Annotated in this window: 52 protein-coding genes, 1 tRNA gene and 1 pseudogene; 31 read left to right on the top strand and 23 right to left on the bottom strand. The window is 70.2% G+C overall.

The features are described 5' to 3' along the window. The first annotated feature begins 11 nt into the window (after window positions 1–11). Together ACLQ2O_RS02630 and ACLQ2O_RS02625 are read left to right on the top strand one after the other, a co-directional pair. Complete coding sequence (locus tag ACLQ2O_RS02630; RefSeq protein WP_425826749.1) at window positions 12–425, top strand: PPOX class F420-dependent oxidoreductase; 414 nt, start codon at window positions 12–14, stop codon at window positions 423–425. 1 nt (window position 426) lies between these two features. Then, window positions 427–1,002, top strand: coding sequence for an NADPH-dependent FMN reductase (locus ACLQ2O_RS02625; protein ID WP_425826747.1), 576 nt, complete (start codon window positions 427–429; stop codon window positions 1,000–1,002). Here ACLQ2O_RS02625 and ACLQ2O_RS02620 read toward each other — a convergent pair. The 3 genes from ACLQ2O_RS02620 to ACLQ2O_RS02610 all read right to left on the bottom strand — a co-directional run bounded on the left by ACLQ2O_RS02620 (window position 999) and on the right by ACLQ2O_RS02610 (window position 5,128). Then, complete coding sequence (locus tag ACLQ2O_RS02620) at window positions 999–1,763, bottom strand: sugar phosphate isomerase/epimerase family protein (RefSeq protein WP_425826745.1); 765 nt, start codon at window positions 1,761–1,763, stop codon at window positions 999–1,001. The genes ACLQ2O_RS02625 and ACLQ2O_RS02620 overlap by 4 nt on opposite strands. Window positions 1,764–1,866: 103 nt before the next feature. After that, window positions 1,867–4,101, bottom strand: a complete 2,235-nt coding sequence (locus ACLQ2O_RS02615) for a DUF4328 domain-containing protein (RefSeq protein ID WP_425826743.1) — start codon at window positions 4,099–4,101, stop codon at window positions 1,867–1,869. Window positions 4,102–4,306: 205 nt separating this feature from the next. Beyond that, window positions 4,307–5,128 carry a DUF4328 domain-containing protein gene (locus ACLQ2O_RS02610; RefSeq protein ID WP_425826741.1) on the bottom strand — a complete coding sequence of 274 codons (822 nt, stop codon included), beginning with the start codon at window positions 5,126–5,128 and terminating at the stop codon, window positions 4,307–4,309. A gap of 155 nt (window positions 5,129–5,283) precedes the next feature. Here ACLQ2O_RS02610 and ACLQ2O_RS02605 point away from each other — a divergent pair, with 155 nt between their 5' ends. Further along, complete coding sequence (locus tag ACLQ2O_RS02605; RefSeq protein ID WP_425826739.1) at window positions 5,284–5,766, top strand: methylated-DNA--[protein]-cysteine S-methyltransferase; 483 nt, start codon at window positions 5,284–5,286, stop codon at window positions 5,764–5,766. 188 nt (window positions 5,767–5,954) lie between these two features. Then, window positions 5,955–6,302 carry a hypothetical protein gene (locus ACLQ2O_RS02600; RefSeq protein ID WP_425826737.1) on the top strand — a complete coding sequence of 116 codons (348 nt, stop codon included), beginning with the start codon at window positions 5,955–5,957 and terminating at the stop codon, window positions 6,300–6,302. A gap of 66 nt (window positions 6,303–6,368) precedes the next feature. On the opposite strand, the gene ACLQ2O_RS02595 is transcribed toward ACLQ2O_RS02600, so the two are convergent. Further along, window positions 6,369–7,154: a DUF5324 family protein gene (locus tag ACLQ2O_RS02595; RefSeq protein WP_425826735.1), complete on the bottom strand. Its 786-nt coding sequence runs from the start codon at window positions 7,152–7,154 to the stop codon at window positions 6,369–6,371. Between the two features lie 297 nt (window positions 7,155–7,451). Here ACLQ2O_RS02595 and ACLQ2O_RS02590 point away from each other — a divergent pair, with 297 nt between their 5' ends. From ACLQ2O_RS02590 to ACLQ2O_RS02580, 3 genes are all read left to right on the top strand, one after another. Beyond that, entirely contained in the window at window positions 7,452–7,994 is a 543-nt protein-coding gene (locus ACLQ2O_RS02590; protein WP_425826733.1) for a peptidylprolyl isomerase, read from the top strand. 113 nt (window positions 7,995–8,107) lie between these two features. Then, a complete protein-coding gene (locus ACLQ2O_RS02585; RefSeq protein ID WP_425826731.1) occupies window positions 8,108–8,845 on the top strand; it encodes a rhomboid family intramembrane serine protease in 738 nt (245 codons plus the stop codon). A 125-nt stretch (window positions 8,846–8,970) separates the two neighbouring features. Continuing rightward, window positions 8,971–9,381 (top strand): hypothetical protein, encoded by a 411-nt coding sequence (locus tag ACLQ2O_RS02580; RefSeq protein WP_425826729.1) that lies wholly within the window; start codon window positions 8,971–8,973, stop codon window positions 9,379–9,381. Here the strand turns inward: ACLQ2O_RS02580 and ACLQ2O_RS02575 are convergent. Further along, a complete protein-coding gene (locus tag ACLQ2O_RS02575) occupies window positions 9,378–9,929 on the bottom strand; it encodes a TetR family transcriptional regulator (RefSeq protein ID WP_425826727.1) in 552 nt (183 codons plus the stop codon). The genes ACLQ2O_RS02580 and ACLQ2O_RS02575 overlap by 4 nt on opposite strands. Before the next feature lie 85 nt (window positions 9,930–10,014). Here ACLQ2O_RS02575 and ACLQ2O_RS02570 point away from each other — a divergent pair, with 85 nt between their 5' ends. Beyond that, window positions 10,015–11,145, top strand: a complete 1,131-nt coding sequence (locus tag ACLQ2O_RS02570) for an FAD-dependent oxidoreductase (protein ID WP_425826725.1) — start codon at window positions 10,015–10,017, stop codon at window positions 11,143–11,145. A gap of 54 nt (window positions 11,146–11,199) precedes the next feature. Next, complete coding sequence (locus tag ACLQ2O_RS02565) at window positions 11,200–12,864, top strand: M14 family zinc carboxypeptidase (protein WP_425826723.1); 1,665 nt, start codon at window positions 11,200–11,202, stop codon at window positions 12,862–12,864. Here ACLQ2O_RS02565 and ACLQ2O_RS02560 read toward each other — a convergent pair. Further along, on the bottom strand, window positions 12,861–13,862 hold the full coding sequence (locus tag ACLQ2O_RS02560; protein WP_425826721.1) for a LacI family DNA-binding transcriptional regulator: 1,002 nt from the start codon (window positions 13,860–13,862) through the stop codon (window positions 12,861–12,863). The two genes, ACLQ2O_RS02565 and ACLQ2O_RS02560, sit on opposite strands and share 4 nt — an antisense overlap. 163 nt (window positions 13,863–14,025) lie before the next feature. Here ACLQ2O_RS02560 and ACLQ2O_RS02555 point away from each other — a divergent pair, with 163 nt between their 5' ends. From ACLQ2O_RS02555 to ACLQ2O_RS02540, 4 genes and pseudogenes are all read left to right on the top strand, one after another. After that, window positions 14,026–15,534 (top strand): alpha-N-arabinofuranosidase, encoded by a 1,509-nt coding sequence (locus tag ACLQ2O_RS02555; protein ID WP_425826719.1) that lies wholly within the window; start codon window positions 14,026–14,028, stop codon window positions 15,532–15,534. A gap of 61 nt (window positions 15,535–15,595) precedes the next feature. Next, a complete protein-coding gene (locus ACLQ2O_RS02550) occupies window positions 15,596–17,782 on the top strand; it encodes a family 43 glycosylhydrolase (RefSeq protein WP_425826717.1) in 2,187 nt (728 codons plus the stop codon). A gap of 80 nt (window positions 17,783–17,862) precedes the next feature. Then, the gene (locus ACLQ2O_RS02545) at window positions 17,863–18,765 is read left to right on the top strand and encodes a glycoside hydrolase family 43 protein (protein ID WP_425826715.1); all 903 of its coding nucleotides are present in this window, start codon (window positions 17,863–17,865) and stop codon (window positions 18,763–18,765) included. Between the two features lie 42 nt (window positions 18,766–18,807). Continuing rightward, window positions 18,808–19,110 (top strand): annotated as a pseudogene (locus ACLQ2O_RS02540) (class I SAM-dependent methyltransferase); the annotation flags it as partial. 70 nt (window positions 19,111–19,180) lie between these two features. On the opposite strand, the gene ACLQ2O_RS02535 reads toward ACLQ2O_RS02540, so the two are convergent. Continuing rightward, complete coding sequence (locus ACLQ2O_RS02535) at window positions 19,181–20,542, bottom strand: PLP-dependent aminotransferase family protein (protein ID WP_425826713.1); 1,362 nt, start codon at window positions 20,540–20,542, stop codon at window positions 19,181–19,183. A gap of 177 nt (window positions 20,543–20,719) precedes the next feature. On the opposite strand from ACLQ2O_RS02535, the gene ACLQ2O_RS02530 reads away from it, so the two are divergent. Next, entirely contained in the window at window positions 20,720–21,412 is a 693-nt protein-coding gene (locus tag ACLQ2O_RS02530; protein WP_425826711.1) for a pyridoxamine 5'-phosphate oxidase family protein, read from the top strand. 96 nt (window positions 21,413–21,508) lie between these two features. Here the strand turns inward: ACLQ2O_RS02530 and ACLQ2O_RS02525 are convergent, their stop codons facing one another. From ACLQ2O_RS02525 to ACLQ2O_RS02500, 6 genes are all read right to left on the bottom strand, one after another. Then, complete coding sequence (locus ACLQ2O_RS02525; RefSeq protein WP_425826709.1) at window positions 21,509–22,153, bottom strand: TetR/AcrR family transcriptional regulator; 645 nt, start codon at window positions 22,151–22,153, stop codon at window positions 21,509–21,511. A gap of 73 nt (window positions 22,154–22,226) precedes the next feature. Further along, window positions 22,227–23,522: a methyltransferase family protein gene (locus tag ACLQ2O_RS02520; RefSeq protein WP_425826707.1), complete on the bottom strand. Its 1,296-nt coding sequence runs from the start codon at window positions 23,520–23,522 to the stop codon at window positions 22,227–22,229. Window positions 23,523–23,599: 77 nt separating this feature from the next. Beyond that, window positions 23,600–24,508, bottom strand: a complete 909-nt coding sequence (locus ACLQ2O_RS02515) for a hypothetical protein (protein WP_425826705.1) — start codon at window positions 24,506–24,508, stop codon at window positions 23,600–23,602. Between the two features lie 56 nt (window positions 24,509–24,564). Continuing rightward, window positions 24,565–25,368, bottom strand: a complete 804-nt coding sequence (locus tag ACLQ2O_RS02510) for an ABC transporter permease (protein WP_425826703.1) — start codon at window positions 25,366–25,368, stop codon at window positions 24,565–24,567. Further along, complete coding sequence (locus ACLQ2O_RS02505) at window positions 25,365–26,309, bottom strand: ATP-binding cassette domain-containing protein (protein ID WP_425826701.1); 945 nt, start codon at window positions 26,307–26,309, stop codon at window positions 25,365–25,367. The genes ACLQ2O_RS02510 and ACLQ2O_RS02505 overlap by 4 nt, the downstream gene beginning before the upstream one ends. A gap of 169 nt (window positions 26,310–26,478) precedes the next feature. Then, a complete protein-coding gene (locus tag ACLQ2O_RS02500; protein WP_425826699.1) occupies window positions 26,479–27,012 on the bottom strand; it encodes an EXLDI protein in 534 nt (177 codons plus the stop codon). A gap of 97 nt (window positions 27,013–27,109) precedes the next feature. Between ACLQ2O_RS02500 and ACLQ2O_RS02495 the strand changes: the two genes are divergently transcribed. Next, on the top strand, window positions 27,110–27,991 hold the full coding sequence (locus ACLQ2O_RS02495; RefSeq protein WP_425826697.1) for an alpha/beta hydrolase: 882 nt from the start codon (window positions 27,110–27,112) through the stop codon (window positions 27,989–27,991). 239 nt (window positions 27,992–28,230) lie between these two features. Here the strand turns inward: ACLQ2O_RS02495 and ACLQ2O_RS02490 are convergent, their stop codons facing one another. Then, entirely contained in the window at window positions 28,231–28,491 is a 261-nt protein-coding gene (locus ACLQ2O_RS02490) for a cell division protein CrgA (protein WP_425826695.1), read from the bottom strand. Window positions 28,492–28,617: 126 nt separating this feature from the next. On the opposite strand from ACLQ2O_RS02490, the gene ACLQ2O_RS02485 reads away from it, so the two are divergent. Both ACLQ2O_RS02485 and ACLQ2O_RS02480 read left to right on the top strand, forming a co-directional pair. After that, the gene (locus ACLQ2O_RS02485; protein WP_425826693.1) at window positions 28,618–29,388 is read left to right on the top strand and encodes a DUF881 domain-containing protein; all 771 of its coding nucleotides are present in this window, start codon (window positions 28,618–28,620) and stop codon (window positions 29,386–29,388) included. 36 nt (window positions 29,389–29,424) lie between these two features. Then, window positions 29,425–30,042 (top strand): aminodeoxychorismate/anthranilate synthase component II, encoded by a 618-nt coding sequence (locus ACLQ2O_RS02480; RefSeq protein WP_425826691.1) that lies wholly within the window; start codon window positions 29,425–29,427, stop codon window positions 30,040–30,042. Between the two features lie 316 nt (window positions 30,043–30,358). Here the strand turns inward: ACLQ2O_RS02480 and pknB are convergent, their stop codons facing one another. The 6 genes from pknB to ACLQ2O_RS02450 all read right to left on the bottom strand — a co-directional run bounded on the left by pknB (window position 30,359) and on the right by ACLQ2O_RS02450 (window position 37,943). Then, window positions 30,359–32,254, bottom strand: a complete 1,896-nt coding sequence (pknB, locus tag ACLQ2O_RS02475) for a Stk1 family PASTA domain-containing Ser/Thr kinase (RefSeq protein ID WP_425826689.1) — start codon at window positions 32,252–32,254, stop codon at window positions 30,359–30,361. A 127-nt stretch (window positions 32,255–32,381) separates the two neighbouring features. Further along, a complete protein-coding gene (locus ACLQ2O_RS02470; protein ID WP_425826687.1) occupies window positions 32,382–33,833 on the bottom strand; it encodes a peptidoglycan D,D-transpeptidase FtsI family protein in 1,452 nt (483 codons plus the stop codon). Continuing rightward, window positions 33,830–35,230: an FtsW/RodA/SpoVE family cell cycle protein gene (locus ACLQ2O_RS02465; protein ID WP_425826685.1), complete on the bottom strand. Its 1,401-nt coding sequence runs from the start codon at window positions 35,228–35,230 to the stop codon at window positions 33,830–33,832. Before ACLQ2O_RS02465 ends, ACLQ2O_RS02470 begins: the two co-directional genes overlap by 4 nt. Further along, on the bottom strand, window positions 35,227–36,615 hold the full coding sequence (locus ACLQ2O_RS02460; RefSeq protein ID WP_425826683.1) for a PP2C family protein-serine/threonine phosphatase: 1,389 nt from the start codon (window positions 36,613–36,615) through the stop codon (window positions 35,227–35,229). Before ACLQ2O_RS02460 ends, ACLQ2O_RS02465 begins: the two co-directional genes overlap by 4 nt. A 10-nt stretch (window positions 36,616–36,625) precedes the next feature. After that, window positions 36,626–37,108, bottom strand: coding sequence for an FHA domain-containing protein FhaB/FipA (locus ACLQ2O_RS02455; protein ID WP_425826681.1), 483 nt, complete (start codon window positions 37,106–37,108; stop codon window positions 36,626–36,628). A gap of 10 nt (window positions 37,109–37,118) precedes the next feature. Beyond that, a complete protein-coding gene (locus ACLQ2O_RS02450) occupies window positions 37,119–37,943 on the bottom strand; it encodes an FhaA domain-containing protein (RefSeq protein ID WP_425826679.1) in 825 nt (274 codons plus the stop codon). Between the two features lie 245 nt (window positions 37,944–38,188). Here ACLQ2O_RS02450 and ACLQ2O_RS02445 point away from each other — a divergent pair. The 3 genes from ACLQ2O_RS02445 to ACLQ2O_RS02435 all read left to right on the top strand — a co-directional run bounded on the left by ACLQ2O_RS02445 (window position 38,189) and on the right by ACLQ2O_RS02435 (window position 40,986). Beyond that, window positions 38,189–38,275 (top strand) — tRNA-Leu (locus tag ACLQ2O_RS02445). 111 nt (window positions 38,276–38,386) lie between these two features. Further along, a complete protein-coding gene (locus tag ACLQ2O_RS02440) occupies window positions 38,387–39,139 on the top strand; it encodes an ABC transporter ATP-binding protein (protein ID WP_425826677.1) in 753 nt (250 codons plus the stop codon). Next, a complete protein-coding gene (locus tag ACLQ2O_RS02435) occupies window positions 39,124–40,986 on the top strand; it encodes a hypothetical protein (RefSeq protein WP_425826675.1) in 1,863 nt (620 codons plus the stop codon). The genes ACLQ2O_RS02440 and ACLQ2O_RS02435 overlap by 16 nt, the downstream gene beginning before the upstream one ends. Here ACLQ2O_RS02435 and ACLQ2O_RS02430 read toward each other — a convergent pair. Next, window positions 40,951–41,142 carry a hypothetical protein gene (locus ACLQ2O_RS02430; RefSeq protein ID WP_425826673.1) on the bottom strand — a complete coding sequence of 64 codons (192 nt, stop codon included), beginning with the start codon at window positions 41,140–41,142 and terminating at the stop codon, window positions 40,951–40,953. The genes ACLQ2O_RS02435 and ACLQ2O_RS02430 overlap by 36 nt on opposite strands. A 175-nt stretch (window positions 41,143–41,317) precedes the next feature. Here ACLQ2O_RS02430 and ACLQ2O_RS02425 point away from each other — a divergent pair, with 175 nt between their 5' ends. Further along, window positions 41,318–42,325 carry a helix-turn-helix domain-containing protein gene (locus tag ACLQ2O_RS02425; protein ID WP_425826671.1) on the top strand — a complete coding sequence of 336 codons (1,008 nt, stop codon included), beginning with the start codon at window positions 41,318–41,320 and terminating at the stop codon, window positions 42,323–42,325. Between the two features lie 37 nt (window positions 42,326–42,362). Here the strand turns inward: ACLQ2O_RS02425 and ACLQ2O_RS02420 are convergent, their stop codons facing one another. Further along, window positions 42,363–46,049 (bottom strand): S8 family serine peptidase, encoded by a 3,687-nt coding sequence (locus ACLQ2O_RS02420; protein WP_425826669.1) that lies wholly within the window; start codon window positions 46,047–46,049, stop codon window positions 42,363–42,365. Between the two features lie 171 nt (window positions 46,050–46,220). Here ACLQ2O_RS02420 and ACLQ2O_RS02415 point away from each other — a divergent pair, with 171 nt between their 5' ends. The 6 genes from ACLQ2O_RS02415 (at window position 46,221) to ACLQ2O_RS02390 (ending at window position 52,222) form a co-directional block, all read left to right on the top strand. Next, window positions 46,221–46,865, top strand: a complete 645-nt coding sequence (locus ACLQ2O_RS02415) for a helix-turn-helix transcriptional regulator (RefSeq protein ID WP_425826667.1) — start codon at window positions 46,221–46,223, stop codon at window positions 46,863–46,865. Next, a complete protein-coding gene (locus tag ACLQ2O_RS02410) occupies window positions 46,849–47,979 on the top strand; it encodes an aminotransferase class I/II-fold pyridoxal phosphate-dependent enzyme (protein WP_425826665.1) in 1,131 nt (376 codons plus the stop codon). The genes ACLQ2O_RS02415 and ACLQ2O_RS02410 overlap by 17 nt, the downstream gene beginning before the upstream one ends. Further along, window positions 47,976–48,878, top strand: a complete 903-nt coding sequence (locus tag ACLQ2O_RS02405; protein WP_425826663.1) for an ornithine cyclodeaminase family protein — start codon at window positions 47,976–47,978, stop codon at window positions 48,876–48,878. The genes ACLQ2O_RS02410 and ACLQ2O_RS02405 overlap by 4 nt, the downstream gene beginning before the upstream one ends. Window positions 48,879–49,155: 277 nt before the next feature. After that, window positions 49,156–50,415 (top strand): extracellular solute-binding protein, encoded by a 1,260-nt coding sequence (locus tag ACLQ2O_RS02400; RefSeq protein WP_425826661.1) that lies wholly within the window; start codon window positions 49,156–49,158, stop codon window positions 50,413–50,415. A 2-nt stretch (window positions 50,416–50,417) separates the two neighbouring features. Beyond that, window positions 50,418–51,392: a carbohydrate ABC transporter permease gene (locus ACLQ2O_RS02395; protein ID WP_425826659.1), complete on the top strand. Its 975-nt coding sequence runs from the start codon at window positions 50,418–50,420 to the stop codon at window positions 51,390–51,392. Continuing rightward, entirely contained in the window at window positions 51,389–52,222 is an 834-nt protein-coding gene (locus ACLQ2O_RS02390; protein WP_425826657.1) for a carbohydrate ABC transporter permease, read from the top strand. Before ACLQ2O_RS02395 ends, ACLQ2O_RS02390 begins: the two co-directional genes overlap by 4 nt. Here the strand turns inward: ACLQ2O_RS02390 and ACLQ2O_RS02385 are convergent, their stop codons facing one another. Then, on the bottom strand, window positions 52,223–52,927 hold the full coding sequence (locus ACLQ2O_RS02385; RefSeq protein WP_425826655.1) for a GntR family transcriptional regulator: 705 nt from the start codon (window positions 52,925–52,927) through the stop codon (window positions 52,223–52,225). 140 nt (window positions 52,928–53,067) lie between these two features. Between ACLQ2O_RS02385 and ACLQ2O_RS02380 the strand changes: the two genes are divergently transcribed. The 4 genes from ACLQ2O_RS02380 (at window position 53,068) to ACLQ2O_RS02365 (ending at window position 56,091) form a co-directional block, all read left to right on the top strand. After that, entirely contained in the window at window positions 53,068–54,012 is a 945-nt protein-coding gene (locus tag ACLQ2O_RS02380; protein WP_425826653.1) for a glycoside hydrolase family 16 protein, read from the top strand. A gap of 327 nt (window positions 54,013–54,339) precedes the next feature. Then, window positions 54,340–55,278 (top strand): AraC family transcriptional regulator, encoded by a 939-nt coding sequence (locus ACLQ2O_RS02375; RefSeq protein ID WP_425826651.1) that lies wholly within the window; start codon window positions 54,340–54,342, stop codon window positions 55,276–55,278. 124 nt (window positions 55,279–55,402) lie between these two features. Further along, complete coding sequence (locus tag ACLQ2O_RS02370) at window positions 55,403–55,789, top strand: hypothetical protein (protein ID WP_425826649.1); 387 nt, start codon at window positions 55,403–55,405, stop codon at window positions 55,787–55,789. Between the two features lie 26 nt (window positions 55,790–55,815). Then, entirely contained in the window at window positions 55,816–56,091 is a 276-nt protein-coding gene (locus tag ACLQ2O_RS02365; protein ID WP_425826647.1) for a hypothetical protein, read from the top strand. Window positions 56,092–56,188: the final 97 nt, after the last annotated feature.

Here is a 56,188-nt window from a genome sequence, read left to right as displayed (position 1 = left end):
GAGAACCCCCGATGTCCTTCACCGCGGAAGAGCTCGCCTACCTGAAGTCCCAGCCGCTGGCCCGGCTCGCCACCGTCGACGCCGACGGTCAGCCCGACGTCGTCCCGGTCGGACTGGAGTACGACGGCACGTACTTCTACATCGGCGGGCACGACCCCGCCCGCACCCGCAAGGTGCTGAACGTCCAGAACGGCCACGACCGGATCGCCTTCGTCGTCGACGACCTGGTGTCGCGCGACCCCTGGTCGCCGCGCTTCGTCCGGGTCTACGGCACCGCCGAGGTGATCGAGCGCGAAGGGCAGTTCGGCGCCGGCATCTACCTGCGGATCACACCGACCGTCAGCTGGAGCTGGCACCTCGACGGCCGCGCGGTCGAAGAGGCACCGCACGCCCCGCTCCGCACCGACCACCGTAAGGACGCCTGAGATGACCCGGATCGCGATCGTCGTCGGAAGTACCCGCCCGAGCCGCCGCGGCGCCGCCGTCGCGCAGTGGGTGCTGGAGAACGCTCGGCACGACGGCGTCACCTTCGAGCTGGTCGACCTGGCCGAGCTCGCGCTGCCGCTGCTCGACGAGGCCGTGCCGGCGAAGTTCGGCGAGTACCAGAACGCGCACACCAAGGAGTGGGCCGGGACGGTCGCGGCGTACGACGGGTTCGTGTTCGTCACCCCGGAGTACAACCACTCCGCGCCGGCGGCGCTGAAGAACGCCATCGACTACCTGTACGCCGAGTGGGTGGACAAGGCGGCCGGCTTCGTCGGCTACGGCACGCACGGCGCGCAGCGGGCGGTCGAGCACCTCCGGCTGACGCTCGGCGAGGTGAACGTCGCGGTGGTCGCGAGCCAGGTCGCGCTGTCGGTCTACACCGACTGGCAGATCGAGGACCCGCGCGAGCCGGGCGACTTCGTACCGGCCGCGCACCACCTCGAGCAGTTGCACGAGACCGTCGGCGAGGTCGTCCGCTGGGCCCGTGCCCTGCAGCCCCTCCGCCTTGCCGCCTAGCCGGCGATCCAGGCCTGCGTCGCGGGCAGGGCCTCGGACAGGGGTGGGAGCTCGGGGTGCCACTTGAGCTCCCACTCCAGCGAGAGCGGGTAGTCCGTGCCGTCCAGGGCTCGGAGCAGTTCACCGATCGGGTAGTCGCCGGCGCCCATCGCGACCGGCTTGTAGTCCCGCTGTGAGTCGTGGTCCTTGACCTGGACGAACTCGAGCCACGGCCGCAGCAGCTCGAGCGACTCGGCCGGCGTCTCGCCCTTGCGCCGGGTGTGCGCGGCGTCCCAGATCACCTTCGCGTTGTGGTCGGGGACCTCCCGGTCGAGCAGCGCGCAGAAGGCGGCGATGCTGCGGCCGGACGAGTGCGTGTCGTGGGTCTCCAGCAGCACGCTGACCTCGGTGGACGACTGCGCGACCCGGTCCATCGCCCGCAGCTCGCCCGGGGTCGGTTCACCCGTGGCCTCCGGGTCGTCGCGCATGAACACCCGGACGCCGCGGGCGCCGAGATCGTGCGCGAGCTCCAGGTGCTCGGCCAGCGGCTGCTCCTCGACGCCGCACAGGTGCACGTAGCTGTCGACCGCGAGGATCTCCAGCCCGGCGTCCTCGATCCGGGAGCGCAGCGTCCGGCGCTCGGCGGAGGTCAGCCCGATGTGGGTGAACTCTTCGTCGGCGGCCCGCAGCTCCAGGCCGGTGAACTGGTAGGTCCGGGCGAGTTCGAGGACGGTGTCGAGTGGTTCGCCGGCGCAGCCGAGCGTGGAGAAGGCCAGAGTCATACCCACCAACCTAGCGTGCAAGCGCTTTCCGCGCAGTACGTGAAAGAGGCCTGATCCCGGGGGGTCGGGATCAGGCCTCTTCGGGAGGGCCGGGGTCGGGTCGTCAGACCCAGCGGCGGCGGGGGTGGGTTCTCGGGGCGCTGTGCTCGCCGGTGTCCTCGCCGTCGGCCGGAGCAGGCGCCGGGTCGGCGGCCGGCGGCTCGGCGGGCTCGTACGAGTACGGCGCCTGGTAGTCCGGTTCGGCCGGCTGGGTGTAGTCGGTCGAGCTGTAGTCCGTCGGCGCGTAGCTGCTGCCGTCGTAGGACTCGGGTGCGTAGTTCGGGCTGTAGTCGTAGCTGGTGTCGGAGTAGCTCTGCGACGAGCTCGGCGAGCTGTAGGAGTCGTAGGTCGAGCTGTACGACTCGTACGTCGGCTCGGCCGGCTGCTGCGGGGCGTAGGACGAGTTGTAGTCCGAGTAGGTCGACTCCGTGTACGACGAGCTGTAGTCCGGGGTGTACGCCGTCTCGTAGCTCGACGGGACCGCCGGGGCGTCGTACGCCGCGTAGGTCGGCTCCGGCGCGTAGCTCGGCTCGGGGGTGTACGTGGGCTCCGGCGTGTAGGCGGCGGGCTCCGGGGTGTACGTCGGCTCCGGCCCGTACGACGGCACCGAAGGCAGCGGCTTCGACGGCGTGAGGTAGTCGTCGGTGTCCGCCTGGTAGCTCGGCTGCTGCGGTGCCGGCTCCTGGTAGACCGGCTCCGTGGGCTGAACCGTCGACGGGCTGTCCACCGCGACCCGAGCGGCCCGGCGACCGGCGCGCGCAACGGGTGCCGGCTCGGGCTCGGGCTCGGGTGCGGGGATCGGCGCCGACGACGTCAGGTAGTCGGACGAGGTCTCGTAGGAGTAGCCCTGCGCGTACGTCGACGACCAGGACGGCTCCGGGTCGGCGACCGGGGTCGGCTCGGGCTGGTACGCGTACGGGTCGGGCTGCGCGGCGGCCAGCGACTGCGGGGCGACCGTCTCGGCCTGCCAGCTCGGAAGCGGCGCCGACAGCAGGTCGTCGTTCGAGGTGGAGCCGTAGCTGCCGGTGTTGGCCCAGCTCGGCGACTCCAGACCCGCAGCGGTCTGCTGGTACGACGGGGTGGCCTCCTCGACCGGGCCCGGCTCGTCCCGCCAGGTCTCGACCGGGCTGAACTGCTCGGTGGCCGGGCCGGCGTCCTGCCAGCTCTCCGTGCCCGGCGCGAACGGGCTCCAGGCCGGTGCCTCGTCCTGGGCCGGAGCACTCGCCGCCGGCGCGAACGGCGAGCCGGTGGCTCCGCCGCTCACAGCCTCGGCAGCCAGGCCACCGGCCGCGGCCGCACCGAAGGGGCTCGCGCCGGATCCACCGCCGAAGGTGGTCTCGTTCGCCGCCGGGGCGTTGAACGGGTTGGCGCCCGCGGCGCCGCCGCCGAACGTCGTCTCGTTGGCGTACTGGTTCGGGGGCTGCTGGGTGTAGCCGGTCCGGCGTTCCGGGGAGCGTTCGAGGCGCAGGTTCGGGGCGGTCGCGATCGGCTCGGCGATCGGCTGCTGCTCGGAGGTGTCGTCCTCGGCGTACGTCGGGACGGCGGTCAGCTTCGGCTCGCGCTGGTCCCACCACGGGACCCACTCGCGGCCGGCCTGCATCGCGTTGATCTTGCGGATCACCATCATCGCGCCGACGGCGGCGACGCCGGTCAGCAGCAGCGACGCGGTGCCGGCCAGCGCGATCCCGCGCAGCGTGCCGACGGACGGGGCCATCCACATCAGGAACCGGCGCACCACGATGTCGAACGCGAGCGCGCCGACCCAGGTGATCCACCAGACCTGGGTGAGCAGCGGCGCCCGGAACCGGCGCAGGTCGTCGGCGTACACGGGGGTCTTCGGGTCGCTGGCGAGCCAGACGTCGTCGACGATCTGCTTGGGGTACCAGAGGTTGGGGCCGGGGCAGAACCAGCTGGCCAGGACCCAGCCGTGGCTGCGCCGGTGGTCGGCCTGGCAGAAGACCTCGGAGTTGACCCGCGCGCGCCACAGCCAGATCACGAAGACCACGGCGGCCGCGACGGAGACGATCACGTTCGGGATGGAGGTGAGCCGGGCGATCGTGTCGGCCCGGTTCAGGATCGCCATGTCGACGTCCGCGCCGTCGCCGAGGAACTGGCTGACCGCGTTGTAGGTGTTCCAGTCCGACCACGTGACCACGAGATGGGTCAGCGTGGACGCGAGCAGCAGACCGGTCGCGATCTTGCCGACGGTGCCGACCTGCTGGAACTCCTCAGCAGCATGTGGCTGCCACTCGTCGTGGTCTTCGACAGCGGAATAGACCGCCGTTTGCGGGTGGCTCACGTCGTGCGTCCCTCGCGTTGCTGGAACTCCGTCTGTTCGGCGTCTCGGTCGAATCCTGCCCCCGCGTGACCGAGCCCCATTGATACCACGAAGTAAGTACCCGTGTGGAGCCGAGCCCAGCACGGAGGGTATCGACTTAACGAGTTCTTTTCCTACGCCCATCACCTCTTGTAACGACGAAGTCGACGGTCCGTGACGGGTTTCTTTACGGGGCAGGATTTTCGCGGGCCCACCACGGGGTCCACGGCCGCTGGGTCTGCAGGTCGTTGATCCGGCGGATCAGGATCATCGCGAGGACCGCGGCGGCCGTCATGCTGACCGCTGAGATCGTCGACAGCCACGCGTTCTCCCGCAGTTCGCCGAGCTGCGGCGCGCCGTCGAGCACGCTGCGCTGGCCGACGTTGTCGAGCACCAGGCCGACCACCCAGGTCAGCCACCAGGCCCAGACCAGGCGGGTGCCGGGGATGCCGCGCAGGGTCGGCAGGTGCGGCGGGGTCCGCGGGTCGCTGGCCGCGACGATGTCGTCGACGACCTGCTTGGGGTACCAGAGGTTGACCACTGGGACGATCCAGCCGCCGAGCACCCAGCCGCGGGTGTAGCGGTGCTCGCCGCGGCAGAACATCTCCGCGTTCCAGCGGACCCGCCACAGCCAGGCGATGAACACCGCGGCCGCGGTGAACAGGGCGAGCGCGGCGATGATGCCGAACAGCCCGGAGATCAGGTCGGCGTCGTCCATCCGGTCCGGGTCGCCGGCGTACAGGCGCAGGGTCCGGTAGGAGTTCCAGTCCGACCAGGCGGTGGCCCAGCTCATCACCGTGACCACGCCGATCAGCACCGAGGCTGTCAGGCCCATCGCGTACTCGGCCGTGAACCACCGGTCGAGCGGCGGCGACGGCGGCCGCTTCGGCAGCAGGTGCGCGCCACCGGTCTCCGGTACGCCGTACTGCGGGTACGTCGGCGGGGTGCTGGAGCGGTACGTGCCCGGAAGGTAGCGCGGGAGGTCGGAGTCAGGGGTCTGGTCGGTCACGGACAACCCCTCACTGCCGGTCGGGAAGAGGGCGACTCAGAAATAGCACACACAGTGTGACGAATCCAGAACCTTGTGTGTCCGTCGTCACTCGCCGCGTCCATTGTGCCGCCTGAACCGTGGGAAGTGTCGGTGCCGGAGTGGAGGATGGATCCATGCGCTGGACCGTGATCGATTCGCCCATCGGTGACCTGTCCCTGGCCGTCGACGACACCGGGTTGTGCAGGGTGACGTTCGGCGTCGTGGACGGCATCGAGCCCGTCACCGTGCCCGACCCGCTCCTGGTCGAGACCCAGGAGCAGGTCAAGGCGTACTTCGCCGGCGAGCGGACCGATTTCGACCTGCCGCTGTCGGTGCGCGGCGGTTCGACCTTCGAGCGCGCGGTCTGGCAGCAGCTGTCCCGGATCCCGTACGGCGAGATGCAGACCTACGGCGACGTCGCCAAGGTGGTCGGCGACGCGGGCGCGGCCCGGGCCGTCGGCGTCGCCTGCAACCGCAACCCGCTGCCGCTCGTCGTGCCCTGTCACCGGGTGGTCGGCGCGGGCGGCAAGATGGTCGGTTTCGGCGGTGGCATCCCCCGCAAACGGCACCTGCTGGAGCTCGAGGCCAGGGTCGCGTTCGAGAACCTCTGGAGCTGACCGCCGGCCGTCGGCAGAGCCGCCGGGAGAACTGACGAAACCCTTACTCGGGAGTACCGCCGGGCGGTGCCAGGAGTAGGCCTGGCAGCGGCTAGTGTCGCTGCGAGCGATCAGACTGACACGCTTCAGACAGCCGTTCCAGCCTGGTCCGGTCGTGCCCCGCCCCGACCTCAGCCCGGAGACGATAGATGACCCAGTCCCCTGCCGATCCGCCGGTCACCGCCGGCGACTCACTCCCCCCGGACCTGCACGCGTTGATGGACAAGAGTGCCGAGGAGTGGTCGGCGCCGGAGATCCAGAACGCGGCCCGGGAGGCGCTCCAACTGCATGCCCCGGACCGGGAGCCGCTGACCAGGACGAAACGCTTCGGGGTCCTGCCCTGGATCCACCGCAACGACGCGGTCTGCGTGCACTGCGGTGCCACCTACCCGTGCATCACCCACCGGTACGCGACGCAACTGCTGTCGGCCGGCCGGATCTCGACCACGTCGGGTCGTGACGAGCACGACGGCGAGGACGAGACCAAGAACGACTGACGACGCCTGGACAGCCGAAGGGCCACGGACCGTGAGGTCCGTGGCCCTTCGTTCGGTGCTGCCGCGTCAGGAGTCGGTCGGCTTGGTGTCCGGCTTACGCGCTGACGTCGTGGTCTTCTTCGTGGTCCCGTTCGACGACGCCTTCGGCGCCTCGTCGGCCTTGGTGTCGCTCTTGGCGTCCGTGGACTCGTCCTCGGTCTTGCCGTTCGAGGCCGTGGTCTCCGCCTTCGGGGCGGCCGGCTTCTCGGCGGCAGCCGGGGACGGGCGCGACGTCGTACCGGCCGGGGCCGAGCTGTAGTCGCGGCCGCTGGTCGGAGTCGACTGCCAGGCCGGCTCCGGCGGGGTCAGCAGCTTGCGGACGGCGGCCGCCGCCAGCGCGCCGAAGCCGAGCAGCAGCGCGAAGTTGCGCAGCTTGTGGCTCTTCTTCGGGACCTCGAGCTCGCCCCGCAGCGCGGCCTTGGTGGCCTTGCCCCGGCGCGACGTCTCCTCGACCACCGGCTCGGCGGCCGCGGCCAGGGCCGCCAGCGCGGCGGTCACCTTCGGCATCAGGTCGTCGTTGAACCGCTCCCGCGCCTTCTCGGCCGCGTGCTCGGTGGCCGGTCCGACCTTGCTCAGCGCGTCGTCGATCACCGGCTGGGCCTTCTCCACCGCGGTGTGCGCGATCGAGGCGCCGCGCTCGACGGCCTTCTCCGCGTACGGCGACACCTTCTCCCGTGCGGTGCCCACGGCCGGTCCGAGGTGGTCGCGGACCTGGCCCGCTCCCGTGCCGACCTTGTGCGATGCCGTCTCGGCGAGCGGCCGGACCCGGTCCTTCGCGGTCTCGACCCGGCCCTTGGACTTCAACAAACCCACGGTTCCTCCTCGGTGGTCGCCCGTGTCACGGGCTCGGTACGGCCCAGCGACGGAGTGGGACGACCTGTACGGCTTCTGGACAAATCCGGCTGCATCTGCATCGTACGACGTACCCAGCCGATAAACCGGCCGCCCCGGCGACCCGGCCGGAGCGGATCGCGGGAGGCCGGAGCGGCAAGCGTTGTCCACAGCCTGTGGACCGGACCCGCGCCGGTTTCCCGGCCGGTCGGTGCCCGCCGACTTGAACCCCCGTGACAGGATCGAGGGCGTCCGTTGTTATTCGATGAGGAGTATTCCGTGGCCGAAGAACTGTTCGCGACCCTGCAGACGACGAAGGGCGACGTCGTCATCAGGCTGTTCCCCAACGAGGCGCCGAAGACGGTGAAGAACTTCGTCGGCCTCGCGGACGGTACCCAGGAGTGGACCGACCCGGAGACCGGTGAGAAGAAGAACGAGCGCTTCTACGACGGCCTCGGCTTCCACCGCGTCATCGACGGCTTCATGATCCAGGGCGGCTGCCCGCTCGGCACCGGCACCGGCTCGCCGGGCTACGCGTTCGACGACGAGATCCACCCGGACCTGCAGTTCGACCGCCCGTACCTGCTGGCGATGGCGAACGCCGGCATCCAGTTCGGCCGCGGCACCAACGGTTCGCAGTTCTTCGTCACCGTCGTCCCGACGGCGCACCTGAACCGCAAGCACACGATCTTCGGCGAGGTCGCCGACGACGCGTCGAAGAAGGTCGTCGACGCGATCGCCACCGTGAAGACCAAGGGCGCCGACCAGCCGGTCGAGCCGGTTGTGATCAACAGCGTGAAGATCGAGACCCGCACCAGCTGAACCACCGCACCACCCGCAGGACCTGTACCGAACGGCCGATCTCACCGGATCGGCCGTTCGTGACTCCAGAGACCTCGAGTGCCGCATCCCAGCTCCGCCGAGAGGACCAGCCCGTGACCGAGACCGTCTGCTACCGGCACCCGGATCGGCCGACCGGGGTGCGCTGCCAGCGCTGCGAGAAGCCGATCTGCCCGTCCTGCATGAACACGGCGTCGGTCGGCTTCCAGTGCCCCGACTGCTTCAACCAGGGCGTGAAGTCGATCCCGAAGACCCGGACCTCGCTCGGCGGGGTCGCCCGCGGCAACCCCCAGGTCGTCACGCTGACCCTGCTGGCGATCAACGTGCTGGTCTTCATCGCGATCCGGACCAGCAGCAGCCGGCTGGTGAACGACCTGGTCCTGGTCCCGGCGCTGGTCGACACCGAGCCGTGGCGGCTGCTCACGTCGGCGTTCGCGCACGTGCAGATCTTCCACATCTTCTCGAACCTGTTCATGCTCTACCAGGTCGGTCCCCCGCTGGAGCAGATGCTCGGCCGGGCGCGGTTCACCCTGCTGTACTTCCTGTCCGCACTCGGTGGCGGCGTCGCCGTCTGGGTCCTGGGCAACCCGCTCGGCGCCACCCTCGGCGCGTCCGGCGCGGTGCTCGGCCTGGTCGGCGCGCTGCTGGTGATCAGCCGCGCCCGCGGCATGGACGTCACCTGGATCCTCGCCTACGTGGCGATCACCGCGGTCATCTCCTTCACCTTCCCCAACATCAGCTGGGAAGGCCACCTCGGCGGCTTCGTCGTCGGTGCCGCCCTCGCCTGGCTCTTCCTCCAGGAGACCAAGCGCCGCCGCAGCTCGCGGACCTGAGACTCCTACCAGCGATTGATGGTAGATCTCCCACTCCGAGCTGACGTTTCACGGGATTTGCACCGATAGCTTCGGGGAACCCGATCACCGACCGGTGATCGGCCCGCCCGAAGTTCGGAGTTTCGATGAAGTACCGCAGAACCCTGGGGATCGCTGTCGCCACCATCGCCCTGGGCATGGTCAGCGTGCCGCAGGCCTTCGCCGCCGATCACTCGATGGAGACCGCGGACACGATGTTCCCCGGGGAAGATGCCGCCGGGAAGGTGGAGTTCACCGAGCACGGCGACATCGTCAAGGTGTGCGACACCGACGCCGACGGGGACGCGGCGTACGTGACCGTGTTCGACAAGAGCAGGGACGGCGCGAAGCTCTACTCGATCCGGGCCGGTGGCGAGGGCAACTGCACGACGGTGCGCGCCAGCATGGGCGGGAAGTACGACCTGCCCGAGCACAACGTCCACTTCCTGATCTGCCGGGGGGACGACGTCCTGAACGCCGGCTACTGCAACGGCGCCACCTGGCACAACGACAACTAGTCGCCGGGGGCGGCGGCTGTCAGGTAGTGCTGGATCGTAGGTCCCATCCACCCGACCACCGCCGCCCGAGGCAGCTCGGCCATCGGCCCCAGTTTCAGTACGTACCTGCACAGACCGAGGCCCAGCGTCTGGGAGGCGACCAGGCCGGCGCGGAGTTCGGGTTCGTCGGTGAGGCCGGCGGCGGCGATGGCCAGTTGGCTGGTGAAGATCTCCCGCATCCGGTCGGCGGCGGCCTCGTTCGTCACGCCCGCGCGGAGCAGCGCCTGCAGGGTGTCGTCCTCCTCCCAGCGGCGGAGGAAATGGTCGACCAGGGCGGCACCGAGAGTCTCACGCGGGAGCGTCGAGAGGTCGGGCAGGCGGAGGTCGAAGTCGGCGGCCGCGGCGAAGAGCTTCTCCTTGCTGCCGAAGTGGCGCATCACCAGCGCGGGGTCGGTCGACGCGTCGGCGGCGATCGCGCGGATGGTGGCACGCTCGTAGCCGTCGGCCGCGAAGCGCTCGCGGGCGGCGGTCAGGATCGCAGCCTTGGTCTGGTCGCCGGAACGTCGCATGCCCGCAGCCTAGGTCAACAGGTGTTGACTTGGCCATCGGGCCGCCGTACCGTCTAAGTCAACAGGTGTTGACAAGGAGGCGGAGATGACGGATGTCGTGGTGGTCGGAGCCGGGCCGGTCGGGCTGACGGTGGGTGTCGCGCTCGCCGCAGCGGGGCACGAGGTCGTCGTGATCGACAAGCTCGCCGAGGGAGCGAACACCTCGCGCGCGGCGGTGGTGCACGCCCGGACGCTGGAGGTGCTGGACCGGATCGGCGTCAGCGACCGCCTGGTGGAGCTCGGCGTCCCGGCCGCGCGGTTCAGCATCCGTGACGGTCAGCACGAGCTGATCGGCGTCCCCTTCGGCGGCCTGCCGACCAAGTACCCGTACACCTTGATGATCCCGCAGGACCTCACCGAGCGGGTGCTGCTCGAGCGGTTCGAGGAGCTCGGCGGCAAGGTCCGCCGCCCGTGCGAGGCAACCGGCATCACCCAGTACGACGACCACGCGGTCGTCACCCTCGACACCGGCGAGACGATCACCGCCCGGTACGTTGTCGCGGCCGACGGCATGCACAGCCGGATCCGCGACCTGGCCGGCCTCGGCGACGACACCGGCGACACGCTCGCGCTGAACTTCAGCCTCGCCGACGTGCGGGTGAACGGCGGGCTGACCAGTGAGGAGGTTCGGCTCTACCTGGCGACCCGGGGAGTGCTGGTTGTGGCTCCCCTGCCGAACGGTTCGTTCCGTCTGGTCGCCGAAGTGGAGGAGGCGCCCGAGAACGTCGACGTCACCTACGCCCAGCGGCTCCTCGATCTCAGAGGGCCGAGGGGCGTGAGCGTGACCGAGGTGATCTGGGGTTCCCGGTTCCGGATCCACGAGCGCGTCGCGGCGTCGTACCGGAAGGGTCGTGTGGTCCTGGCCGGCGACTCCGCGCACACCCACAGCCCGGCGGGCGGCCAGGGCATGAATCTCGGCCTGCGTGACGCGATCACCCTCGGCGAAGCGTTGTCCACAGCGCTCGCAACAGCAGACGAGCAACCCCTCGACCAGTACGCCGTCCAAGCACGGGCCGAGGCGCTCGACGTCGTCTCGCTCGCCCACCGCCTGACCCGGATCGCCACCCTGCCCACCACGCTCCGCCCGGCCCGCAACCTGCTGCTCCGCCTCCTCGGACGGATCCCGGCCGTCCGGCGCGGACTTGCCGTGCGGTTGTCAGCCGTGCGAACCGGCTGACGGACGGTTACCCTCCAGTTACCCAAAGTCGTTACCTCACTACTGGAGGTCACCGTGTCCCATCCCGCCCGATGGAAACGACTGATCCCCCTGGCACTCGCGGCAGCGCTCGCCGCCGGTGCCGGTGGACAGGTGCAAGCCGCCGCTCCGCCTGACCCCAAAGCCGAGGCGTACCAGCAGAACGAGCTGGTCCAGCTGCTCAGGATCAGCACCCCGACCGCCGCCGACAAGCAGCGGCTGACCACCCTGGACCTCGACCTGGCCGAGTCCGCCGGACAGAGCTTTGTCGATGTAGTTGCTTACGGCAACCACGATCGCCGGCTGCTCGAGCTGGCCGGCTTCACCTGGACGACGCTCGAGGACGACCTCGTCGGCGCCGACCGCGAGCGCGAGGCCGCGGACGCGGCGTACGCCGAAGCCGTGCGGAGCAAGACGATCGCGGCGACCTTGCCGAGCGGCCGGACGGCGTACCGGCAGCTCGCCGACTACACCAACGAGATGGCCGCGCTCGCCGGCCAATACCCGACGAAGGTCAAGCAGTTCACGCTGAAGAACCCCTCGCTGGAGAACCGCGCGGTCCGCGGCATCGAGATCACCCGGGACGTCAACGCGAACAACGGCAAGCCGGTCTTCCTGATGCTCGGGCTGCACCACGCCCGCGAGTGGCCGTCGGGCGAGCTGACGATGGAGTTCGCCTACGACCTGCTGAAGAACGACGGCGTCGACCCGCGGATCACCAACATCCTCGACAAGGCCCGCGTCGTCTTCGTCCCCGTCGTGAACCCCGACGGCTTCGACCTGAGCCGCACCCTCGGCTACGAGCTGAAGCGGAAGAACTGCCGGATCACCAACGGCCAGGTCCCGACCACCGGCCAGTGCGCGCAGTCCGCCAACCGCTCCCGCGGCGTGGACCTGAACCGCAACTACTCCGGCTTCTGGGGTGGCCCGGGTGCGTCCAGCAGCCTCACCTCGGAGACGTACCGCGGCGCCGCGGCGTTCAGCGAGCCCGAGTCGCGCAGCGTGCAGGCGCTGGTCTCCGGCCACCAGGTCACCACGCTGATCACCAACCACACCTACTCCGGCCTCGTGCTCCGCGAGCCCGGGTACGCCGGCGCCGGCCCGACGCCCGACGAGGCGATCTACAAGGCGCTCGGTGACCAGATGGCCGCGCAGAACGGCTACACCAGCCAGTTCAGCTACCAGCTCTACGACACCACCGGCACCACCGAGGACTGGTCGTACTACGCGACCGGCGGCCTCGGCTTCACGTTCGAGCACGGCACGAGCACCTTCCACCCGGCGTTCTCGAGCGTCGTGAACATGTACTTCGGCTCCGGCAGTACGGCGGGCAAGGGCAACCGCTCGGCGTTCCTGCTCGCGGCCGAGTCCACGATCAACCCGGCCCGGCACTCGATCGTCACCGGCTCGGGCCCGGCCGGCGCGGTGCTCCGGCTGAAGAAGTCGTTCACCACCAAGACCTGGAACGGCACGCAGCTGCCCGACGTACTGGACTCGACGATGGTGGTCCCGGCCGGCGGCAGCTACACCTGGCACATTAACCCGTCGACCCGGCCGGCTGTCGTCCAGCAGGGCGGCACCGAGGCGTGGACGCTGACCTGTGAACGCCCGACCGGTCAGGTCCTGGAGACCCGGCAGGTCACCGTCGCCCGGGGCGCGAGCGTCACCGCCAACCTCACCACCTGCGTGGCCGGCTTCTAGCCTCCCGAAGACTCCCGGATCGTCAACGTGTGCGGGACGGTGAGGTCGCGACGCGCGGCCTCACCGTTGCCGGCGATCCGGTCGAGCAGCAGCTCGACGGCGTGGTCGGCCAGCCACTCCATGTCCGGCGCGATCGTGGTCAGCGAGGGCGAGTGGTACCGGCCGTCCTCGATGTCGTCGAAGCCGACCACCGCGACGTCGTCCGGCACCGACAACCCGGCATCGGCGAGCGTCCGCAACGCGCCCAGCGCGAGGAGGTCGTTGAAGCAGAACACCGCGTCCGGCGGCTCCGGCAGCGCGAGCAGTTCGCGCATCGAGGCGGCGCCGTCCTCCCGGTGGTACCCGGTGCCGGCCAGCTCGAGCGCCGGGTCGTGCTCGATCCCGGCCGCCTTGAGCGCCTTGCGATAACCCTTCCGGCGGACCGATCCGGTCCCGGCGCCACCGCCGACACCGATCGCGGCGATCCGCCGCCGGCCGAGCGAGACCAGGTGCGTCGTCGCGTCGTACGACGCCTGGACCGAGTCGACCGCGACCCGGTCGAGCCGGCCGCCGGCGTCGCGCTCGCCGAGCAGCACGATCGGCTTGGCCGTCTCGGTCTCGCCGATCCGGGCCGGCGAGGTGGTGATCGGGGAGAAGATGATGCCGTCGATCAGCTGGCCGCGCATCCCGTCCAGGACCAGCTTCTCGGCCGCGGCCTCGCCCTCGGTCTGGTCGATCAGCACGGTGATCCCGCGCTTCTTGGCGGCCCGGGAGACCGCGGCGCCGAGCTCCGCGAAGTACGGCGAGGCCATCTCGGGGATCGCCAGCGCGATGAAGTCCGAACGGCCCTTGCGCAGCGAGCGGGCGCTGACGTTGGGCCGGTAGTCGAGCTCGTCGATCGCGGCCTGGACCTTGGCCCGGGTCTGCGAGGTGATGTGCGGGTAGTCGTTGATGACGTTCGACACCGTCTTCACCGAGACGCCGGCCCGTGCCGCCACGTCGCTCAGTCTCGTCACCATCGTGGTCCCTTCCCCTGCTCGCTCGGCCAGAGTCTGTCACGGCCGTTCCACAGACCGGACCAGCCAGTCGGTGGTCAGCTCTTGCCAGCGGATGTCAATCGTTGCAAAAATCCCCCGACACCACAGTCGGTAAACGTTGTAAAGATCGCAAGGGGGAAGGCCAGTGGCACGTCTCGCCGTCGATCCAGCGTTCGTGGTCGGGAGCCTGGACCGGCGCCTGTTCGGCTCGTTCGTCGAGCACATGGGCCGCTGCGTCTACACCGGGATCTACGAACCGGACCACCCGGACGCCGACACCGACGGGTTCCGGACCGACGTCCTGGCACTGGTCCGTGAGCTCGGCGTCACCGCGATCCGCTACCCCGGTGGCAACTTCGTCTCCAACTACGACTGGGAGGACGGCGTCGGCCCGAAGCAGGACCGGCCGCGCAAGCTCGACCTGGCCTGGCGGGCGATCGAGCCGAACCAGTTCGGCACCGACGAGTTCGTCGCCTGGTCGCGCAAGGCCGGCGTCGACCCGATCTGGGCGGTCAACCTGGGCACACGGGGGATCCAGGCGGCCGTCGACCTGCTGTCGTACTGCAACCTCCCGGCCGGCACCGAGCTCCCGGACCGGCGGGTCGCGAACGGCGCCAAGGAGCCGCACGACATCCGGGTCTGGTGTCTGGGCAACGAGATGGACGGTCCCTGGCAGATCGGCCACAAGACCGCCGACGAGTACGCCCGGCTGGCCGAGGAGACCGCGAACGCGATGCGCCGGGTCGATCCGGAGCTCGAGTTCGTCGCCTGCGGGTCGAGCAACGCGCAGATGGAGACCTTCGGCGACTGGGAGCGCACGGTGCTGGAGCGCACCTACGACCTGGTCGACCACATCAGCCTGCACGCGTACTACGAACCGAAGGACGGCGACCAGGCCAGCTTCCTCGCCTCGGCGCAGGAGATGGACGCGATGATCACGTCGATCGTCGCCACGGCCGACCATGTCAAGGCACTGAAGCGCAGCGACAAGGAGATCACGCTCTCCTTCGACGAGTGGAACGTCTGGTACCAGCAGCGGTTCCCCGGCGAGCTCGCGCTCGGCGTACGGGAGGTGAGCCCGCTGATCGAGGACACCTACAGCGTCGACGACGCGGTGGTGGTCGGCAGCCTGCTGATCACGCTGCTGCGGCACGCCGACCGGGTGAAGATCGCTTGCCTCGCGCAACTGGTCAACGTGATCGGCCCGATCCGGACCGAGCCCGGTGGCCGCGCCTGGCGGCAGACGATCTTCCACCCGTTCGCGCTCACGGCCCAGCACGCCGGTTCGACCGTCCTGCGGACCGAGATCGCCGGGCCGACCGTCCACACCGACCGGTACGGCGACGTACCGGCGCTGTGGAGCACGGCGACGTACGAGGAGAGCACCGGCGAGGTGGTGCTCTTCGTGGTGAACCGCAGCGAGACCGACGCGGTCGAGCTCGAGGTGCCCCTGCACTCGCTGGGAAACCTCGAGGTCACGCAACACCTGGGTCTGTCCGACGACGACCGGGCCGCGGTGAACACAGCCGCCGAGCCGGACCGGGTCGTCCCCCGACCGGTCGACGGGACCGGCATCGACAACGGCATCTGCCGCGCCGCGCTGCCTCCGGCCTCGTGGCACATGATCAGGCTCTCCCCTGGCACCAAAAGCTGAACCACTCATCGAGAGGAACCCGCCAGTGCCTCCCAGACGTCTCCTCGCCGCGGTGCTAGCCGTGGCCGCGGTAGCGACCGGTACGACGGCCGCCGTCGCGGCGCCGCCGCCACCGGTGACCACCACCAACGACATCTCCAAGCCCTTCGCCGACACGTTCGCCGACCCGTCGATCATCCAGGGCCGCGACGGCTACTGGTACGCCTACGCGACGTCCGACCCGCTCGTTGCCGGAGGTCCCTTCGGCCTGATGCACATGGCGAGAACCAAGGACTTCGGCTCCTGGGAGTACCTCGGCACGGTCTTCAACGACGCGACCAAGCCGGCCTGGGCCGCGCCCGGCTCGTTCTTCTGGGCGCCGGACATCCGGTACTTCGGCGGCCGGTACGTCATGTACTTCACCGTCACCGACACCGCGGCCAACCCCGGCGGTGACTACTCGATCGGCGTCGCGACCGCGCCGACACCGGCGGGTCCGTGGACCGCGACGGGCGGTCCGGTCGTCACGCCGAAGTCCGACGGCAACGGGGGCTGGTTCAACACCATCGACCCGGCCCTGCTGACCGCCGCCGACGGCAAGCGCTACCTGTACTACGGCGGCTTCTACGGCGGCATCTCCGTCACCGAGGTCACCGCCGACGGCCTGCAGGCGGTCGGCGAGCCCACCCAGGTCACGATCGGCGACCGGTACGAGGGCTCGTACGTCGTCTACCGCGACGGCTGGTACTACCTGATGGCCTCGTCGTCGAACTGCTGCGCCGGTCCGACCACCGGCTACACCGTCTTCGCCGGCCGGTCCAAGTCGCCCAAGGGCCCGTTCCTGGACGCCGACGGTGCGAGCATGAACGAGTCGCGCGTCGGCGGCACGGCCGTCGTCACCCAGAACGGCAACAAATGGATAGGCCCCGGCCACCACGCGTTCTTCACCGACGCCGCCGGTCAGGATCACATCCTGTACCACGCGATCGACCGTGGCACGCCGTGGCTGACCGACCCCTTCGGCATCAACCGGCGGCCGATGCTGGTCGACCGGATCGACTGGATCGACGGCTGGCCGCGGACCCGCGCGGGTGCCGGTCCGTCCGACACCCCGCAGCCGGCACCGGCGACGGGCTCCTCGGCCGGGATCACGGCGGCGGATCCCGCCTCCGGGCTGTGGCTCGCGACCCGGCGTACTGGTGACGCGCTGGGCGGGCCGACCGCGCAGATCAAGGGCGCGGCGGCGACCAAGCAGTCCGCTCCGGCCGGATCTCTCAGGGTTGACGCCGATGTCCGGCTGGGCAGCGGTTTCACCACGGTCGTCGGCGGCTCGGTCGTCGCCTCGGTCACTGCGAACAAGGTCTCCGTCATCGCCGGCGGGAAGACCGCCAGTGCGACGATCCCGGCCGACTTCGACCGCACGCAGTGGAACAAGCTGAGCGTGCAGGTCGCCGACGGCGTCGTCACCGCGCGGCTCAGCGACTCCGGGCTCGGGGACCTGTACGCCGAGGCGCGGCTCGCCGTACCGAAGCTGCAGGTGAAGGCGGCGCCGGTGAGCTGGCTCGGCTCGGCGGAGGTCGACAACCTGACGATTCGCCCGGTGGCCGAGCCGGTGAAGGCGTTGGCGCCGCAGCCGAAGCCGGGCAAGCTGCTGGCCGGGGACGAGTTCACCGGCGGGCTGGGAGCCGGCTGGTCCTGGGTCCGTCCGGACCGCAACGCGGTAGTTGCTAATGGCAAGTTGTCGTGGCCGTTGCAGAACGCCGACCTGGTCGGCTCCGGCAACACCGCCGGGCTGCTGTTCCACAAGACGCCCGCCACCGACCGGTGGATCGCCGAGACCAAGCTGCACCTCGACCTCGGCGAGGGCGACCTCCGCAACTACCAGCAGGCCGGGATGATCGCCTACCGCAACGACGACGACTTCGCGCGGCTCGGCGACGTCTCGATCTGGCGGACGCGGCAGACGGAGTTCGGGCGTGAGCTCGTCGCTCGTGCGTCGGACGGTGCGACCAGCTACGGCGGCGCGGCGATCGGCCGGTCCGCGAAGGACCTGTGGATGCGGCTGGCGTACCACCAGAACGCGGCGGGCGAGCACGTCTACCAGGCCGGGACCAGCGTCGACGGCAAGAAGTGGGTCTGGGGCGCGTCGTGGGTGCTGCCGGCCGGCGAGATGCCGAAGCTGGGGCTGTTCGCGCACGGCGAGTTCACCGGCGCGAACCCGGCGCCGGTGGCAACGTTCGACTACCTGCGGTTCTCCGAGAGCAAATGATGCCGCGCGGGCTGGGGCTGTCGTTGCTGCTGATCACGGCGGCCTGCGGCGGCTCCGGCCCGCCACCCGAAGGAGCGAGTATGGGATTCACCAACCCCGTCTACGACAACAACTTCGCCGACCCGCAGGTGATCGCGGCCGGCGACACGTTCTACGCGTTCGCGACGAACGGGCCGCTCGGCACCATCCAAACGCTGAAGTCCGCCGACCTGGTCGCGTGGGAGCAGGTCGGCGACGCGCTGCCGGAGCTGCCCGCGTGGACGTCGGCCGGCAAGGTCTGGGCGCCGGAGGTCGCCGTCCACGGGCCCGACCGGTACGTCATGTACTACACGAGCGCGAACGACGCCGCCGGCCGCCAGTGCCTCGGCGTCGCGGTCGCCTCCCGGCCCGAAGGTCCATATGTCGACAAATCGAGTAATCCCTTGGTTTGTCAGGCAGTCGAGGGTGGGTCGATCGACGCCAGCCCGTTCCAGGACGCGAGCGGGCAACGCTGGCTGTACTGGAAGAACGACGGCAACGCGGTCGGCGTCGACACCTGGATCTACGTCTCCAAGCTGTCGGCCGACGGACTCCAGCTGGTCGGCGAGACGACCAAGCTGATCAAGCAGGACCTGCCCTGGGAGGGCAACCTGGTCGAAGCGCCGTACATGGTCGAGCGGAACGGCAAGTTCCACCTCTTCTACTCGGCCAACGCCCACGACAAGGCCGAGTACGCCGTCGGCCACGCGCTCTGCACGACGCCCGCCGGACCGTGCACCAAGTCGGGCGACCCGATCCTCACCACGTCCACGGATGCCGCCGGCCCGGGCCACAACATGGTCGTCGAGAAGGACGGCCGGTACTGGTTCGTCTACCACGCCTGGGATCCCGCACTGGTCGGCATGGACCCACCCGGCCGCACGATGTGGCTGTCCGAGCTGACCTGGGACGGCGACAAGCCGGTCGTCCAGCCCCCGCTGAAGGACAACCCCTCGCGACCCTGATCCACCGGGCTCGCGCGTCCCCCGGCCCGCCGCAGCGCTCCCGGGGACGGGCTGCGCTACTACTTCACCCAGCGGACGCCGTTCTACGACCGGCAAATGCTCGACGCGGTCGAGGCGGGGATCCGTCAAGTCGTCGTACTGGGCGCTGGACTGGACACATGAGCCTTCCGGCTGGGGCTGCCCGCGGACGTGACGTTCTTCGAGCTGGACACCGCGCCGGTGCTGGACTTCAAGGCGGGAGTGCTCGACGAGGCGAACGCCGTACCGACCTGTCGGCGGGGCCCACTGGTCGCCGATCTCCAACAGGACTGGACGGACGCACACGGAGGCCGATCGGTTGCTTGAGGCAATCACCGGCCTTCCGGGACAACCAGCCGGGACAGCCGGCCGCCTGGCCGGCTGTACGCCGCCGAGCTCAGCTGAGCAGGTCGACCAGGATCTTCAGGGCTGTCACCAGGTCCTCGTCCGACGGTGTGGCGTAGCCGATCACCAAGCCGGGTGGGCCCTGGATGGTGCGGCGGTAGTCGGCCAGGGGCGCGACGGCGACGCCCGCGGCTCGGGCTTTTGCGGCGAGCACCTGGTCGTCGACGTGGTCCGGGAGCAGCAGCGTGATGTGCAGCCCGGCGTCCTGGCCGACGACCCGCCCGTACGGCGCGAGCAGGCGGCAGGTGAGGTTGCGGCGTTCGGCGTACAGGCGGCTGGAGCGGCGGACGAGCTGGTCGAGGTAGCCGTCGCGCAGCATCGCGAGCAGGGCGGCCTGCATCGGCCAGGCCGGCCAGTCGCTCGCCTCCTCGCGGTAGGCGGCGATCCGGTCGACGACCGTGGTGGACGCGACCAGCCAGCCGAGGCGGAGCGACGGGCTGAGCATCTTGGAGAGCGTGCCGAGGTGGACGACCCGGTCGAGGTCGAGCTGCGCGAGCGCGGGCAGCGGCGCGACGTCGTACCGGAACTCGCTGTCGTAGTCGTCCTCGATCAGCGTCGCGCCGGTGCGGCGCGCCCAGCGGATCAGTTCGTTGCGTCGGGCAACAGGTAGCCGGCCGCCGAGCGGGTACTGGTGGGACGGCGTGACGTAGACCGCGGCGACGTCGTCGACCAGCGCGTCGACCCGCATCCCGTCCGCATCGACCGGTACGTCGACGACGTCGAGCCCGTGCGACCGGGCGGCCTTCGCCGCGTTGACGTAGCCGGGATCCTCCATCGCGATCCGGTCTCCCGGCGCGAGCGTGGTGTCGAGCAGCAGGCGGAGACCGTGCACGGTCCCGTTGGTGAGTACCAGGTTCTCGGGTCCACAGGCGATGCCGCGGACCCGCCCGACGTGCTCGGCGAGGGCTTGGCGAAGCTCGGGCAGCCCGGCGGGGTCGGCGTACCCCCGCGGTGGGGTCTGCGCGGAGACTTCCCGCCAGGCACGCCGCCAGCCGGGATCCGGCGTGGTGGCGATGAAGGGAATGCCGGGACGGAGGGTGAGGAGATGTGGTTCCGGTGGTTGGTGGGGTCGCGCCCGCTCGACTGTCGCGGGTGGGAGCGGCACCACGTCGGCGACGTACGTGCCCGAGCCGGCGCGACCTTCGATCCAGCCCTCCGCGTGCAGCTGGTCGTACGCCGCCTGTGCGACCGCCCTCGACACCTCGACCTCACGCGACAGATCGCGCGTCGACGGCAGCCGGTGCCCCGCTTGGATCCGCCCGTCCCGGATCGCGGCCCGGACCTGCTCGGCGAGCTGCAGGTGCAACGGGACGCCGGCGGCACGATCCACGGTCAACGGCAGCGAGGTCCTCATAGTGGACTACTCGAATGATCGCGAATTGGACCGGGCAGGCATGCCACTACTCTGCCACGCTCGGAGCATGACAGTACTTTTGGCCTCGCCTCCGGCTCGGCGGGTCATGGGGCTCAACTCCCGGCCTTCCCTCGTCGCTCCGGTCGCTTCGCTCCTCAGTCCAGGCCGGGAGGCCCCATGACCGCGATTCCGTTGTCCCCGACCCCGCGCACCCGGCTGCGTCGCTCGAAGGAACGCGCCGCGACCGACCGCCAAGCCCTGTACGACGTGCTCGCCGCAGGAATGTTCTGCCACCTCGGCGTCGTGCTCGACGGCGATCCGCTGGTCCTGCCCACGGCGTACGGCGTCGACCTCGACCGCGGCCCCGACGGCACGCTCTACCTGCACGGATCGGTCGCCGCCCGCAGCGTCGTCGCGGCGCCCGACCAGACGATCTGCGTGACCGTGACGCACGTGGACGGGCTCGTGCTGGCCCGGTCGGCGTTCCACCACTCGGTGAACTACCGGTCGGCCGTCGTACTGGGGACTCCGCGGCTGGTCACCGACCCGGACGAGAAGCTGCACGGCCTGACCGTCATCGTCGACCATCTGGTCCCCGGCCGGTCGCACGGGTCCCGCGTGCCGAACAAGAAGGAGCTCGCGAAGACCTCGGTGCTCGCCCTCGACCTGACCGAGGCCTCGGTCAAGACCCGCGCGGGCGGCGCGAACGACGAGCCGGAGGACCTCGACCTGCCGTACTGGACCGGCGTGGTCCCGCTGCGCGTGGTCGCCGACGAGCCCGTCACCAACGACGACTGCGACCTGCTCGTGCCCGCGCACGTGCGAACCCGCGCCAACCAGCTCGGAGCGCCCGCAACGACGGGTTGGTGAGCGTCACACCGGAGAGCCGCGTGCTCGCCCAGCACCGGTGGCCGACACCGCGGGTCCGACGGCCGCGGCCAGCAGCTGGCCCGGCGCCGGGTGCGGCTACTGGTTGGTGAGCGCGTTCAGCCTGCGCTTCACCAGGCGGCTGGTGACCGGGCCGAGGTTGTCCAGCTCCGACAGCAACGTCTCGGTGAGCACGGCCAGCTGCTCGAGTGAGGCGAGCGCGCGGGTGGCGCCCTCGGGGTCGACGCCGTCGAGCAGCTCGATCCCGATGAAGCCGGCCGAGATCGACCGGGCCAGCCCGCCGAGATCGACGAGCGGGAGCAACGGGCTGTCGGCGAGTACGCGGGCCAGCGTCTTCTCGACCTCGACCACCCACAGGTTGAGCGCGTCCGCGACCGCCGCACCGACGATCTCGTTGCCGCGGGCCCCGGCGAGCAGCTGCGCCAGTACGGCGACGTTGCCCTCGGCGTGCTCGGTCACGTGCACCTCACGGCCGACGGCGAGCAGCTCGGCGAAGGTCGCGGCCCGGTCGAACCGGTCGCGGTAGTGCGCGACGCGCAGCTCGGTGCTCTCCCGGCAGGCGGCCGCGATCAGGTCGTTGACGGTGCCGAAGTGGTAGAACACCAGCGCCTGGTTCTGCCCGGCCTCGGTCGCGATCGTGCGGGCCGACGCCCCGGCGAAACCGCGTTCCCCGATCGTCCGCAGCGCGGCGTCGAGCAGGTCGGCTCGGGTGGTCTTCGCCATCGTCAGGGCTCCTCTCACAGTGGTCCGTCGTGCTGGAGGGCTCCTCGCGGCTCACGCTGTCGCCGGGTCGCCTTCAGGGGCTGAGCTTTCCAGGTCGGCGGGCCGGCAACTCGCGTTCACCGCCGCCCATCCCGTCGAGCAGCAGCTGCAGCAGCGGCCGTACGACGGGCAGCCCGACCAGCCAGCCGACGTACGCCCAGCCCGGTCCGCTGTGCTGGAAGGCCCGGGCGATCGCTCCGAGCCCGCTGGCGCGGTCGCCGTCCGGCCCGACGTACAAGGCTCGCCGCAGCCCAGCCACCGTATACGTCTCGGCCGCGGTGATGGTGAGACCGTCCGGCCTGGTCGACTCGATCAGGGTTCGGGTCTGGGCGCAGATCGTGCAGGTCTCGGCCAGGTACAGCTCGGCCTGCGGCTGGCAGGCCGTCGAGCTTGGTTGCGGCGTTGAGTATGGCCGGCGTCGCGGGATCCACGCCCTGACCTCGCGGTCGTACGCACGCCATGCGGGCTCGCGGGCGGCGAGCTGCTCGCGCTCGTGCGGATCGGCGACGAAGTGCGAGAACGAGAGCGCGCCGACGGTCGCCAGCGCGAGGGACCAGCTCTGCGTCCCGAGCGCGAGCAGGGCGAGCATGACGACGACCGAGGCCTGCATCGGGTTGGCGAGGTAGGCGTACGGGCCGGTGGTGACGAGTCGCTGCGGTGGGTCCCACGGGTACGGCGTACCGCCGGCCCTGGCGAACTCGACGACAGCCGCCAACGCCGGGACCGCCGCGAGAGCCATCAGCTGGAGGATGACTGAAGTCCGCCAGACCGGCCCGCCGACCAAGTGATCCCACGAGCCGTCGCCCTCACTCATCACCGCCGACGGCAGCAGCCAAAGCACCAGCCCGGTGAAGGTGATCAGCTGCAGAACCAACCGACTGGTCAGTTGTTTGCGGTCGACGGTCCAGCGCCCGAGCAGGACAGCAGGGACGAGGACGACGCCGAGCACGACCGCCTCGCCGACCAGCCAGTGCGGGCCGAGGTGCACGAGCCCGTCGAGGCGAGGCATCAGCAGCAGGTCGATCCATCCACAGACCAGCACCCAAAGCACCAGCCGCCCCCGAAGCAGAACAGGCAGCGTCCCCCAGCACACCGCCCACCCGATCCACAGATCCAGCGGCATCCCGAGAAAGCTGCCCGGCACCTCCGCGAACGACCACCACCCGCCCCAAACAGCCAACCGGTTGGTGACCCCAAGCGCGACAAAGGCGAACAGAAAGCCGAGCAAGGCAGCGCCGGCACGTTGTCGAGACGGTTTGCGCCACAGGAGACAAGTCAGCACCACCGGAACGATCAGGCAAAGCCATCGCACCACCACCAGTTCAGTCATCGCCGGTGGCGACTTTCCACAGGAGGAGGACCAGTGCGGTCGGGAGGGCCAGGGACAGCGAGCGGATGATGGTGAGGTCAGTCATTGCCGAGGGTGTCTTCCCGCAGGCCGAGGCTGTCGGCGAAGTGGTGGAGGCCGGCGTTGACCATCGCGGACTCGATCGGGCCGAAGTACCAGCTCGGGTCGAGGCGGCGGGTGAACTCGACGGTGAGCTTGACCGCCGTCGTGCCGTCCGGTCGCGAGGTGAGGGTGATCGCGCCGCGCTCCCAGTGCAACCAGCGCTGGGTCTTCGAGCCGTCGGAGACGACGGTGAACGTGATCCGTCGCCGGTCGTGCGTGACGACCTCGGTGACGATCGGGTCGCCGGCCAGCGTGAACGTCCACCGCGTTCCGACCGCGAGCCCGGCGCCGCTGGCCGCGGTCGGGGTCGGGTAGCCGGTGAGGCGGAGCAGGAACGGCCGCTCGGCCGAGAAGTCCGGACCCTTCACGAGCTGGTTCTCGATCTGGCTCGGCGACATCGCGACGACCCGTTCGGCGCTGACCTGCTGGACCGGATCGATCCGGTACGCCGTGCCCTCGAGCCCGACGACCAGCAGCGGGAAGATCGCGAGCGCGGCCTGGTAGCGCCGGCCGGCCTCGCGGGCGCGGGACTGCCGGACGACCTCGGCGATGAAGTGCGCGACGCCGTACACCAGCGGCGACGCCATCAGCACGCAGGCGGCACCCTCGTGCAGGAACGCCGACGTGATCATCAGCCCGAAGGTGACGACCCGGAAGGTCAGCCCGTGCAGGCTCTTCGCGGGCGGCGAGAGGGCGATCACCACGGCGATCGCGAGCGGTACGCCGACGAACAGCGCGGCGGTGTCGAGCCGGCCGGCCTTCAGCAGCAGCAGCGGCGCCAGGACGGCGGTCGCCGCGATCATCAGCAGGGCGGGTAGCCGCTTGGCCCAGGCGACCGGAGGCGGCGGTTCCTCAGGAGTGGTCATGAACGCAGCATAGACCAGGTTTTGAGCACTTGCTCAAAACCTGGTCTTTCCGCAGGTCAGGCCGCTGTTCCCCGGTTGTACGAGCGCCGGGACCAGAGGTAGCCGCCGGCCGCGACCACGACGCACCAGACCGCCGCGAGCCAGGCGTCCGAGGCGCTGTACGGCGTACCGATCAGCAGGCCGCGCAGGGTCTCGATGATCGGCGTGTAGGGCTGGTACTCGGCGAACCAGCGGATCCCGGACGGCATCGAGTCGATCGGGACGAAGGTGCTGCTCAGGAACGGCAGGATCAGGCTGAACGGCAGCACCACGTTGCTCGCCGCCTCCGGCGTCTTGGAGGTCAGCCCGAGCGCGACGGCCAGCCAGGTCAGCGCCACCGCCGTACCGATGATCAGTGCGGTCGCGAGCAGCCACTCGCCGAACGTGGCCGTCGGTCGGAAGCCCATCAGCAGGCCGACACCGATCAGCAGCGCGACGCTGACCAGCGTCTGCAGGAGGCTGCCGATCACGTGTCCGGCCAGCACCGACGGCCGAAAGATCGCCATCGTGCGGAACCGGGCGACGATGCCCTCGGTCATGTCGGTGCAGACGGCCACCGCGGTCGGGACGGTGCCCGAGCCCAGTGTGACCAGCAGCAGCCCGGGAACCAGGAAGTCGAGGTAGTCGAAGCCGGCGCCGCCGATGCCCGCCTGGAACGTCTCGCCGAAGACGAGCCCGAACAGCAGCAGCATGATCACCGGGCTGATCAGCGTGCTCAGCGTCATCCCGGGGTAGCGCTGCTGGTGCCGCAGGTTGCGGCGCAGCATGGTCGCGGTGTCGGCCAACGGGTGACCAGAAACCTGTGCGGTCGTCGTACTCATCGGGTCGTCGCTTTCTCGTCGGTGGGGTGACCGGTGACGGCGAAGAACACGTCGTCCAGGTCAGGGGTGTGCACGGTCAGCTCGTCGACGTCGAGCGAGGCGCCGTCGATCCGGGCGAGGAGCTCGCGCAGCGACTGCACCCGACCGTCGTTCGGGACCTGCAGGACGAGCGCGCTGTGATCCGGTACGCCGGCCGGCAGCACGCGTGCGGCCAGCTCGAGCTCGTCGGGTGCGGTGAAGCGGAGCCGGACGTGGCCGCCGGGGGCGAGCCGCTTCAGCTCCTCCGGGGTGCCCTGGGCAACCAGTTGGCCGTGGTCGAGCACGGCGATCCGGTCGGCCAGCTGGTCGGCCTCCTCCAGGTACTGCGTGGTGAGGAAGACCGTCACGCCACCGGCGACGAGATTCCGGATGATCTCCCACATGCTGTGCCGGCTGCGCGGGTCGAGCCCGGTCGTCGGCTCGTCGAGGAAGATGATCCGCGGCCCGCCGACCAGCGTCATCGCCAGGTCGAGCCGGCGCTTCATGCCGCCGGAGTACGACATCGCGGTCTTCTGCCCGGCCTCGACCAGGTCGAACTGCTCCAGCAGCTCGGTGGCCCGGCGGCGGCCGGCGGCCTTGCCGAGGTGGTGCAGATCGGCCATCAGCCGCAGGTTCTCCTCGCCGGTGAGCAGGCCGTCGACCGCGGAGAACTGGCCGGTGACGCCGATCGCGGCCCGGACGGTGTCCGGGGCGGCGCTCAGTTCGGTGCCGTCGATCCGGACCTCGCCGGCGTCGGCGGTGACCAGCGTGGACAGGATGTTCACCACGGTGGTCTTGCCGGCGCCGTTCGGGCCGAGCAGGGAGAAAATGGTGCCTTGGGCAACGGTTAGGTCGATGCCGTCGAGCACCCGCTGGTCCCCGTAGGACTTGCGCAGCCCGCGGACCTCGATCGCTGGTGTCATGGTTCCTCGCCTTGATTTCGGGCAGGCTCGCGCCGGCCAGGGGATCTGGGTGGGTGTGTGGGCAGGCTCGCGCCGGGACAGGGCGCGGGCCCGGGATCAGAAGGAGGGTGTGCGGATCCGGCCGGCCGACCTCGGGTCGCCGGAGCAGGGGGTGCGGTGGTTCAGCCGGTCAGATGTCGAGGTCCTCGACGGCGGGCTGGTTCGCCGCCTCCTCGACCAGGACGTAGAGGTCCTCGGGGATCAGTTCGCGCAGTTCCTCGACGGTCTCGACGACGTCGAGCGTCGCCTCGCCCTGCGCCATGCTCCACGTGTTGTCGAGCAGGCCCAGGGTCCCGATCCAGCTCCGCCAGCCGCCGTCGTCGCCGGCGGCCGGTTTGGTCGAGCCCTGCTTGTACAGATCGCGGCGGTCGGCGTGCAGGACGAACTTGCCGGTCCGGCTGCGGTAGACCTTGAAGGCCTCGTAGCCGTACTTGCTCGAGCGTCCACCCTCGGCCAGCAGTACGCCGGAGAACCGCTGCTTGCGGCCGGCCCCCCGGCCGACCCGCACGGTGATCTCGTCGTACCCCTCGAGCCGGCCCTCCTCCAGTTCGACGTAGCGCCGGAGCGCGGCCGAGATCGCGGAGGACAGGTTGCCGGCGAGCTCCTGCGCGCGCTTGTAGAGCGCCAGGTCGTCGTCGGACACGTAGATCGTCTTGTTCGGCATGTGGTGTCTCCTTCTACGGAGGAACTATACATATGCCCTACGTAGGTGTCTACGTATATGTCTGCGTAGATCTGTCCACAGCTGCGAAGATGCCTCCGTGGACCCTGCCGAAGACCGCTACGACGCCCTGACCGACGAGATCGCCGCCCTGTACGAGGACGGCCGTCCGGCGGACGCGCTCGCCCTGATGGACGCCGCAGGCGACCTCACGCTGTGGGCGGCCGAGCTCGCCCACCTCCGCGCCTGCCTGCTCGGCGCCGTCGGTCGTCCCGACGAGGCTCTCGCAGTCCTCCAGCGCGCGACGGATGCCGGCGCCTGGTGGGCCGAGCCGATCCTCACCGAGGACGACGACCTCGCGGCGCTCCAGGACCTGCCGGCGTTCCGGCAGGTAGTCGCCACCAGCAGGGAGCGTCTGGCGACCGACCCCACCCTGCCGCTCATCCAGTTGCCCGCGGGAGAGCCCGTACGGGTTGTGGTCGCGCTCCACGGCGCCGGGCAGCGTGCCGCGCACTCGGCGCGCGACTGGGCGCCGGTCCTCGACCTGAACAGCGCTCTCGTCTGCGTCGAGTCGTCGCAGCTGATGTCCCCGAAGTACCGCACCTGGCCTGACCCCGAGGCCGCGCGCGCCGACATCGCCCGGGCCCTGACCGATCTACCGGCCGAGCTCCAAGGCCTGCCGCTGATCGCCGCGGGCTTCTCCGCCGGCGGCCGCGCCGCCCTCGACTGGGCGCTCACCGGCCTGCCTCAGCGGGCGGACGGCGTACTGGTTCTCGCGCCGGCGCTTCGCGAGCTCCCGACGGCCGCGGCCAACGCGCTGTCCCCGACCACGGTCCTGATCGGGACCGACGACGACCTGCTCGACGTCGTCACCAGCGCGCCGCTCGCGTCGCTCGGGATCGAGGTCAAGCTGCTCCCCGGCGAGGGCCACCAGGTCCCAGCCGGCTTCCAGCAGCTGCTGGCCGAGCTCCTCACCAGCTGAGCCGATCCGGGGAAGCCGGTTTCCCCAGTTGTGGACAACATGGTGATCAAACCTCAACAATCCACAGATTTGGCCGATTTTCGCCCGAAAACGGTGCACAACCCGGGGAAAACCTGGGGACAAACCACGGGAAAGCTGTGCACAGCTGGGGATACGGCTGTGGATAACTCAAGCGCGGACCGGAGCCGGTTGCGCCCGATCGCCGGCTGAGGTCCGCGCTGCAGGTCAGGTCCGGAAGGTCAGATCCACTGGGTGGAGACGACGAAGCCGACCGCGATCAGGCCCATGCCGATCAGCAGGTTCCAGTTGCCCAGGTCGTTCATGAACGGGATGTCCTGGCCCGCGACGTAGAAGACCACCAGCCAGATCAGCCCGAGCAGCCAGCACCCGAGCATCAGCGGCGCCACCCAGGCGCGACTGGAGGTGCGGGGCCTCTTCGGAGTCTTCTGCGGCTTCTCCGCGGCCGACTTCTTCTTTTCGCGACTGCTCGACTCGGGCACGACTTGGGCTCCTTGTAGCGGACACTAAGGTGAGTGGTGGTCCCTCGGTTCGCGAGGCTGCCACCAGCCACACCGACGGGTCTGGCCTCGGTTAGCGTAGTGCAGACGGGAGCATGGGGGTCACGAGTGAGTAGGCTGCGGCGTTTTTCGCTCTGGCGTGCGGGTGCGCCGCTGGCCCTGCTGTGCGCCGGTCTGCTGTTCGCGACCAGCGCCACCAACGCCCGTGGCACCGACCTCCGTCCCAGTCGCAACACTACGCTCGCGGGCCTCGTCGAGGAACAGAGCCGACGCAGCGCCAGCCTCACCCGGCAGCACGCCGCCCTGAGCGGCGACATCGACAAGCTGCGCGCCCAGCAGGGCTCGTTCCCGCCCAAGCTGGCCAAGCAGCTCGAGGACCTGTCGCTCGCGGTCGGCACCACGCCGGTGACCGGGCCCGGCCTGACCGTGACGCTGAAGGACGCGCCGCCCGAGGTGGTCAAGGACAACCCGGACGTCGACGCCGACTGGCTGGTGATCCACCAGCAGGACATCCAGGCGGTGGTGAACGCGCTGTGGGCCGGTGGCGCGGACGCGATCTCGATCCAGGACCACCGGGTGATCTCCACGACCGGGATCAAGTGCGTCGGCAACTCGGTCGTCCTGCACGGCGTGCCGTACCTGCCGCCGTACCGGATCACCGCGATCGGCGACCGGCGCAAGCTGCAGCAGTCGCTGGACGACTCGAAGTACATCGAGAACCTGCAGGACTACGTGGTGAAGTTCCAGCTCGGCTACGAGGTGAAGACCCAGTCGAACATCGCGATGCCGGCCTACGAAGGTTCGCTCGACCTGCAGAGCGCGACCGTGCCGGGCTTCGCCAAGACCCCGACCGTGAGCCCGTCCAGCACCGGTCGCTGAGTCCGCCCGCGGCGATCTTCGAAGTAGGCTCGGCTCATGCCGCGCATCCTTGTCGTCGACAACTACGACTCCTTCGTCTACAACCTGGTGCAGTACCTGCAGCAGCTGCAGGCCGACACCACGGTTCTGCGCAACGACGAAGTGACCCCCGAGCAGGCCACGGCGTACGACGGTGTGCTGCTGTCGCCCGGGCCGGGGACGCCCGAGGAGGCCGGTGCCTGCGTCGAGATCGTCAAGCAGGCCGGCGGTCAGGTCCCGATCTTCGGGGTCTGCCTGGGGCTGCAGGCGATCGGCGTCGCGTACGGCGGGGTGGTGGGCCGCGCGGACGAGCTGCTGCACGGCAAGACCAGCCAGGTGTTCCACGAGGGCGCCGGCGTGCTGGACGGACTCCCGTCGCCGTTCACCGCGACCAGGTACCACTCGCTCGCGATCGCCCAGGACAGCGTGCCCGACGTGCTCCAGGTGACCGCGCGCACCGAGGCCGGCGTGATCATGGCGGCCCGGCACAAGGACCTCCCGGTCGAGGGCGTGCAGTTCCACCCCGAGTCGGTCCTCACCGAGGGCGGCCACCGCATGCTCGCCAACTGGCTCTCGACCTGCGGCGACCCCGACGCCGTAGCCCGCTCCGCCGGCATGGCCCCGGTCGTCAGCTGACCCACGCCAACCAAGATCCCGAGCGACCCACGCCAACCAAGATCCCGAGCGACCCGCGCCGCCAAGGCCGGCCGACCCGCGCCAACCAGGTCCCGCCCGACCCGCACGCCAGGCGGACCCAACCGATCCGCGCCCAGCGCCCACGACGCGACCAATCCGCCCGGACCTCCGGTCCGGGGGTGTTGGGGGGAGTAGGTCGGCTCGCCCCAGAGGCCTGCGCGCCTTCAGCGCTGGCCACCCCGCAGCACTCCCCCTCCAACGCGAAGACCGCGGCACCCCTCGGGGTGCCGCGGTCTTCGCGTTGTTGTTGCAGGTACTACGGCAGGCGGCCCAGGGCCGCGCCTCCGCCGCCGGGTAGGCCGATGGTCGGTGGGTCGGTCGGATCGCCGGTGGGGTCACCCGTCGGGTCACCTGTGGGGTCGCCGGTCGGGTCACCCGTCGGGTCGCCGGTCGGCTCGGTCGGGGCGACGGCGATCCGGATGATGACCTTGGTGCCCTTGTCGACCTTCGAATTCGGCGCGACGCTCTGCGACACGACCGTTCCCTCGGTCTGGTTCGAGCCGGCCGGCGCGTTCTCGTAGCCGACCTGCAGCCCGGCCGCCTTGAGCGCGTTGGCCGCGTCGTCCTGGTTCTGCTTGGTGACGTCGGGGACGGTGACCTTGACCGACCCGCTGGACACCGTCAGCGTGAACTCCTGACCACTCGGGTACTTGCCGGTCGGCTGCGGGTCCAGCCCCAGCACGGTCCCCTTGGCCGACTCGTCGTCGACGGTGTTCACCTTGTCGGCGACCTTGAAGTTGCCCGGTGCGTCCTCCAGCAGCTCGCGCGCCTCGCTCGTGGACTTGCCGACCACGTTCGGTACGGCGAACGACGTGGGCCCGCTGGAGACCACTACCGCGACCGCCGTGCCCTTCTCGGCCATCACACCGGCGCCCGGCTCCTGGCTGATGATCTGGTTCCGCGGCACGGTCGTGCTGGCCGCGCCGCTCGAGGTGACCTTCAGCCCGACCGCGGTGAACGCCGCGGTCGCCTCGGTCAGGGACTTGCCCTTCACGTCCGGCACCGCCACCTGGGTGACGTCCGGCGTAGTGCCGCCGCCGGCGGTGTCGTCCTTGTTGCCGTTGTTGATCAGCACGTAGGCGAGCACCGCCACCGCGACGATCGCCAGGCCGAGCAGGAAGTACGCCAGTCCGCGGTTGCGCCGGGCCCGGGCCTCCTCGGCCTCGTCCACGCCGTCGTCCGGCGGGAGCAGGTCGTCGGACTGGGTCTGCCGGTACGCCTGGGTGGCAGCGTTCGGTGCGACCGCCGTCGCGGCCATCGCACGGGTCTCCCCGACGGCGGCCATCGGCGCGGTCACCTGCTGGCCCGCGAGCACGCGGTGGATGTCCTGGCGCATCTCGGACGCGCTCTGGTAGCGCTCCTCGCGGCTCTTGGCCAGCGCCTTCAGCACGACCGCGTCGACCTCCGGCGGGATGTCGGGGTCGAACGACGACGGCGGGACCGGCTGCTCCCGGACGTGCTGGTAGGCCACCGAGACCGGGGACTCGCCGACGAACGGCGGCCGGCCGGTGAGCAGTTCGTACAGCAGGCAGCCGGTGGAGTACAGGTCGGAGCGGGCGTCCACGGTCTCGCCGCGGGCCTGCTCGGGCGACAGGTACTGCGCGGTGCCGATCACGGCCGCGGTCTGGGTCATGTCCGAGGTGGTGTCGGCGACCGCGCGGGCGATGCCGAAGTCCATCACCTTGACCTGGCCCTGCGGGGTCAGCATCACGTTGCCGGGCTTGATGTCGCGGTGCACGATGCCGGCCCGGTGGCTGTAGTCGAGCGCCTCGAGCACGCCGGAGGTGATCTCCAGCGCCCGCTCCGGCATGATCTTGCGGCCTTCGCGGATCAGGTCGCGCAGCGTCTTGCCGGTCACCAGCTCCATCACGATGTACGGGATCGTGATGCCGGAGCCGTTCGGGTCCGGTTCCTCGCCGGTGTCGTAGACCGACACGATGGTCGGGTGGTTCAGCGAGGCCGCCGACTGCGCCTCTCGGCGGAACCTGGCCTGGAAGGTGGAGTCACTGGCCAGGTCCACCCGGAGCCGCTTGATCGCGACGGATCGGCCGAGCCGGTTGTCGACGCCCCTGCGGACGTCGGCCATGCCTCCCCGTCCCAGCGGTTCGCCTTCCTCGTAGCGCCCGCCGACGAGACGTGCCTGCGATGTCATTGCTCTGCCTTCCAACCTGCGCGGATCGTTCCTGGCCACAACACGTTCAATTCGCCCACGGTAGCCACAGCCACCAGTGGACCCCCGCTGGTCGTACACACCGTGACAGCATCATTTCGCATCGTCGTCACCGGTTCAGCACCGCCTCCATGACGTCCTTCGCGATCGGCGCGGCGAGCTTGCCGCCCGCGATGTCGTCGCGCGGGACGTTCGCGTCCTCGATCATCACCGCGACCGCGACCTGCGGGTCGTTGGCCGGTGCGAACGAGGTGAACCAGGCGAACGGCGGCCGGTCCTTGGCGGTCTGCGCCGTCCCGGTCTTGCCGGCCACCTGGACGCCGGTGATCCGGCCCGGCTTGCCGGTGCCGTTCTGCACCACGTCGACCATCATCTGGGTCAGCTGGCTCGCGACCTCCGGCGTGACCGCCTGGTGCAGCGACTCCGGCTTGGTCTCCGAGACCGTCTTCAGGTCCGCGGTCCGGACGCTCTGCACCAGGTACGGCTTCATCACGTCGCCCTGGTTCGCGATCCCGGCCGCCACCATCGCCATCTGCAGCGGGGTGGCCTGGACGTCGAACTGGCCGATCGCCGACTGCGCGGTCTGCGGCGGGTTCGGGTCGGCCGGGAACTGGCTGGCGACCGCTCCCAGCTCGGGCAGCTGCCGCTCGCCGAAGCCGAACTTCTCGGCCTGCTCGCGCAGCGCGTCGGCGCCGAGGTCCAGGCCGACCGAGCCGAAGGCGGTGTTGCAGGAGTTCCGCAGCGCGACCGTCAGCGTGGCGTTGTCGCTGCCGCCGCAGTTGAGCTTGTTCTCGTTCTGCAGCGGGGTCGTGGTCTGCGGCAGCGGCAGCTGGGCCGGCGACCGGACCTGGGTGTTCGGGTTGTACCGGCCGCTGGACAGCGCCGCCGCGGCGGTCACCAGCTTGAACGTCGACCCCGGCGGGAAGAGCTCGCGGGCGGCCCGGTTCGACATCGGCTTGTCCGGGTCCTCGGTGAACTTCTTCCAGGACGCGCCGACCTTGTTCAGGTCGTGGGAGGCCAGCTCGTTCGGGTCGTACGACGGCCGCGAGACCAGCGCCAGGATCTTGCCGGTCTTCGGCTCGATCGCGACCGCGGCGCCCTTCTTGCCGGCCAGGGCCTTGTACGCCGCCATCTGCGCCTTCGCGTTCAGCGTCAGCGAGACGGCCGCGCCCTGCTGCTTGCGGTTGGTGATCACGTCGACCACCCGGCGGAAGGCCAGCGACGGGTCGGAGCCGTTCAGCTGGGAGTTCTGGTTCAGCTCGATGCCGAGCCGGCCGTACAGGAACGAGTAGTAGCCGGTCACCGGCGCGTACTCCGGGCCGGCCGTGTACGTGCGCAGGAACTCGTACTGGTCCTTGGACTCCTTGGACTCCGCGATCGGGGTGTTGCCGATCAGGATCGGGCCGCGGTCGATCGAGAACTGCGCGTCGCGGACCCGCCGGTTGTCGTTGCGGCCGTTCAGCTCGTTGGCCCGGAAGGCCTGCAAGTAGGTGGAGTTGGCCATCAGCGCGAGCATCATGATGATCGCGGCCACGGCCAGTCGTCGGATTGCTGAGTTCACTGCTTCTGCACCGCCATGGCGATCGTCTCGTCGGACACCGGAGCCGCGGGAGTCTGCGGCCGGCGGGCCTGGTCACTGATCCGCAGCAGCAGGGCGACGATCGCCCAGTTCGCCACCAGCGAGGTCCCGCCGAGCGCCATGAACGGCGTGGCCAGACCGGTCAGCGGGATCAGTCCGGTGACGCCGCCGACGATCACGAACACCTGCAGCGCGAACGACATCGCCAGACCGGTCGCGAGCAGCTTGCCGAAGATGTCCCGGCAGCCGAGCGCGGTGCGCAGGCCGCGCTCCACGATCAGCGTGTAGACCAGGATGATCGCGATCATCCCGGTCAGGCCGAGCTCCTCGCCGAACGAGGAGATGATGAAGTCGCTCTGGGCGTAGAACTGGAGGATCTCCGGCCGGCCCTGGCCCAGGCCGCGGCCGAGAACGCCGCCCCAGGCCTGGCCGAACAGGCCGTTGGAGACCTGGCCGCCGACCTCGTTGAACGGGTCGAGCCAGTCGGCGACCCGCTTGTGCACGTGGTTGAAGGCGCCGTACGCGAACCAGGCGCCACCGGCGAACAGCAGGCCACCGATCAGCAGCCAGCCGGCCCGCTCGGTGGCGACGTACAGCAGGAACAGGAACAGGCCGAAGAACAGCAGCGAGGAGCCGAGGTCCTTCTCGAAGATCAGCACGCCGAGGCTGACGCCCCAGGCGATCAGGATCGGGCCGAGGTCCCGGGCCCGGGGCAGGTCCAGCCCGAGGAACCGGTGCCCGGCCAGGGTCAGCACGTCGCGCTTGACGACCAGGTAGCCGGCGAAGAAGACCACCAGGCTCAGCTTGGCGAACTCACCGGGCTGGAAGGACATCCCGACGAAGCGGATCCAGATCCGTGCGCCGTTGATGTCGACGCCCAGGCCGGGGACCAGCGGTAGGACCAGCAGCACCAGTCCGACCAGGCCGGCGGTGTAGGTGAACGCCTGCAGGCGGCGGTGGTCCCGGACCACCAGGATCACCACCAGGAACAGGACGATGCCGACCGCCGTCCAGGTGATCTGCTGCGGTGCCGCCGGACCACGCGGCGTCCGGCCGGCCGCTTCGGCGGCCGCCGTGAGGCCGAGGTCGACGCGGTGGATCATCGCCACGCCGAGCCCGTTCAGCAGGACGGCGCAGGGCAGGATCACCGGATCGGCGTACGGCGCGCGGTACCGCAGGGCCAGGTGCGCGATCAGCGCGAGCAGGCCGATCCCGGCGGCGTAGTACCCGGTGCTGGCCGGGACCTTGTTCTGCACGGTCAGGCCGATGTTGACGTACGCCGCGACCGAGACCGCGATCGCGATGATCAGCAGCATCAGCTCCACCCCGCGCCGGGTGCGCGGGATGATCTGGATGACCGACGTGGACGCGATGCTCATCGGACCCCGTCGCAGTCGTCGGGATCGGCCGCGCCGTTGCCGGGCGTCGTCGGGGTCGAGGCGGGCGTGCTGGCCGGGGGCTTCGGTGGTGTGCTCACCGGCGGCTTGCCGCTGGCCGGCGGCGTGGTCGGCCGCGGCGTCGGGGGGGGCGGCTTCTGCTGCGCGGCGCACTCGTCGGCGGCGCGCTGCAGCTCGTTGACGATCGTCTGTGCGGCGTCCAGGTCGTCGGCCTGGATGTTGCCCTCGACCTGCTCGCGGTTGTACGTCGGCAGCTTGTCGACCTGCAGCGTCTTCTGCTCGTAGACCCGGGTCAGCGTGAGCCCGGGGATCTGCTCGTCGACACCCTTGAAGATCGCCACGTAGTCGCCGTCGGTGCCGACGTAGTACTGCTTCTGGGTCCAGCTGTAGGCGAACCAGCCGCCGCCGACGACGATCGCCAGCACGACCACGAGGACGCCGAGCCGGCGCAGCCAGAGGAACCGCTTCGGCGGCCGCGGCGCGTACCGCAGCTCTTCGGGGTCGACGTGGCCGCCGGCCCCGCCACTCCCGCCGTCCCCGTCCGCGCCGGAGGTCCGCACGACCACGGTGTGCTCGCCCGCGGTCCCGCCCTGGGCGAGCTCGGCCGCGGCGCCGACCAGCTGCGCGCTGGAGCCGCTGGCCGGGTCGGTCTCGACCACGTCGGCGACCACGCAGGTGACGTTGTCGTTCGAACCGGCCTCGAGCGCGTGCGTGATCAGGTCGACGACGACGGAGTCCGGCGTACCGTCGGCCATCGCCGCCGAGATCACGTCGTCGCTGACGTAGTCCGGCAGGCCGTCGCTGCACAGCAGCAGCCGGTCGCCGGCCTGGACGTCGAGGATCTGCAGGTCCGGGTCGGAGTCGGGACGGCCGTCGAGCACCCGGAGGATCAGGTTCCGGTGCGGGTGGGTGAAGGCCTCCTCCTGGGAGATCCGGCCCTCGTCGACCAGCGACTGGACGAACGTGTGGTCGTGGCTGAGCTGCTGCAGCCGGCCGTCGCGCATCCGGTAGGCGCGCGAGTCGCCGAGGTGGGCCAGCCCGAGCTGCTGCCCGTCGAACATCAGCGCGGTCACGGTGGAGCCCATGCCCTCGCGCTCGGGGTCCTCCTCGACCAGCTCCGAGAGCCGCTCGTTGGCGCGGTGCACGGCGCCGGCCAGCGCCTCGATCATGTCCTCGCCGCTGATCGTCGCGGTGTCCAGCCGGCGGATCACCTGAACGGCGGCCGCGCTGGCCACCTCACCGGCCGCGGCACCGCCCATCCCGTCGGCGAGCAGCAGCAGGTGCGGACCGGCGTACGCGGAGTCCTCGTTGTTGCGGCGCACACGTCCGACGTCGGACAGTGCGGCGTAGTCGAGCGACAAGGTCATGGACTCAGGCCTACTTCGCGATGTTCAGGGTCGTCCGGCCGATCCGGATCGATCCGCCGATCTCGGCGGGGACCGGCCGGGTGACCCGCTGGCCGTCCAGGTAGGTGCCGTTGGTGGACCCGAGGTCCTCGACCCACCACTGCCCCTCGGACAGGAACAGCCGCGAGTGCCGGGTGGAGGAGTAGTCGTCGTCGAGGCGGATCTGGCAGTCCGAGCCGCGGCCGATCACCACCTGCTCCTCGTGCAGGGTCGCACCGACCCCGGCCTGCGGGCCGTCGGCGATGGTCACCGAACCGGGCAGGCCCTTCTTCTTCTTGCTCGGCTTGGCCGGTTTCGGGGTTCGGCCGGGCGCCGGCGCGGCCGGGGCCAGCGCGCGGCTGTCGACCTTCGCGCCGAACAGGTCCGAGCGGATCACGGACAGCACCGCCAGGACGAACATCCACAGCAGGGCCAGGAACCCCAGTTTGATCAGGGTCAGCGTCAGTTCCGACATGGAAGTCCGGTCACCACCCGCTGCTCGGCGGCTGGGCGATCGGCTCGTCCGCCAGGCGCAGCGTCATCGTCGTGTTCCCGATCCTCACGGTCGATCCGTCGACCAGGTCGGCCTCGGCCGTGCGGCGGCCGTTCACCAGGGTGCCGTTGGTGGAGCCCAGGTCGACCAGCACGACCCGGACACCGCCGGGTCCTTCCGGCATCAGCCGGATCTCGGCGTGCCGGCGGGAGACGCCCGGGTCGTTGATCTGGATGTCCGCGTCGGTGCCGCGGCCGAGCACGACGCCGGGCGGGTTCACCGGGCGGCGGCGGCCGTTCACCTCGAGCATCACCTGCGGGTGACCGCTGCGGCGCGGCGCCGGCGCCGGGGGTGGCGGGGGCGCGCTCTGCATCACGGTCTCGCCGGCGTACGGGTCGGCGTACTCCTCGGGCGGCGGGGGCGGCTGGGGCCGGGAGCGCTGCTGCGTCCCGACCGTCTGGCTGACGACTCGGAACTTGCCGGTCGGCAGGTCGTCCTGCTGGGTCAACTCGATCTCGATCGGTCCGGAGAAGGTGTAGCGCTGGATGTCCGCGTGGTCGCGGAGCTCGTTCGCGAGCTCGTGGTTCAGGGTGCGGCCGTAGGCGTTCAGCCGCTCGAAGTCCTCCGGACCGAGCTCGACGGTGAAGTGGTTCGGTACCAGGCGGCGGTCCCGGGACAGGATCCGCGCGGTGTTGTCGATCTCGCGCTTGAGCGCGGCGGCGAGCTCGATCGGCTCCACGTCGCCCTTGAACGCGCGCGCGAAGACCCCGCTCACGATGCCCTCCAAGCGCCGTTCGAAGCGCTGCAGCGGTCGCACGCGTCCTCCTCCACGTCGGTCGTCGGCTGGCGCCAGGTCAGCACCAACGATCGTGCTTGCCGTCCGGCGCCGTCGTCAGGCACGCCGTACGTCGTGGCCTCCGAGCAGGCGGTGGCCACACCCGGTACGACGATCGATCGTATCGGGAGGTTCGACCCAACCCGCAATGCAAGAGTCTGTAAGAACGCATGCTAGTGTTTTCTTTCGGTTGCAGATGGTGCTTCGACAGGCCGGAAACAGCCGACGCGCGAGTGGCGGAATAGGCAGACGCGCACGGTTCAGGTCCGTGTGCCCGAAAGGGTGTGGGGGTTCAACTCCCCCCTCGCGCACCAGCAGTACCGAAGTCCCGGTCGCACCCGACCGGGACTTTTTGTTGTCCCAAATTGGTGTCCGGCGGGCGAGAGGTGGCTCACAACGGCCCGCTCGACCGGTAGAACTTCTCCATGGACGCACTCGAGCTGATGGGGCTCACGAAGACGTTCGGGACGCAGCGGGCCGTGGACGACCTGGCGCTGACGGTGCCGAGCGGGTCGTTCTTCGGGATGCTCGGACCGAACGGCGCCGGCAAGACCACCTCGTTGTCGATGGCGGTCGGGCTGCTGCGGCCGGACGGCGGGACGGCGCGGATCTTCGGCGTCGACGTCTGGGCCGAGCCGGTCAAGGCGAAGGCGCTGGTCGGCGTACTGCCCGACGGTCTCGGGATGCCGGAGCGGCTGACCGGCCGGGAGGTGCTGACCTACCTCGGCCTGCTGCGCGGCCTGGACCGCGCCGAGGTCGACGCCCGGACCCAGGAGCTGCTGGAGGTCCTCGAGCTCGACCACGAGGACGACAAGCAGGTGATCGGCTACTCGACCGGCATGCGGAAGAAGCTCGGGCTCGCGGTCGCGCTGCTGCACGCGCCCCGGCTGCTGGTGCTCGACGAACCGTTCGAGGCCGTCGACCCGGTCTCGGCCGCGACCATCCGGACGATCCTGAACAGGTTCATCGCCGGCGGCGGTTCGGTGGTGATGTCGAGTCACGTGATGGCGCTGGTCGAACAGCTCTGCGACCGGGTGGCGGTGGTCGCCGACGGCAAGGTCGTTGCCTCGGGCACCATTTCTGAGGTGCAGGCGGGCGGTTCGCTGGAGGACGCGTTCGTCGCGCTGGTCGGCGCGTCCACCCGTGGTGCGGAGGGGTTGTCGTGGCTGTCGGCCTGACCGTTGCCACCGGCCACACCCTGGTCAGGATGCGGCTGGCCGCGCTGCGGCACTCGCTGCGCGACGCGAACAAGGTGAGCTGGATCGCCAGCGGTGCCTTCATCGGCGTGGTGCTCGCGGGTGGGACGGTCTGGCTCGCGGCCCGTGGTGACCACGACGTGGTCGCCGTGGCGATCGCTGTCTGGATGCTGGGCTGGGTGGTCGGTCCGCTGTTCGCGGGCGGTGGCGACGAGACGCTCAAGCCGGAGTACTTCACCATGCTGCCGTTGCCGCCGCGGGCGTTGTCCGGCGGCCTCCTGGCGGCAGCGATGGCCGGAGTGGCGCCCGTCGTGAGCCTGCTGGCTCTGCTCAGCCTGGCTGTGGTCGGTGCGCAGCTCTCAGTCGTTGCCGTGCTGGTGTCGGTGCCTGCGCTGCTGCTGCAACTGCTCTGCTTCGTACTGGCGTCCCGGCTCGCTGTGGCGATCTACGGCGTGCTCCTGCAAGTCAGGTCGGGTGCCGTGCTGGCCGCACTGGTCAACGCGTTCATCCTCGCCTTCACGGCGCAGGGCTGGGCGCTGATCGCGGCGTACATCACCACCGACGTCCAGGGCGCGATGGCACAAGCGGCCCGGATCGCCCCCTCTGGCTGGGGTCTGGTCGCCGTCGAGGCCGCCGGTCGCGGCGACTGGCTGCAGGTCCTGCTCGCCCTGGCCGGCCTGCTGCTCCTGGCCGCCCTGATGTTCGTCGCCTGGTCCGCCCTGCTCGTACGACGGACGACCGCGACCCGCGCCGGCGTCCCGCCGCGCCGGCCGCTGACCGCGTCGGACGCCCACGGCGCGGCCGCCGGGAAGGAGCTCCGGACCTGGACCCGGGACCTGCTCTACGGTCACCGGGCCGTCTTCGCGATCGCGTACGGCGTGTTCTTCTGCCTGATGCCGATCGCGATCGGCTGGAAGGGCATGCTCCCCTGGGCCGGCGCCGCGGCCGTCGTGATGGGCGGTGCGATGTTCTCCAACCTGTACGGCGCCGACGGTACGGCGTACTGGTCGACGCTGATGGTGCCCGGCTCGGCCAGGCTCGACATCCGCGCCCGGCAGCGCGCCTTCCTGCTGGTCTTCGGGCCGCCGGCGCTGCTGATCACCGTGCTCTTCACCTGGTGGTCCGGCACCGACACCTGGCCGGTCGTGCTCAGCGTGGTGCCCGCACTGCTCGGCGGCGCGGCCGGGCTGGTCGTGCTCGCCTCCGTGTACGCCGCGGTGCCGACGACCGACGCGCACAAGCGGTCCGGCAACCCGCTGAACTCCGGCGAGAACGAGGGCGAGGCGATGGGCCTGGTCTACGTGATGCTCCTGCTCGTCTCGCTCACCGCCGGGCCGGCCTTGATCGTCGCCCTCAACGCGTCCTGGTGGGGCGTCCCCGTCGGCCTTGCGACCGCCGTACTGGCGTGGTGGTGGTTCGGCAGGCTCGCTGCTGCCCGGCTGGACGCGCGCGGGCCCGAGCTGCTCACCCTCCTGAGGCACGGACGCACCACCGGCGACCAGGCGAGCGTCACCTCGCTGTCGGCCAAGGTGCAACTGCTGCCCAAGTGGCAGCGTTACCTGGCCGGCTTCTGCCTCGGCTTCGGCGCGATCCCGCTCTTCCCGCAGGCGGTCGTGCCCGCGATCTTCAAGCTCAACGACAACCCCGCCACGGTGTGGTTCCTCGCCCTGTACGCACCAGGACCGTGGCAGTGGCCGATCATCGTCGCGATGGCATGCCTCGGCCTCGGCATGTACGGGTACGGCGCAGCGCTCTACTACCGCGCGAGCAAGCTCACGCTGCCGGCGGCGGACTCAGCGGAGGAAGAGGCGGTGCAGCCGGCCTCCTGAGGTCGCTCGATGGCGGGCCGGGCGGGTGTCGGCACCCGGTGCCGAATGCCGGGGATCACCCCTGTGAGGGGTCGTGTTGGCGCCCAGCAGCATCCAGGCGGCGAGGACGGCGGCGGCAACCAGGCCGAGGATTCCGGCGAAGTCGGTGACAGTCATGGGGATCTCTCTTCACGGGCTCGGGCGGGGAGCGTCTGGCGGTACACCGGTAGTGACGGGCCGCTGACCGGAACGTGATGGCACTCTCGTGCCAGGAGTGCCAGGTGATTCGAATGGCCCAGCAGTGCCTTCTCCTGGCCAACCTGCTCGCCACTGCGCCGTACCGCCTGCTTAGGTGGTGCTTCGAGCACGGGAGGTGGGGCGGATGCAGGACGGCGCGTTGCTGGACGCCCGGGAGGAGCAGGCGTACCGGTTGCTGGTCGGTCTGTCGGTCGCGCGGGCCGCGGAGCTCGCCGAGGTCGCGGAGCTGCCGCAGCAGGAGGTCGACGAGCTGCTGCAGCGGTTGCAGGCGAAGGGGCTGGTCTCGGTCCTGCCGGGCGACGACCCGGTGTTCCGGCCGCTGTCTCCCGACGTAGCCCTCGGTACGACGCTGCTGCGCCGCCAGGAGTCGCTGGAGTCGGCCCGGCAGACCGTGGCGTCGCTGAGCGAGGAGTTCCGGGCCAGCGCGAGCCGCCGGGACGCTCACCACCTGGTCGAGGTGATCGTCGGAGCCGGTGCGCTGCGGGACCGCTTGCGGGATCTGCAGGAGTCGGCGCGGGAGGAGATCCTCTGGTTCTGCCGGGCCAACCCGCTGGCCATGCAGGGCGCCGAGAACACCGAGGAGTACGGCGCACTGAGCCGCGGCGTCCGCTACCGGGCCATCTACGAGCGGGCCCTGCTGGAGACGCCCGGCGAGCTGGACACCATCGCCGAGGGCATCGGCTGGGGCGAGGAGGCCCGGACCCTGCCGACGCTTCCGGTCCGGCTGGCCATCGTGGACCGGTCGACCGCGATCTGCCCACTGGTCCGGGACGACGAGGCGGCGATCGGTGAACCGACCGCGGCGATCATCGGCCGGGGCCAGCTGCTGGACGCGCTGCTGGCGCTGTTCGAGAGTCACTGGGAGGCGGCGACGCCCGTCAAGCTCCAGCCGGACGAGGCGGAGCAGGGTGAGGGGCTGGACGGCTCCGAGCGCTTCCTGCTGTCGCTGATGGTGGCCGGGGTGCCGGACAAGTCGATCGCGTCGCAGCTCGGCATCAGCCGTCGTACGGTCCAGCGCCGGCTCGACCGGATGATGTCGCTGGCCGGGGTCGACACCCGCACCGGGCTCGCCTACCAGGCGGCCAAGCGCAAGTGGTTGTAGAACGGCCCGGGCAGACCAGCTGCCCGGGCCGCGGTGACTACTTCAGCCCGTAGGCCCGGATCACCGTCTGGGTGACCTTGTTGCCGGCGTTGTCCGCCGCGGCGACCCGCAGCGAGACCGTGCCCTTGCCGGCCGGTACGACGGCGACGTAGTGGCCGAAGGCTCCGACCGCGAGGATCCGCCGCCAGGTCTTGCCCTCGTCGAACGACACCTCCGCCTGCAGCGACGTCGTCCGCGCCGCCGGAGCCCCGGCCTGCTGCTGCACGGTGAACCCCACGACGTGCGTCCGGCCCGGCACCCGCCCGGTCAGATCGGTCGGTACGTCGTACCCGACCTGCAGCAGCGGCAGCGCGGTCGCCTTGTCCTCGGCGGCCTTCTTCGACCGGAAGTCCCACGCGGTCCGGGTGCTGGTCCCCCAGTTCCACTCGCCTTCCGTGTCGTTGCGCTCGGTCGCCACCTCCAGCCGGTACGACGCGTCGCCGCTGGTCGTGATGACGTCCTGCCAGGCGTCCGGCAGCTCGGCGACGGTCGACCCGTTGCGCTTGAGCACCGCCGACGACGAGGTGGTTTCGCCGACCGTGTAGTGCCCGGCCGCGTCGACGAACGTCGGCACCCGCAGCGAGAACCGGTCACCGGTCCGCGTCGACACCACACCCGGCGCGGCCGCCGGTCGGACCATCGGCTCGAACCAGGTCTCGCTGGACGTTCCGGTCTTGTAGCTGCGCGGCAGTGTCGTCATGCCTCCCCGCAGCGGGTTCATCGTGTCCCACGTGTAGAGGTGGTGCACGTTGTGCTGCCAGAGCGTGTCACCCGCGCTGACCCACTCCTCGCGGACCTTCGGCGTCTCGACGAAACGCTGCGAGTCGTTCCACGAGTAGTCCTGCCACGGACGCCAGCCGAACCGCTGCTCCTTGGCCCAGGTGAAGCCGCCGTTGTCGTAGTACGACGTGTTCACCTTGGCGCTGTTCGCCGCCGTCACGCGGTAGTCGATCTTGGCCGGGATCTGGCTCTTCGACACCTGGAAGACGTCGTACAGGTACGGGCTCGAGGTGGTCAGGGTCAGGTCGATCGTCGCGCGACCGGCCTTGGCCCGGTTGACCAGCTTGGCGCCGTCGGCGGCGGTGGTGACCATCGCCGGGATCGGCTCGCGGTCGCCGACCGGGCGCCAGACCGTCCACGTCGACCAGTCCGCCGGCCGGTACAGGATGACGCCGGCCGCACCGGCCTTTGCCGCCGCCGCGATCTGGTCCTGCTCGCTGCCGTTGCCCCAGCCGTCCTCGCTCGACGGGATCACGGCCACCGCTCCCTTGACGCCCTTCAGGTCGGGGCCGGGGGCAACGAGGCTGAACCGCTTCTTGCCCTGGTACGACGGTGACTGGTGCAGCAGGTTGATGTCCATCGGACCGGAGATGCCCGGTACCGACGCCTGCACCAGCGGAGCGACCAGCTGCCAGCGGGAGGCGAACTCGAAGCTGCCGCCCTGCACCGGCTTGGTCGGCGTGACCAGCACCTGGCTGACCGTGCTGAAGTGCATCACGCCGTGGGTGATCTTCCGGCCGTTCGGGTACTCGCGGTGCACGTAGTAGCTGAGCACCGCCTGCTGCTCGGACGGCTTCGGCGTGTGGATCGTGATCGGCGCGGCCTTGCGGGCGTCGACGACGATCTCGCGGTCGCCGTTCACCACGATGTTCGGATCGGTGATCAGCACGGCCTTCTCGGTCTGCGCCTCGCGGGACTCGACCAGCCCGTGCATCAGGTAGGTGCCCTCCTCGACCTCGGTCGTGAAGGTTCCGCCCTCGTCGACCCAGCCGAGCGAGTCCGAGCGCGGGTTGTCGCCGTACAGGGAGACGACCGGGAGGGCGCTCGGCTGACCGTTCAGGTCGATGCCCCGGAAGGTGACCTTGTGCTTCGGGCCCGACTTGAGCGTGCCGACCGCGGTCCGGACGCTGACGTTTCCGGGGCCAGAGGCAACGATCCAGCCGCTGAACAGGCCGCGCTCCAGCTTGGTCGGGTCGAGGGCGAGCGGTACGTCGGCCGAACCGCCGGCCGGTACGGTCACGGTCGCCGGTACGACGAACGCGTCGGTCTCCGGCTGGTGGCTGTCCAGGTTGTCGATGTCGACGGCGAGGTTCAGCGTGATCGCCGCGGCGGTGTCGTTGCGGTAGGTGATCGTCCGGGTGGCCGCGCTGCTGCCGGTGACGGTCAGGCCGAAGTCGGCGACGCCGGTCGCGTCGACCTTCTGCGCGACTGCCCGGGCGACGTCGACCCGGCCGGTGCCCTGGGCGTAGACGCTCAGGTCGGGCGTGGTCTTCGCCGTACTGGTCAGCGCGTCCTTGAGCCGGCTGGCCTTCCAGTCCGGGTGCTGCTGCGCGAGCAGCGCGGCGGCACCGGCGACGTGCGGCGTCGCCATCGACGTACCGGAGGCGGCGGTGTAGAGGTTGTCGAGCGGCTGGCCCATCGTCGTACCGCTCGCGCGGGCGGCGACGATGTCCACGCCGGGCGCGGTGATCTCGGGCTTGAGGCCGGAGTCGCCGACCCGCGGGCCGCGGCTGGAGAAGTCCGCGAGCGCGTCGTTGCGGTCGACCGCGCCGACGGTGAGCGCGGCCGCGGCCGCACCCGGCGACCCGACCGACTCGTCCGCGCCGTCGTTGCCGGCGGCCACGACGAACAGCGTGCCGGACGCCGCGGTGATGTCGTTGACGGCCTGGCTGAGCGGGTCGGTGCCGTCGGTCGGGCCACCGCCCAGGCTCATGTTGACCACCTTGGCGCCCTCGGCGGCCGCCCACTCCATCCCGGCGATGATCCAGGACTCGTAGCCCGAACCGTCGTCGCCGAGCACCTTGCCGACCAGCAGGTCGGCCTTCGGCGCGACGCCCTTCCGGGTTCCGCCGGCGCCCGCGCCGGTTCCGGCGATCGTCGCCGCGACGTGCGTGCCGTGACCGAAGTGGTCCTCGGTCCCGGTCGGGCTCGCGGAGAAGTCCTCGGCCTTCTGCACCTTGCCGGCCAGGTCCGGGTGGTTGGCGTCGACACCGGTGTCGAGCACGGCGACCTCGACGCCGCTGCCCTCGTACCCGGCCTGCCAGGCGGCCGGCGCACCGATCTGCGGCACGCTCTTGTCCAGCACCGGCTCGACCTTGCCGTCGAGCCAGATCTTGGCGACGCCCTGGTCGAGGGTGCGAGCGGTGTGCGCCGCGGGCTTGAGGGAGTTCCACAGGCCGGTCAGCTCCGCCTTGGTGGCGGTGACGGCCGCGCCGCCGATGGACGGCAGCGGCCGGGCGTTCGTCGTACCGGTCAGGGACTGGACGCGGGCGCCGCCGTCGTAGCGGACGATCAGGGGCAGGGTCGAGGTGGTCGCGTCGCCGAACCCGTCGGCGAGCAGCTCGTCGACGTCGAACAGGTCGGCGTCGACCATGCCCGAGGAGACGTACGGGACGACGTCGCTCGGCAGGACGCGCAGCCCGCCGTCCACCTCGACGGTGTGGAACGCGATCTGCTCGCGGCCCGGCGCGGGCTGCACGGTGGCGGCCTTCTTGCCGGCCCCGGCGTCGGTCACCTCGACGACGTCACCGGTGATCAGCGTGACCTTCTGCGACTTGCCGGCCTGGGCAGCCGTCGGTGGGGCGGTCGTTGAGCCCGGGGGTGCCGCGGTAGCGGTCAGGCTCGACGTGGCGGCCAGAGCGAGAGCGGCCGCGAGGATGGCGGCGCGACGCTTGCTAGAGGACATGGGCGGACTCCTTCAAGAGGCTAGGGGCAGGCACCTCGTGCTCAGGAGTCTGCGGTGCGCCACCACCTTTGCGCCCTGTCCATCTCTGCCCTTCCTGTGACATGGCGCATGAATGCCACCCGAATGAGAGGGGCTGGACAGTTCGTCTGACATGGACTTAGTGTCCAGACCGTGTCGAGTACTGAGGTGAAGGCTGAAGTCGATCGGCTGGCTCCCGTCGGGGAGGCGATCGCGCGGTTGCTGTCGCCACACGCCGAGGTGGTGCTGCACGACCCGGCGACCGACCAGGTGGTGGCGATCTGGAACCCGCTGTCCGAGCGGAAGGTCGGGGCGCCGTCGCTGCTCGGCGAGCTGGACGAGCTCGCGGAGACCGGCCGCGACGTCTACGGGCCCTACCCTAAGTCGCTGCCCGACGGGCGGCGACTGTCGAGCGTGAGCGCCGTCCTGCGGGACGAGGACGGCAAGGCCGGGCTGGTGCTGTGCGTCAACGTGGACCGGACGGCGTTCGAGGAGGCCGGGCGGATTCTGGCGGCGTTCGCGGCGCCGGTGACCGGGCAGCCGCGGGTGCTGTTCGAGCACGACTGGACCGAGACGCTGAACGACGTGGTCGGGGAGTTCGTCCGCGAGCGCGGCGCGACGGTCGACCGGCTGTCCCGGGACGACCGGCTCGAGCTGGTCGGGCGGCTGGAGGCGGCCGGCGTACTGAGTCAGCGGCGGTCGGTGCCGGCGGTCGCGCGGGCGCTGAAGATCTCCCGGTCGGCGCTCTACCAACTGCTCGCCGAAGCCCGTCAGGAGACCGATGGCCACCCTGCCTGACTTCCGGCTGGAGACGTACTTCTCGCGCTGGGAGTTCAGCGCGCGCTTCCACCTGACCGCCTCGGACGCGCAGTCGCTGCCGATGTCCGACCTGCTCGCGATGGCGGACGACGACGGCCGCGAGCGGTGGGAGTCGCTGGCGCTCGGCTACACCGAGACCCGCGGGCTTCCCGCGCTCCGCGAGGAGATCGCGGCGACGTACGACGGTCTCGAGGCCGACGACGTGATGTGCTTCGCCGGCGCCGAGGAAGGCATCTACCTGGCGATGCGGGTGTTGCTCGAACCGGGCGACCACATGGTCGTACTGACTCCGAACTACCAGTCGGCCGAGACGATCCCGCTCGACCGCTGCGAGGTGACGGGTGTCGCGCTGCGGCCGGAGGACGGCTGGGCGCTGGACGTCGACGCGATCGAGCGGGCGCTACGGCCCGAGACCCGGCTCGTGTCGGTGAACTTCCCGAACAACCCGACCGGCGCCGTACCGGACCCGGCTGCGTGGCAGCGGCTGGTCCGGTTGTGCGACGAGCGCGGGATCAGGTTGTTCAGCGACGAGGTCTACCGCGGGCTCGAGCTCGATCGGCCGTCGTTGCCTCAAGCAACCGATCTGTCGCCGTCGGCGCTGTCGCTGAACGTGATGTCGAAGGCGTACGGCCTGCCCGGGCTGCGGATCGGCTGGATCGCCTGCCGCGACCGGGCCGTGCTGGACAAGCTGGAGCGCGCCAAGCACTACACGTCGATCTGCAACTCCGCGCCGAGCGAGATCCTCGCGCTGATCGCCCTGCGGGCCCGTGACCGCCTGCTGGAGCGCAACCGCGGCATCGTCGCGCGGAACCTCCCGCTCTTCGCGGACTTCTTCGGCCGGCATCCGGACCTCTTCGAGTTCGAGCCGCCGCAGGGCGGCTGCGTCTGCTTCCCCCGGTACGCCGGGCCGGACGGCGTCGAGGCGATGTGCGCCGCCCTGGTCGAGCAAGCCGGCGTGCTCCTGCTGCCGTCGAGCATCTACTCCTCGGCTCTCACCGACACCCCGGTCGACCGCTTCCGCCTCGGTCTCGGCCGCCTGGACGCCGAACCGGCACTCGATGCCTGGGGCAACTGGTTGGAGAGCCGAGCATGACGCTGCGGGTGATCGGGCTCGACGAGCTCCGCTCGGCGGTGACGCCGGAGCTGGTCTTCGACGCCGTACGGGCTGCGCTGATCGCCCACAGCGAAGGGCGGACGCAGGTCCCGCTCCCGATGGTGCTGGACTTCCCGACGGCGTCCGGTGACTGCCACGTGAAGGCCGGGTACGTCGATGGCTCACCGCACTTCACGGTGAAGATCGCCAGCACGTTCGCGTCGGTCAACAACGGCCTGATGCTCGTCGTCGACGCGACCACCGGCGAACCGGCCGCTGTCCTGGCCGACGAGGGCCGCCTCACCGCCTGGCGCACTGCTGCGGCCGGTGCGCTGATCACCGACGCGATGGCCCCGGCCGACGGGGAGGAAGTCCTGATCCTCGGCACCGGAGACCAGGCCCGCCTGCAGGCGATCTGGCTGACCCACCTGCGTCCTCAGGTCAGCTTTCAAGTCTGGGGTCGCCGCCCCGACGCTGTCGCACAATTGGTCGAAACCCTGCAGTCAACAGGCATTCAGGCCCGGCCGGTGACCGAAAGCGCAGCGCCCTGCGTGATCACCACGACGCCTGCCACAGCCCCGCTGCCGATCGAGCTCTTCAGCGGCGCTCTCCACATCACCGGCGTCGGCACCGACATGCCCGGCAAGGGCGAGCTGCCGCCCGAGCTCTTCGCCGGCGTGACCGTTGCCACCGACGACCACGCGCAGTGCCTCGACCACGGGGACTTCGGGAACGCCGTACGGGCCGGGGTGATCGCCGACGACGTGGACCTGTCCGTCGGAGCGGTGCTGCGAGACGGTTTCAGCCGGCGTACGGGACGGTCGGTCGCGGACCTGACCGGGCTCGGTGTGCAGGACGCGGCGACAGCGTCCGCGGTGATCGCGGCGCTCGCCGAATAACAGCAAGCGGTTGCCGAAAAGACTAACTGGTCCGGTAAATCGCTGACCAGGTAAGCCACTGGTCTATTGCGTATTTTGCAACGTCGACTGCAGATAACGCTGTCAATCGATCACTTCACGCACATTTGCTGGCTGCATGCGCTCTCACGACTTAGTAACGGAAGCTACTGAACTATTGACGAGGCGATCGGTCGTCCGCAATTCTCGCTGCCACTGAACGACAGGTTCATACCAGTCAGCCGGGCGCCGGTCCGGCTACTCCGCCAGAGGTGATCCGATGAAGTTCCGTCCCCTTGCCGTCGCCGCGGTCGCGGCTCTCTCCCTCACGACGGTCGCCGCCTGCGGTGGCTCCGACAGCGACAACGCCGCCGCCGACGGCCCGACCACGATCGACGTCTGGCTGATGAAGGGCAGCGTCTCCGACGACTTCCTCAAGCGCTTCACCGACGACTTCGCCGCGAAGCACCCGGACGTGAAGGCGAACGTCCAGATCCAGGAGTGGAACGGGATCGGCCCGAAGATCATCGGCGCGCTGGCCAGCAAGGACGCGCCGGACGTGATCGAGGTCGGCAACACCCAGGTCGCGCAGTACTCGGCCTCGGGCGGCGTCAAGGACCTGACCGACAAGAAGTCCGACCTCAAGGGCGACGACTGGATCGAGGGCCTGGCCGGCCCGGGGCTGTACGAGGGCAAGCAGTACGGCATTCCGTACTACGCCGCGAACCGCGTGGTCGTCTACCGCAAGGACCTGTTCCAGGCGGCCGGCGTGACCCCGCCGAAGACCCGCGACGAGTGGATCACCGCGACCACCAAGCTGAACAGCGGCGGCAACCAGGGCATCTACCTGCCCGGCCAGAACTTCTACGTGCTGTCCGGCTTCATCTGGGACGAGGGCGGCGACCTCGCGGTCAAGGACGGCGACGCCTGGAAGGGCGGGCTGTCCACCCCCGAGGCGCAGAGGGGCATGGACTTCTACAAGCAGATCCAGGCGCTCGGCAAGGGCCCGAAGGACTCCGACGAGGCCAAGCCGACCCAGACCGACGTCTTCGCGCAGGGCAAGATCGCGCAGATGATCGCGGTGCCGGGCGCGGCCGAGCTGATCGCCCAGGCGAACCCGGCGCTGAAGGACAAGCTGGGCTTCTTCCCGATCCCGGGCAAGACCGCCGACAAGCCGGGCGCGGTCTTCACCGGTGGCTCGGACCTGATCATCCCGGAGGCCTCCGACGGGCCGGACGCGGCGTACACGTTCATCAAGGAGCTGGCCGGCGAGCAGTGGCAGACCGACCTGGCCAAGTCGATGAAGTACGTGCCGAACCGGACCAGCCTGGCCGCGTCGGTCGGTGGCGACGAGGGCGTCGCGGCGATGGCCGCCGGTGCCGCCAACGGCAAGGCGACCCCGAACTCGCCGAACTGGGCCGCGGTCGAGGCGAAGAACCCGATCAAGGAGTACCAGACCAAGGTGCTGACCGGTGGTGACCCGGCGGCCGCCGCGAAGGCGGCCGACGAGATCATCACCCAGGCGCTGAACACCAAGTAGCCGTGGCTGTCACCCACGTCGAGAGCACGGCGGAACACGCCCCCGCCGCCCGGACCGGTTCGCCGGCCCCCGGGCGGCGGGGGCGTTCCCTGCCGGTGCGTCTGCTGCCGTACCTGCTGGTCGCGCCGACCGTGCTCGGGACGGCGTACCTGCTGGTCTACCCGCTGATCCGGAACCTGATCATCTCGTTCCAGAAGTTCGGCATCGCCCAGCTGATCCGGGGCGGGGCCGACTTCGTCGGCTTCGACAACTACCGCCAGATCCTGTCCGACGACATGTTCTGGGGCGTCGTTCTCAGGACGTTCGTCTTCACCGCGATCAACGTCTCGCTGATCATGGTGCTGGCCACCCTGATCGCGTTGCTGATCGGTGCCTTGGGCAAGAAGATGCGGCTGGCCGTGATGGGCGGCCTGGTGGTCGCCTGGGCGATCCCGGTGATCGCCGCGACCACCGTCTTCCAGTGGCTGTTCCAGTCCCAGCTCGGTGTCGTGAACTGGGCGCTCGTCGCCCTCGGCTTCGAGCAGTACGACGGCTACGCCTGGTTCGCCAACGGGACGTCGACGTTCGCGATCGTCGTCGTCCTGATCGTCTGGCAGTCCGTGCCCTTCGCCGCCCTGACCCTGTACGCCGCGATGACGACCGTGCCGAAGGAGCTGCACGAGTCGGCGCAGATCGACGGCGCCGGCGGCGTGAAGACGTTCCGGCTGATCACGTTCCCGATCCTGCGGCCGATGTTCGGGCTGATCCTGTGCCTGGAGATCATCTGGGTCTTCAAGTGCTTCGTGCAGATCTGGGCGATCAGCCAGGGCGGTCCCGGCAACGCGACGCTGACGCTGCCGGTCTACGCCTACCAGGTGGCCCAGTCGCTGAACCGCTACGACCTCGGCGCCGCGATCTCGATGGTGACCGTCGTGATCCTGGGCGTCGCGCTGCTGGCGTACTTCCGGCAGATGTTCAAGGAAGAGGGTGAACTGTGAGGACCAAGCTCGGGCGGAAGATCTCGCTCAACACGCTGGCCCTGATCGTGTTCGCCTTCTCGGTGTTCCCGGTCTACTGGATGGTGCTGACCGCGTTCAAGCCGACCAAGGACATCCAGGCCGAGACGCCGTCGTTCTTCCCGACCAACATCACGTTCACGCACTTCAGTACGGCGGTGAACGCGGACGGGTTCTGGCTGTTCTGGCGCAACAGCGCGCTGGTCGCGGTGTCGGCGGTGCTGATGGCACTGGTGATCGCGTGCCTGGCGGCGTACGCCGTGGCCCGGATGAAGTGGCGCGGCCGGCAGGCGTTCATCCTGATGGTGTTCATCGCGCAGATGACACCGTGGGAGGCGCTGCTGATCCCGATGTACGTGATCGCCCGCGACACCGACATGCTCGACAAGCTGACCATGCTGACGCTGATCTACTTCATGGTCACGCTGCCGTTCACGATCGTGACGCTGCGCGGGTTCCTGAACGCGATCCCGGTCGAGCTGGAGGAGGCCGCCCAGGTCGACGGCTGCAACCAGTTCCAGGCGTTCCGGCGGATCGTCTTCCCGCTGCTCGCGCCGGGGCTGCTGTCGACGTCGCTGTTCGGTTTCATCACCGCGTGGAACGAGTTCGCCTTCGCGAACCTGCTGATCATCAAGAACCAGGACCAGCGCACGCTGCCGGTCTGGCTCTCGTCGTTCAGCAACACGTTCGGCACGGACTGGGGCGCGACGATGGCAGCGGCGACGCTTTTCATGCTCCCGGTCCTGCTGATCTTCCTGGTCCTCCAGGGCCGGGTCACCGCGGGCGTGGCGGCGGGAGCCGTCAAGGGCTAGTCAGTCAGGGAACGTCAGCCGCGTCGTGATCCGGTACCGGTCTCCTCGATAGACGGAGCGGGTGTACTCGATCACGGCGCGGTCCGCTGTTCGGGTGGTGCGCTCGATCAGCAGCGCCGGCGAGTGCAGCGGTACGTCGAGCTGGGCGGACTCCTGATGATCCGTGACGGTCGGCTCGGTGACCTGGACGGCGTCCCGCGGCGCCACGTCGTACCGGTTGCGGAGCAGCGCGTAGAACGAGCCCGTCTCGAAGTCGCGGCCGGTGATGCCGGGGACGAGCCCGGCCGGGAGCCGGATCCGCTCGATGCACATCGGGATGCCGTCGACCAGGCGAAGGCGGACCACGGAGATCAGGTCGGCGCCAGGCGAGACCTCGAGGCGCCGGCCCATCCGCGCGCCGGCGGGCTCGGTGACGAAGCTGATCAGCCGGCTCTGCCACGGGCTGCCCTCGGCGGGCGGAAGCGCGAAGTCGCCGGCCTCGGTCGGCGCGAGCTCCTGGTGGATCTTGCGGGCGCTGACGAACGTGCCGCGCCCGTGCTCGCGGACCACCACGCCCTCGCGGGCCAGGTCGTCCAGGGCAGCCCGCAGCGTCGGCCGGGAGACGCCCAGCGACTCGCTCAGGCTGCGCTCCGACGGCAGCACCTGACCCGGCCCGCTGGTCTCGATCAGGGCCAGCAGTTGATCCCGTGCTTGCGTCCGTCGCATGCCGAGATCTTACCAGTGGTCTGGCCAGTGAGAGCGATTCCACGGTTAACACAACCTCTTGACTTAACCACTTCGACCCGGCAGATTGCCAAGAGTGACCCAGTGGTCACACCCTCTCCGCCCCGAGAAAGGTGTTCACCATGGCTCGATCCCGCGCTCTTCGGACCACCGCCGCCGTCGCCGTCCTGGCGGCCGTCGCGGCAGCGGTCGGCGTACCGGCTTCTGCTCGTCCCGCTCCGGATCAGACTCCGGACCGGGCCGCCGCCTGCGGAGCCTTCTTCGACGACTTCAGCTACAGCTCCCGGACCGACCCGGCGCTCACCGCGCACGACTGGAGCATCCGGACGAACGCCGGCGGGCCCGGCGTCGGCGGTGCGACCTGGGCGGCGAGCAACATCAGCTTCCCGGTCGTCGACGGCCAGCAGTCCCTGCAGCTCCGCGCGAGCACCGACGGCACAGCAGGCGGTACGACGCACGCCCAGGTGCAGCAGGACCAGCAGCGGTTCTTCGAGGGCACCTACGCGACCCGGTTCAAGTTCAGCGACGTACCGGTCAGCGGCAACGACGGCGACACCATCAACCAGACCTTCTACACGATCTCGCCGCTGCGCTACGACTGGGACCCGGCCTACAGCGAGCTCGACATCTCCGAGTACCTGCCGAACGGCGGCTGGGGCGAGACCGGCGCGACGAACTTCTTCACCAGCTGGAACACCTACCAGGTCGACCCCTTCGACGGCTGGCGCGCCTCGACGGCGCGCAGGCAGAGCCACGCCGGCTGGCACACGCTGGTCGCGACCGTCGCCGACGGGCACGTGAAGTACTACGTCGACGGCACGCTCGTCGCCGACCACACCGACGACGGCCAGGGCCACACGGTCTACCCGCGGCAGGGCATGACGCTGAACTACAACCAGTGGTTCATCGACCTGAACGGCCACTCCGGCGGCACCAGCGTCTGGGCGCAGTCGGCCGACTGGGTGTACTACGCGAAGAACGAGGTGCTGAGCCCGGCCGCCGCCGACGCGCGGGTCTCGGCGTACCGGTCCTCCGGCACCGCGCACGCGGACACGATCAGCTGCTGAAACAGTTAATGGTCAGTACGGTGAGACGCCCCCTGGCAACCCATGGACTTTCTGTCTTCGACTGAGTACGGTCCGTTACGGCGTCCGCACCACGCCGCTCACCGGGGAAGGGCTCTGAGCCCCTCCTCACACCGATCGGTGAGGTGCTGCCCGCCAGTAGCGCCTCACTGGTGGCTGGGCGAGCAGACCGCGGTCGACGCCGAGGTCTGATGGGGGCCCGGACACCTAGGTGGGGCGGAGCAGCGCGGTCGTCCGACCATCGCGCTTCCCGCCCCACCGATTCAACCTCCCCGCCGCGCGGCGGCCGGGTCCGAGCCGGGAGCACCGATGGCGACCAGCAGGCTGACCACCGCCGGCATCGCGGCGGCCGACCAGTTCGAGGCGTGGCAGCAGCAGCTCAGCTCGGCGCTCTACCCGATCGGGATCAGCCCGGTCGAGGCACGCCCGGCCGGCTTCCACGCCGACTTCACCGCGGTCCGGGCCGGACGAGCGGCCATCACCCGTGGCGTGCTCGATCCGATGCGCAGCGAGGTCGCGGCGTCGACCGCGGCCAACGCGCCGGAGAGCATGCTGCAGCTGGTCGTGCACGGCGGCCAGGAGCGGCTGGTCCGGGCTCGCGGTACGACGACGACGTTCTCGCGGCGGGACCTGCTGATCCAGGGCGCCGACGAGCCCTGCGCGCACATCCACCTGCGCCGCCACGACGTGATCCTGCTGAACGTCCCCGTCCCCGCGCTGTCGATCGACCCGGCGACCCTGCGCAGACTGATGTTCGCCGCTCTCCCGCTGCCCGACGCCGCCAACGCCGTCCTTCGGTCGGCTGCCCGGCACCTCCTGGGGACCACCTCGCCGCTCGACCCCGCCGCGGCCGAGCCCTACCTGCTCGGCGTCGCAGAGCTCGTCCTCCGTTCCGCCGTGGGCGATGGACCCGACCAGGCCGAGACCGTGCCCGCCCGCCGGCAACAGGTGCTCGACCACCTGGCCGCACACCTGCAGGTGAGCACTCTGACCGCTCAGGACGTGGCCGACGCGTTGAACATGTCCCGACGACGTCTGTACCTGCTGTTCGAAGGTGAGGCGGGCATCGCCGAGCAACTGCGGTCGCTGCGGATCGAGCGCGCCAAGGTGCTGCTGAAGGACCCGGCGAAGGCCGGCTGGGTGATCGAGCGGATCGCGCACGCCTGCGGTTTCGCCAGCCGCTCGCACTTCACCCGTACGTTCAGCGCGGCGACCGGAGTCAGCCCGCGCGACTTCCGGCGAGGCTGAGCGACCCGGCCCCTGCACGGAAGCGCACCGTCCCTGCACACCTGGGCACGGCAGGCCGTCGTCGCGGGCCGGGCCAGGCGGAGATTCTTGACGAGTCAGACCCCGCCCCGGAAGGAATCCTCCGATGACCGACTCACTCCGCGCGCGACGGCGCCTCCGCCGTACCGCCGCTGTACTGACCCTGCCCCTGGCCGGCCTCACGCTGCTGGCCTCCGCCCAGGCCAACGCGGCCGAACCCGGCCCGGCCGGTACGACGGTCACCGCGCAGCGCGGCACCGGAACCCTGGAGGACCCGTGGGTGCCGATGCTGTCGGCCCGGATCACCTGCGACACGGCCACCCTGTTCGGCAACTACTCACCGGAAGACGGCCACAAGAACAAGATCAAGGAGCTCGAGGCCGGCACGTGGATGGGTGTCCGCTACATCGTCGCCGGCGGCTACTCGGCCAACGTGCTGTGGCACGGCGGCGACAAGTGGGGCTTCCTGCGCAAGGACTGCCTCTCCTACTGACCGCCGACTCCTCGAAAGGCAAGCTGATGAAGACACGCACTCTGCTGACGACCTTCGTCGCCGTCGCCGCGACAGTCACCCCGCTGGCGGTCACCCAGACCGCGTCGGCCGCCACGCTCAAGACCGTCTGCGCCGACGACCTGTACGTCCGGGACACCGCCTCCGGGCAGCTGATCGGCACCCTGTACCGCGGCGAGCACTTCAACCTGCACCGCTACTCGGCGAGCGGCCAGTGGGCCGAAGGCGCCGCCTGGGGCAACGTGAACAAGTGGGGCTGGGTCCAGACCGGCTGGTTCTGCTGATCCCGCGGTCGGGGGGGGGGGGGGGGGGGCCCGGGCCCCCCCCCCCCAAATTGGACGGACCCCCCCACCCCCCCCCCCCCCCCCCCCCCGAGCAAGG

This window comes from Kribbella sp. DT2 (assembly GCF_049844575.1).
Classification (GTDB): Bacteria; Actinomycetota; Actinomycetes; order Propionibacteriales; family Kribbellaceae; genus Kribbella.
This window is presented reverse-complemented; position numbering and strand designations above follow the sequence as displayed.

Excerpts from the sequence above, each read along its gene's own strand:
- ACLQ2O_RS02455 (WP_425826681.1), bottom strand. The coding sequence starts at position 37,108 with ATGTCGGAACTGACGCTGACCCTGATCAAACTGGGGTTCCTGGCCCTG.
- ACLQ2O_RS02505 (WP_425826701.1), bottom strand. The coding sequence starts at position 26,309 with ATGACACCAGCGATCGAGGTCCGCGGGCTGCGCAAGTCCTACGGGGAC.
- ACLQ2O_RS02465 (WP_425826685.1), bottom strand. The coding sequence starts at position 35,230 with ATGAGCATCGCGTCCACGTCGGTCATCCAGATCATCCCGCGCACCCGG.
- ACLQ2O_RS02525 (WP_425826709.1), bottom strand. The coding sequence starts at position 22,153 with ATGGCGAAGACCACCCGAGCCGACCTGCTCGACGCCGCGCTGCGGACG.
- ACLQ2O_RS02530 (WP_425826711.1), top strand. The coding sequence starts at position 20,720 with ATGACCGCGATTCCGTTGTCCCCGACCCCGCGCACCCGGCTGCGTCGC.
- ACLQ2O_RS02515 (WP_425826705.1), bottom strand. The coding sequence starts at position 24,508 with ATGACCACTCCTGAGGAACCGCCGCCTCCGGTCGCCTGGGCCAAGCGG.
- ACLQ2O_RS02460 (WP_425826683.1), bottom strand. The coding sequence starts at position 36,615 with ATGACCTTGTCGCTCGACTACGCCGCACTGTCCGACGTCGGACGTGTG.
- ACLQ2O_RS02385 (WP_425826655.1), bottom strand. The coding sequence starts at position 52,927 with ATGCGACGGACGCAAGCACGGGATCAACTGCTGGCCCTGATCGAGACC.
- ACLQ2O_RS02370 (WP_425826649.1), top strand. The coding sequence starts at position 55,403 with ATGACCGACTCACTCCGCGCGCGACGGCGCCTCCGCCGTACCGCCGCT.
- ACLQ2O_RS02510 (WP_425826703.1), bottom strand. The coding sequence starts at position 25,368 with ATGAGTACGACGACCGCACAGGTTTCTGGTCACCCGTTGGCCGACACC.
- ACLQ2O_RS02630 (WP_425826749.1), top strand. The coding sequence starts at position 12 with ATGTCCTTCACCGCGGAAGAGCTCGCCTACCTGAAGTCCCAGCCGCTG.
- ACLQ2O_RS02380 (WP_425826653.1), top strand. The coding sequence starts at position 53,068 with ATGGCTCGATCCCGCGCTCTTCGGACCACCGCCGCCGTCGCCGTCCTG.
- ACLQ2O_RS02405 (WP_425826663.1), top strand. The coding sequence starts at position 47,976 with ATGACGCTGCGGGTGATCGGGCTCGACGAGCTCCGCTCGGCGGTGACG.
- ACLQ2O_RS02375 (WP_425826651.1), top strand. The coding sequence starts at position 54,340 with ATGGCGACCAGCAGGCTGACCACCGCCGGCATCGCGGCGGCCGACCAG.
- ACLQ2O_RS02625 (WP_425826747.1), top strand. The coding sequence starts at position 427 with ATGACCCGGATCGCGATCGTCGTCGGAAGTACCCGCCCGAGCCGCCGC.
- ACLQ2O_RS02480 (WP_425826691.1), top strand. The coding sequence starts at position 29,425 with ATGCCGCGCATCCTTGTCGTCGACAACTACGACTCCTTCGTCTACAAC.
- ACLQ2O_RS02620 (WP_425826745.1), bottom strand. The coding sequence starts at position 1,763 with ATGACTCTGGCCTTCTCCACGCTCGGCTGCGCCGGCGAACCACTCGAC.
- ACLQ2O_RS02420 (WP_425826669.1), bottom strand. The coding sequence starts at position 46,049 with ATGTCCTCTAGCAAGCGTCGCGCCGCCATCCTCGCGGCCGCTCTCGCT.
- ACLQ2O_RS02580 (WP_425826729.1), top strand. The coding sequence starts at position 8,971 with ATGAAGTACCGCAGAACCCTGGGGATCGCTGTCGCCACCATCGCCCTG.
- ACLQ2O_RS02600 (WP_425826737.1), top strand. The coding sequence starts at position 5,955 with ATGACCCAGTCCCCTGCCGATCCGCCGGTCACCGCCGGCGACTCACTC.
- ACLQ2O_RS02605 (WP_425826739.1), top strand. The coding sequence starts at position 5,284 with ATGCGCTGGACCGTGATCGATTCGCCCATCGGTGACCTGTCCCTGGCC.
- ACLQ2O_RS02520 (WP_425826707.1), bottom strand. The coding sequence starts at position 23,522 with ATGACTGAACTGGTGGTGGTGCGATGGCTTTGCCTGATCGTTCCGGTG.
- ACLQ2O_RS02560 (WP_425826721.1), bottom strand. The coding sequence starts at position 13,862 with ATGGTGACGAGACTGAGCGACGTGGCGGCACGGGCCGGCGTCTCGGTG.
- ACLQ2O_RS02365 (WP_425826647.1), top strand. The coding sequence starts at position 55,816 with ATGAAGACACGCACTCTGCTGACGACCTTCGTCGCCGTCGCCGCGACA.
- ACLQ2O_RS02575 (WP_425826727.1), bottom strand. The coding sequence starts at position 9,929 with ATGCGACGTTCCGGCGACCAGACCAAGGCTGCGATCCTGACCGCCGCC.
- ACLQ2O_RS02440 (WP_425826677.1), top strand. The coding sequence starts at position 38,387 with ATGGACGCACTCGAGCTGATGGGGCTCACGAAGACGTTCGGGACGCAG.
- ACLQ2O_RS02410 (WP_425826665.1), top strand. The coding sequence starts at position 46,849 with ATGGCCACCCTGCCTGACTTCCGGCTGGAGACGTACTTCTCGCGCTGG.
- ACLQ2O_RS02400 (WP_425826661.1), top strand. The coding sequence starts at position 49,156 with ATGAAGTTCCGTCCCCTTGCCGTCGCCGCGGTCGCGGCTCTCTCCCTC.
- pknB (WP_425826689.1), bottom strand. The coding sequence starts at position 32,254 with ATGACATCGCAGGCACGTCTCGTCGGCGGGCGCTACGAGGAAGGCGAA.
- ACLQ2O_RS02545 (WP_425826715.1), top strand. The coding sequence starts at position 17,863 with ATGGGATTCACCAACCCCGTCTACGACAACAACTTCGCCGACCCGCAG.
- ACLQ2O_RS02535 (WP_425826713.1), bottom strand. The coding sequence starts at position 20,542 with ATGAGGACCTCGCTGCCGTTGACCGTGGATCGTGCCGCCGGCGTCCCG.
- ACLQ2O_RS02430 (WP_425826673.1), bottom strand. The coding sequence starts at position 41,142 with ATGACTGTCACCGACTTCGCCGGAATCCTCGGCCTGGTTGCCGCCGCC.
- ACLQ2O_RS02570 (WP_425826725.1), top strand. The coding sequence starts at position 10,015 with ATGACGGATGTCGTGGTGGTCGGAGCCGGGCCGGTCGGGCTGACGGTG.
- ACLQ2O_RS02500 (WP_425826699.1), bottom strand. The coding sequence starts at position 27,012 with ATGCCGAACAAGACGATCTACGTGTCCGACGACGACCTGGCGCTCTAC.